The organism is Prevotella sp. S7 MS 2 (assembly GCF_000762865.1).
Taxonomy (GTDB): domain Bacteria; phylum Bacteroidota; class Bacteroidia; order Bacteroidales; family Bacteroidaceae; genus Prevotella.
Genome location: NZ_JRPT01000002.1, coordinates 1 through 57671 on the forward strand (window position 1 = coordinate 1; position 57671 = coordinate 57671).

48 protein-coding genes (1 of these 48 running past the window's edge) are annotated in these 57671 nt (G+C 45.8%); 33 read left to right on the forward strand and 15 right to left on the reverse strand.

The window, feature by feature from the left end:
• Positions 1 to 170: 170 nt before the first annotated feature.
• From HMPREF0671_RS00620 to HMPREF0671_RS00640, 5 genes are all read right to left on the reverse strand, one after another.
• Entirely contained in the window at positions 171 to 1721 is a 1551-nt protein-coding gene (locus HMPREF0671_RS00620; protein ID WP_036896007.1) for a sulfatase, read from the reverse strand.
• A gap of 63 nt (positions 1722 to 1784) precedes the next feature.
• A complete protein-coding gene (locus HMPREF0671_RS00625; protein WP_036896009.1) occupies positions 1785 to 2819 on the reverse strand; it encodes a Rid family hydrolase in 1035 nt (344 codons plus the stop codon).
• Positions 2820 to 2933: 114 nt separating this feature from the next.
• The gene (locus HMPREF0671_RS00630) at positions 2934 to 3314 is read right to left on the reverse strand and encodes a FecR domain-containing protein (protein WP_036896010.1); all 381 of its coding nucleotides are present in this window, start codon (positions 3312 to 3314) and stop codon (positions 2934 to 2936) included.
• Between the two features lie 75 nt (positions 3315 to 3389).
• On the reverse strand, positions 3390 to 3890 hold the full coding sequence (locus HMPREF0671_RS00635) for an RNA polymerase sigma-70 factor (protein WP_036896011.1): 501 nt from the start codon (positions 3888 to 3890) through the stop codon (positions 3390 to 3392).
• 63 nt (positions 3891 to 3953) lie between these two features.
• Complete coding sequence (locus HMPREF0671_RS00640; protein WP_036896013.1) at positions 3954 to 4946, reverse strand: malate dehydrogenase; 993 nt, start codon at positions 4944 to 4946, stop codon at positions 3954 to 3956.
• A gap of 239 nt (positions 4947 to 5185) precedes the next feature.
• On the opposite strand from HMPREF0671_RS00640, the gene HMPREF0671_RS00645 reads away from it, so the two are divergent.
• The 13 genes from HMPREF0671_RS00645 to HMPREF0671_RS00700 all read left to right on the forward strand — a co-directional run bounded on the left by HMPREF0671_RS00645 (position 5186) and on the right by HMPREF0671_RS00700 (position 19451).
• Positions 5186 to 6976 (forward strand): aminopeptidase P family protein, encoded by a 1791-nt coding sequence (locus HMPREF0671_RS00645; RefSeq protein WP_036896015.1) that lies wholly within the window; start codon positions 5186 to 5188, stop codon positions 6974 to 6976.
• A gap of 190 nt (positions 6977 to 7166) precedes the next feature.
• Complete coding sequence (locus HMPREF0671_RS00650; RefSeq protein WP_036896017.1) at positions 7167 to 7637, forward strand: arginine repressor; 471 nt, start codon at positions 7167 to 7169, stop codon at positions 7635 to 7637.
• A 41-nt stretch (positions 7638 to 7678) separates the two neighbouring features.
• Positions 7679 to 8338 carry a GNAT family N-acetyltransferase gene (locus HMPREF0671_RS00655; protein WP_052052713.1) on the forward strand — a complete coding sequence of 220 codons (660 nt, stop codon included), beginning with the start codon at positions 7679 to 7681 and terminating at the stop codon, positions 8336 to 8338.
• A 20-nt stretch (positions 8339 to 8358) separates the two neighbouring features.
• The gene (locus HMPREF0671_RS00660; RefSeq protein ID WP_036896019.1) at positions 8359 to 9558 is read left to right on the forward strand and encodes an argininosuccinate synthase; all 1200 of its coding nucleotides are present in this window, start codon (positions 8359 to 8361) and stop codon (positions 9556 to 9558) included.
• A 240-nt stretch (positions 9559 to 9798) separates the two neighbouring features.
• A complete protein-coding gene (locus tag HMPREF0671_RS11840; protein WP_082721757.1) occupies positions 9799 to 9987 on the forward strand; it encodes a PspC domain-containing protein in 189 nt (62 codons plus the stop codon).
• A 75-nt stretch (positions 9988 to 10062) separates the two neighbouring features.
• Complete coding sequence (gene argC / locus HMPREF0671_RS00665) at positions 10063 to 11031, forward strand: N-acetyl-gamma-glutamyl-phosphate reductase (RefSeq protein WP_036896021.1); 969 nt, start codon at positions 10063 to 10065, stop codon at positions 11029 to 11031.
• A 105-nt stretch (positions 11032 to 11136) separates the two neighbouring features.
• A complete protein-coding gene (locus tag HMPREF0671_RS00670; protein WP_036896023.1) occupies positions 11137 to 12279 on the forward strand; it encodes an aspartate aminotransferase family protein in 1143 nt (380 codons plus the stop codon).
• Positions 12280 to 12545: 266 nt separating this feature from the next.
• A complete protein-coding gene (locus HMPREF0671_RS00675; RefSeq protein WP_036896025.1) occupies positions 12546 to 13331 on the forward strand; it encodes a pyrroline-5-carboxylate reductase in 786 nt (261 codons plus the stop codon).
• 345 nt (positions 13332 to 13676) lie between these two features.
• Positions 13677 to 14231 (forward strand): helix-turn-helix domain-containing protein, encoded by a 555-nt coding sequence (locus HMPREF0671_RS00680; RefSeq protein WP_036896028.1) that lies wholly within the window; start codon positions 13677 to 13679, stop codon positions 14229 to 14231.
• 13 nt (positions 14232 to 14244) lie between these two features.
• Positions 14245 to 15909, forward strand: a complete 1665-nt coding sequence (locus HMPREF0671_RS00685) for an AMP-binding protein (protein ID WP_036896029.1) — start codon at positions 14245 to 14247, stop codon at positions 15907 to 15909.
• 115 nt (positions 15910 to 16024) lie between these two features.
• On the forward strand, positions 16025 to 17095 hold the full coding sequence (gene proB / locus HMPREF0671_RS00690; protein ID WP_036896031.1) for a glutamate 5-kinase: 1071 nt from the start codon (positions 16025 to 16027) through the stop codon (positions 17093 to 17095).
• Positions 17085 to 18362 carry a glutamate-5-semialdehyde dehydrogenase gene (locus HMPREF0671_RS00695; RefSeq protein WP_369793909.1) on the forward strand — a complete coding sequence of 426 codons (1278 nt, stop codon included), beginning with the start codon at positions 17085 to 17087 and terminating at the stop codon, positions 18360 to 18362. Before proB ends, HMPREF0671_RS00695 begins: the two co-directional genes overlap by 11 nt.
• Positions 18363 to 18488: 126 nt before the next feature.
• Entirely contained in the window at positions 18489 to 19451 is a 963-nt protein-coding gene (locus tag HMPREF0671_RS00700; RefSeq protein ID WP_036896035.1) for an acetylornithine carbamoyltransferase, read from the forward strand.
• 492 nt (positions 19452 to 19943) lie between these two features.
• On the opposite strand, the gene HMPREF0671_RS00705 is transcribed toward HMPREF0671_RS00700, so the two are convergent.
• Positions 19944 to 20432, reverse strand: a complete 489-nt coding sequence (locus tag HMPREF0671_RS00705) for a hypothetical protein (RefSeq protein WP_052052715.1) — start codon at positions 20430 to 20432, stop codon at positions 19944 to 19946.
• Positions 20401 to 20592 (reverse strand): hypothetical protein, encoded by a 192-nt coding sequence (locus HMPREF0671_RS12605; protein ID WP_369793907.1) that lies wholly within the window; start codon positions 20590 to 20592, stop codon positions 20401 to 20403. The genes HMPREF0671_RS00705 and HMPREF0671_RS12605 overlap by 32 nt, the downstream gene beginning before the upstream one ends.
• A gap of 476 nt (positions 20593 to 21068) precedes the next feature.
• Between HMPREF0671_RS12605 and HMPREF0671_RS00710 the strand changes: the two genes are divergently transcribed.
• From HMPREF0671_RS00710 to HMPREF0671_RS00725, 4 genes are all read left to right on the forward strand, one after another.
• A complete protein-coding gene (locus HMPREF0671_RS00710) occupies positions 21069 to 24332 on the forward strand; it encodes a TonB-dependent receptor (protein ID WP_036896037.1) in 3264 nt (1087 codons plus the stop codon).
• Between the two features lie 12 nt (positions 24333 to 24344).
• Positions 24345 to 26138: a RagB/SusD family nutrient uptake outer membrane protein gene (locus HMPREF0671_RS00715; RefSeq protein ID WP_036896039.1), complete on the forward strand. Its 1794-nt coding sequence runs from the start codon at positions 24345 to 24347 to the stop codon at positions 26136 to 26138.
• 26 nt (positions 26139 to 26164) lie between these two features.
• Positions 26165 to 27007 (forward strand): hypothetical protein, encoded by an 843-nt coding sequence (locus tag HMPREF0671_RS00720; protein ID WP_036896041.1) that lies wholly within the window; start codon positions 26165 to 26167, stop codon positions 27005 to 27007.
• 81 nt (positions 27008 to 27088) lie between these two features.
• A complete protein-coding gene (locus HMPREF0671_RS00725) occupies positions 27089 to 27640 on the forward strand; it encodes a DUF4369 domain-containing protein (RefSeq protein WP_052052716.1) in 552 nt (183 codons plus the stop codon).
• 434 nt (positions 27641 to 28074) lie between these two features.
• Here the strand turns inward: HMPREF0671_RS00725 and radC are convergent, their stop codons facing one another.
• The 3 genes from radC to efp form a co-directional block, all read right to left on the reverse strand.
• The gene (gene radC / locus HMPREF0671_RS00730) at positions 28075 to 28758 is read right to left on the reverse strand and encodes a DNA repair protein RadC (RefSeq protein WP_052052719.1); all 684 of its coding nucleotides are present in this window, start codon (positions 28756 to 28758) and stop codon (positions 28075 to 28077) included.
• 54 nt (positions 28759 to 28812) lie between these two features.
• Complete coding sequence (locus tag HMPREF0671_RS00735) at positions 28813 to 29862, reverse strand: glycosyltransferase family 2 protein (protein ID WP_036896044.1); 1050 nt, start codon at positions 29860 to 29862, stop codon at positions 28813 to 28815.
• A 92-nt stretch (positions 29863 to 29954) separates the two neighbouring features.
• Positions 29955 to 30521, reverse strand: a complete 567-nt coding sequence (gene efp, locus HMPREF0671_RS00740; protein WP_036896046.1) for an elongation factor P — start codon at positions 30519 to 30521, stop codon at positions 29955 to 29957.
• Positions 30522 to 30705: 184 nt separating this feature from the next.
• On the opposite strand from efp, the gene rpmH reads away from it, so the two are divergent.
• From rpmH to HMPREF0671_RS00775, 8 genes are all read left to right on the forward strand, one after another.
• Positions 30706 to 30861: a 50S ribosomal protein L34 gene (gene rpmH / locus HMPREF0671_RS11845; RefSeq protein ID WP_082721648.1), complete on the forward strand. Its 156-nt coding sequence runs from the start codon at positions 30706 to 30708 to the stop codon at positions 30859 to 30861.
• Between the two features lie 198 nt (positions 30862 to 31059).
• Positions 31060 to 31749, forward strand: coding sequence for a PASTA domain-containing protein (locus tag HMPREF0671_RS00745; RefSeq protein ID WP_036896048.1), 690 nt, complete (start codon positions 31060 to 31062; stop codon positions 31747 to 31749).
• 26 nt (positions 31750 to 31775) lie between these two features.
• Positions 31776 to 32843 carry an RluA family pseudouridine synthase gene (locus HMPREF0671_RS00750; protein ID WP_036896050.1) on the forward strand — a complete coding sequence of 356 codons (1068 nt, stop codon included), beginning with the start codon at positions 31776 to 31778 and terminating at the stop codon, positions 32841 to 32843.
• A 16-nt stretch (positions 32844 to 32859) separates the two neighbouring features.
• A complete protein-coding gene (locus HMPREF0671_RS00755) occupies positions 32860 to 33858 on the forward strand; it encodes a D-alanine--D-alanine ligase (protein ID WP_036896052.1) in 999 nt (332 codons plus the stop codon).
• A 40-nt stretch (positions 33859 to 33898) separates the two neighbouring features.
• Positions 33899 to 35056, forward strand: a complete 1158-nt coding sequence (locus HMPREF0671_RS00760) for a 1-acyl-sn-glycerol-3-phosphate acyltransferase (RefSeq protein WP_036896054.1) — start codon at positions 33899 to 33901, stop codon at positions 35054 to 35056.
• Position 35057: 1 nt separating this feature from the next.
• Complete coding sequence (locus HMPREF0671_RS00765) at positions 35058 to 35720, forward strand: NigD-like C-terminal domain-containing protein (RefSeq protein WP_036896056.1); 663 nt, start codon at positions 35058 to 35060, stop codon at positions 35718 to 35720.
• Between the two features lie 41 nt (positions 35721 to 35761).
• Positions 35762 to 37582: a DUF6057 family protein gene (locus HMPREF0671_RS00770; RefSeq protein ID WP_036896058.1), complete on the forward strand. Its 1821-nt coding sequence runs from the start codon at positions 35762 to 35764 to the stop codon at positions 37580 to 37582.
• 22 nt (positions 37583 to 37604) lie between these two features.
• Positions 37605 to 39077 (forward strand): PD40 domain-containing protein, encoded by a 1473-nt coding sequence (locus HMPREF0671_RS00775; RefSeq protein ID WP_036896060.1) that lies wholly within the window; start codon positions 37605 to 37607, stop codon positions 39075 to 39077.
• 4 nt (positions 39078 to 39081) lie between these two features.
• On the opposite strand, the gene HMPREF0671_RS00780 is transcribed toward HMPREF0671_RS00775, so the two are convergent.
• The gene (locus HMPREF0671_RS00780) at positions 39082 to 39327 is read right to left on the reverse strand and encodes a hypothetical protein (RefSeq protein ID WP_036896061.1); all 246 of its coding nucleotides are present in this window, start codon (positions 39325 to 39327) and stop codon (positions 39082 to 39084) included.
• 772 nt (positions 39328 to 40099) lie between these two features.
• On the opposite strand from HMPREF0671_RS00780, the gene HMPREF0671_RS00785 reads away from it, so the two are divergent.
• Positions 40100 to 40423: a lipocalin family protein gene (locus HMPREF0671_RS00785; protein ID WP_036896062.1), complete on the forward strand. Its 324-nt coding sequence runs from the start codon at positions 40100 to 40102 to the stop codon at positions 40421 to 40423.
• A gap of 103 nt (positions 40424 to 40526) precedes the next feature.
• Here HMPREF0671_RS00785 and HMPREF0671_RS00790 read toward each other — a convergent pair whose 3' ends face one another.
• Complete coding sequence (locus tag HMPREF0671_RS00790) at positions 40527 to 42713, reverse strand: alpha-galactosidase (RefSeq protein WP_036896179.1); 2187 nt, start codon at positions 42711 to 42713, stop codon at positions 40527 to 40529.
• Between the two features lie 345 nt (positions 42714 to 43058).
• Between HMPREF0671_RS00790 and HMPREF0671_RS00795 the strand changes: the two genes are divergently transcribed.
• From HMPREF0671_RS00795 to HMPREF0671_RS00825, 7 genes are all read left to right on the forward strand, one after another.
• Entirely contained in the window at positions 43059 to 44759 is a 1701-nt protein-coding gene (locus HMPREF0671_RS00795; protein WP_052052720.1) for a leucine-rich repeat domain-containing protein, read from the forward strand.
• A gap of 100 nt (positions 44760 to 44859) precedes the next feature.
• Positions 44860 to 45750, forward strand: coding sequence for a sirohydrochlorin chelatase (locus HMPREF0671_RS00800; RefSeq protein ID WP_036896064.1), 891 nt, complete (start codon positions 44860 to 44862; stop codon positions 45748 to 45750).
• A 71-nt stretch (positions 45751 to 45821) separates the two neighbouring features.
• Positions 45822 to 48839: a SusC/RagA family TonB-linked outer membrane protein gene (locus HMPREF0671_RS00805; protein ID WP_198025875.1), complete on the forward strand. Its 3018-nt coding sequence runs from the start codon at positions 45822 to 45824 to the stop codon at positions 48837 to 48839.
• 14 nt (positions 48840 to 48853) lie between these two features.
• On the forward strand, positions 48854 to 50248 hold the full coding sequence (locus HMPREF0671_RS00810) for a RagB/SusD family nutrient uptake outer membrane protein (RefSeq protein ID WP_036896068.1): 1395 nt from the start codon (positions 48854 to 48856) through the stop codon (positions 50246 to 50248).
• Between the two features lie 26 nt (positions 50249 to 50274).
• Positions 50275 to 51513 (forward strand): DUF4929 family protein, encoded by a 1239-nt coding sequence (locus HMPREF0671_RS00815; protein ID WP_036896183.1) that lies wholly within the window; start codon positions 50275 to 50277, stop codon positions 51511 to 51513.
• A 12-nt stretch (positions 51514 to 51525) separates the two neighbouring features.
• Positions 51526 to 54345 carry a pitrilysin family protein gene (locus HMPREF0671_RS00820; RefSeq protein ID WP_036896070.1) on the forward strand — a complete coding sequence of 940 codons (2820 nt, stop codon included), beginning with the start codon at positions 51526 to 51528 and terminating at the stop codon, positions 54343 to 54345.
• Positions 54342 to 55214 (forward strand): ChaN family lipoprotein, encoded by an 873-nt coding sequence (locus HMPREF0671_RS00825; RefSeq protein WP_036896072.1) that lies wholly within the window; start codon positions 54342 to 54344, stop codon positions 55212 to 55214. Before HMPREF0671_RS00820 ends, HMPREF0671_RS00825 begins: the two co-directional genes overlap by 4 nt.
• Positions 55215 to 55354: 140 nt before the next feature.
• Here the strand turns inward: HMPREF0671_RS00825 and HMPREF0671_RS00830 are convergent, their stop codons facing one another.
• The 3 genes from HMPREF0671_RS00830 to HMPREF0671_RS00840 all read right to left on the reverse strand — a co-directional run.
• Positions 55355 to 56119: a UDP-2,3-diacylglucosamine diphosphatase gene (locus tag HMPREF0671_RS00830; RefSeq protein WP_036896185.1), complete on the reverse strand. Its 765-nt coding sequence runs from the start codon at positions 56117 to 56119 to the stop codon at positions 55355 to 55357.
• Between the two features lie 13 nt (positions 56120 to 56132).
• Entirely contained in the window at positions 56133 to 56453 is a 321-nt protein-coding gene (locus HMPREF0671_RS00835) for a metal-sulfur cluster assembly factor (protein ID WP_036896074.1), read from the reverse strand.
• An 82-nt stretch (positions 56454 to 56535) separates the two neighbouring features.
• Positions 56536 to 57671, reverse strand: partial view of a S41 family peptidase gene (locus HMPREF0671_RS00840; protein WP_036896187.1) — the final stretch only. 2050 nt of this gene lie beyond the right edge of the window; only the last 1136 of its 3186 coding nucleotides appear in the window; the start codon falls outside the window, past its right edge; its stop codon occupies positions 56536 to 56538.

Genomic DNA, 57671 nt, shown 5'->3' on the forward strand with positions numbered 1-57671 from the left:
CTCATAATAGTTAGATAGAGACAAAACTTATTTGCCTTTATTGCTCATATTTAACTATACGAACCATTGTAATTAACTAATATTAACCATAAAAACCAAAAATACAGAATATTTATCAAGTTTTTATTAAAATGTTACCACAAAGGAATATAAGTCTAGAATAACCCTTCTTATTCCTCATCCGGCCATGGACATGGCTTACCAGTCTGCTTAAACACAGGGCGTTGAGCCCCCATACTACGCAGAGAAGTACCCAGTTCTGCCGACAAAGACTTGACGAGTTGGGGCTTTGAAGCAGCCATATCATGCTTTTCACTAATATCTTTCGGAATATTGTAGAGTTCTTTCTTACCCGTCTTATAATTATAAATTAATTTCCAATCTCCCTTTCTAATTGCACAATTCAGACTGATACCGGGGCCGGTATTGCCCCAAACATTCGGATAATTCCACACCAAAGCTCTATTTTTAGATGGGTCTCCCTGCTTAGTCAGCAAGGGTACAAAACTCCGTCCATCAATTACTTGAGGCACCTTGTAGTCTTTCACTCCCGCCATCTCAAGAATAGAAGGATAAAAATCTTCTATCATCAGATATTGGTTACACCGTGTGCCGGGCTGGACACGGCGAGGCCATTTCACTATCATAGGTTCACGGATTCCACCTTCATACATAGAACCCTTCCCACAAGTAAGCGGAGCGTTCTGGGTATAAAGCGGAGCATCGCGCCACTGTAGCCCCGTGGCATATCCACCGTTATCGCTCATAAATATAATAATGGTGTTGTCGGCCTCATCGTTCTTCTCCACCCAATCCATAATGTCGCCCAAACTTTTATCCATACCTTCTACCAAAGACGCATAAGCAGCTTCCTTATCAGAGAGTCCTTTTTTCTTATACTTATCGAAGTAGCGCACATCTTTTTCTATTGGGATATGGACGGCATAATGAGCCATATAGAGATAGAATGGCTGGTTGTATTCCTTGGCCTTCTGTAAAGCTCCTATAGCCTCACGTGTCAAAGCCTCGGTGAGGAACGTACCACTGCCCCAATACTTTTCTAAAGTTGGCACAGCATGCCAAGATGCTTTCTTGCCATCTTTCTCATTGCCATAATTCTCTTCACTCAAATAGGTTGCCGGCGAGCCAATTGAATTACCTGCAATATTCACTTCAAATCCCCAATGACTAGGATTCTCCCCCGGAGTATTCCTTGCTCCCCAATGTGCCTTACCGCAATGAATGGTATGATAACCGTTCTCGCGCAATAATTCCACAAACGACTTGCCAACATAAGTATAATCTGTACCCGAAACCTGACTGATTCCGTTTACGTTCCAATCGGGAGGTGCCACGGTCTCGTCCTTGCTATCGGTCGAAACTCCCTTTACTTTAGTCCAGTTAGTCACACGATGGCGAGCTGCATTTGAGCCGGTCATCAAACTACAACGGGTCGGCGAACTGATAGGTGTGGCATAGGCTTGCGTGAATAGCATACCTTGTGCAGCCAATCGCTCCATATTCGGCGTCTCATAAATGTCATTATAACGCGTGCGCTGCGTCCAAAAAGGTACGGAAGTATCTTGCCAACCCATATCATCTACCATAAAAAGGATGATATTCGGACGTTTGGTTTCATACTGTGCGGTATGTGCCATCGTTGTCAATGGACTCGTTGCCGCCAATGTCAAAATAGGTAATAACTGCTTTGATGCGTTCATTTCTTCGAATTAATGATAATGAATTATAGGTTAAGATGATATGATTAATAGATAAAAGGCAACTCATCTCTCTTTGAAAGAGCTAGAAGAGGATACCCCTTCCATTTCTATGAGCCACCCCGGCCGACATACCTTGGCATGTACGATAACATGGGGGATAGCAGGATAGAGTCGGCGGAGGAAAGCTTCCACCGGTACATAGTCTGATATGTCACGCAAATAGACTACTAGATAATCTAACTGCTGCATACGGGCTCCACCATCTTTCAGCAACATACTGATATTCTCCAACAACCGAGCCGTTTGACGCAACACATCTCCACGATAAAGTATCTGCCCTTTTTTATCGATAGAGGCTGTCCCCGATATAAAGCAACGCTGTGATAAGGCGGTCGTGATACGCGTTCCACGCTCGAAAGCCACCCCGTATTCATGCGTTGGATTTAGATATTCCAATGCTTGAAGATACTTTTTATCGCTTTCTACGATGTGGGGGAAGGTCAAGAAGTCCATTCCCACGGCAGCATGGCACACTGCTGTTGCCCCTCCAATACCTGTACTCGCAATAAAATGCGTGTCGGTGGTCAATCCATATTGTGCAAACACGTCGTTACGAGCCTTTACGATGTCGGCATAATCATTATCGATATCAGCTACATAAATCCATGTTCGCACCAAATGTTCGCTCATCGTGAGGTGTAAAGAATCGGCTATGGCTATGTATTTTTCAAACAAGAGCCGTGTCTGTTCGTAAGCATTATGACCCGACACTTCCTCATCTGTCAGTCGCAAAGCGTGGAAAAGTGTCTCCGGTGCTTGATCATCGGTCATCAACAACAGTGAGATTTTACTGCCATCGGCCGGTGCTTGCTCCACAATGGTACAATTGTTATCCGACAATAGATCTATATATAAAGGTGAATCCAGCAACTGTGCGTGCTGATTCAAGATGTCACTCAGAAATATTTTGCAATAGCATAGACTTCGACCATCTAGTTTTTCCATATCCAGATAGTCGCCCACAGCTAAATAGAGTTCACCCAGCCGCTCGACAAAACTACCGCGACTACGAGGTGAAAACACAATATATTTATGCATAGATAGGTTTATTTCCTACAAAAATAGAAAATATTATCGAAATACAAATAGGATATAGCGGCTTATTTCATTTCATCTATAATCACATATCCTATAATCCGCAATTCTCATCCGTCATCTATTCTGCTGCATCATAACAACCTTATCACCTTGTACCTGATATTGAAGATGATAAGTCTCACCTATGATACGCAATGCTAAGGACAAATCGTCCACCGGCAGGGTTCCTGTGAAGCGGTCAGTGAGCATCAACGACACGTCCAATCGAATATCCACACCGTAAGAAGCTTCTATAGCTTCAAGCACTGCACCCAAAGCTTGGAGCTTAAACACCAACGGACCACGCTTCCAAGCACCGATATACTGTACATTGACCGACTTGGCATATTCTATACAGAAGGCATAAAGGCGCTTGGCATATAGCTTCATAGACGAGGCGAAGTGCATGGGTGAGCCTTGCTTTAAGTCGATTATGATTTGTTTCTCATCGTACATGTGAGTACCACCAGTCTTAATGACGATGCAAATATAATCAAAAACAAAATAAAACTAGAATTTTAGTATGCCCAATTAGGCACACAAACCAAGCATATAGAAAAAGGACTCCACCTTGCCACGCAATATTTTCAAGGCTTTGCTCACTTGGTGTTCTACCGTTTTCTCCGAGATACCCAACTCAGAGGCTATCTCACGGTACTTCATATTATCGCGTTTACTCATCACGAACACCTCACGGCAACGCGTAGGAAGTTTATCTATGGCAGTCCACAACTCTGCCTCATGAAAAGATCGTTCCTCTGCTTCCCCGTCGGTCAGCGTTCCTTCCAAATCAGAAGGTAGCACATTCCCGTCTATCGGGTTCGCCTTACGAATATTATCGATACACATATTTCGCACCGATGTATAGAGAAAAGCCTTCACATTGTCCACCGGCCGGTCTTTCTTCCTTTCCCACAACTTGGCAAAACATTCCTGTACCACGTCTTCGGCAGCATCAATGTCATGCAAATAGTGTATGGCATAGAGGCACAACGGGCGGTAATAATATTGAAATGTGAGCGTGATGTCCATCGGTATTACTTAAAAGGCTTACCGGGCAACCACCCGATAAGCCTTACAAAGTTATCTATCTCCTTAGAGGTTAGGATTATCCTTACCCCAATCAGCTACTGCAGGAACGATTTCGAGACCTACAATTTCATCGCGCATCTTGCAAAGATGGTCGTAAGAAGCCTTCAATGAAGCCATCTCCTCTTCTGTACCCTGTGGCAATACATAGTGTACACCGGTAGCATCGATGGTAGTAGGCATAGCCATCATTACATTGTGGAAGCCGAGCTTATCGTCGTTTACATAGCAACCTGCTGGCAATGTGAACTTCTCACCGCCCATAGCTGCCTCTATCATCTTCACTGCGTTGTAAGCAGGGCTCTGGAATGAGCTGCGACCACGGAGCTTGATAATACGTGAACCACCCTGTACAGTGTTGTGCTTGATTTCTTCCCACTTCTCAGCAGAGAGACCACAATCAGCCAAAGGCTTGCCGTCTACCTTTACTTGAGATGCAAACACTGCCATCTGCTCGCCGTGACCACCGTATGTATGTGCACCGGTTACCTTGTCTTGCTGTACACCAAACTCCAGTGCCAAAGCTTGCTGAAGACGAGTAGAGTCAAGAGCTGCGAGAGAAGTCAATTGATTTGGCTTCAAACCAGAGTGGATAAGAGCTGTCAAAGCTGTAACATCAGCGGGGTTGAAGATAACAACAACGTGCTTTACATCGGGGCAATACTTCTTGATATAGTCACCGAACTCAGCTGCAATCTTACAGTTACCTTTGAGCAAGTCCTCACGTGTCATGCCCTCTTTACGGGGAGCACCACCTGAAGAAATGATATACTTAGCACCTGTGAAAGCCTCTTCGGGATTGGTAGTCCATGTTACGTTTGCCCCAGGGAAGCCACACTGAGCGATTTCGTCAGCCACACCGTGAAGTCCGGGCTCAAAAATATCATAGAGACAAAGGTTAGGAGTCAGGCCCAATGTAAGTACGGTCTGAGCCATGTTAGAACCAATCATACCGCCGGCACCGACGATAACGAGCTTTTCGTTTGTTAAAAATTCCATAATTATTAGTTATTTTAAAAAAGTTGTAAGTCTACCATTTGATTTCCGCAAAGTTACAAAAAAATGCTTTTACAACATAGTTTGCTATCATATTAATGTGTTATTAAACTTAAAAAACGAAAGCAGAATCACGTTAAATATTCTATATGTCATGTAGATATGACAATTTGCAACATTTGCTTTTGTCCGTATCGCTTTTATTTCTTAAATTTGTCTATCATTAAACAAAACAAGTAGACATGAAAACCGCAATATCCGAACGCCTCCAATTACTGCGCGAACAGTTGAAACGTGAACATCTCGCTGCATTCATCTTCCCTAGTACCGACCCGCATCAGAGCGAGATAGTACCTTACCATTGGGCAAGCAGAGAGTGGATAACGGGCTTTGACGGCTCGGCCGGGACAGCCGTCGTCACTATGAATAGTGCCGCCTTGTGGACCGACTCGCGCTATTTCCTCGCTGCCGCCGAGCAATTAAGCGGAACGGAATTCCAATTGATGAAAATGGGACTGCCCGAAACACCGTCTATCACAGAATGGTTGGCTCATGAACTACACGAACTTGACGGACCGGAAATAGGTATCGACGGCATGGTAGAGAGTAGCGTGGAGGCAGAAACACTCATCGCTGAGATGAGAGAGCACGGTGGTATCACCGTACGCACCAACTTCGACCCATTGCAACAGATATGGAATGACCGACCGGAGATACCACTTAACCCCATCATGCTGCACCCTTTGAAATATGCGGGAGAAGACACAATCTCCAAACTCCGGCGCATTCGTCAGGCACTACGCGAAAAACATGCCGACGGCATACTCGTCTGCGCACTCGACGACATAGCTTGGACACTCAACTTACGTGGCAGCGACATCCCTTGCAATCCACTTTTCGTGAGCTATTTACTCATATCGAGTACAACAGCCACTCTCTTCGTCGACTCACGAAAGCTATCACCCGAAGTAGAAGCCTATCTGCAAACAGCGCATATAGACGTCGCTCCCTATGAAAAAGTAAAAGAAGGATTGGCGCACTATTTTGAATACAACATACTCATAGACCCTTCAGAAGTAAACTACACGTTGAGCAAGGCTATCAAATGTCAAGCTGTCGTACGCGAAACATCACCCATCCCCGCCTTGAAAGCTATCAAGAATTCTACTGAGATAGCCGGCTTTCGCCAAGCCATGAAGCGCGACGGCATCGCCATGGTGAAATTCCTACGATGGTTACGACCGGCCGTGGAAGCCGGTGGACAAACAGAAATAACTGTAAGCGACCGACTGGAGCAGTTCAGGGCGGAGCAAGCACTCTACAAGGGGGTGTCATTCCCCACCATATCAGCTTACGAAGCCCATGGAGCCATCGTACACTACGAGCCTACAACAGCCACCGACATTCCACTCAAACCTTGCGGATTCATACTCATAGACAGCGGAGCACAGTATCTAGACGGCACGACCGACATCACACGCACCATCCCACTCGGCCCCATCACCGACGAACAGCGCCATATCTACACCCTTGTACTGAAGGCACACATACAACTAGAGCTTTGTAAATTCCCCGATGGAACGAGTGGCACACGCATCGACGCCGTAGCTCGTCAACCGCTTTGGCGCGAAGGACTAAACTTCATGCATGGCACAGGACACGGCGTGGGCAGCTATCTATGTGTTCACGAGGGGCCTCATCAGGTGCGACAGGAATACAAACCAGCTCCCCTGCATGCCGGAATGACCATCACCGATGAACCGGGTATCTACCTTGCCGGAAAGTTCGGTGTCCGTATTGAGAACACCCTCATCGTAGAAGACTATCAAACCACTGCCATGGGACATTTCCTACAGATGGATTCCTTGACCTTATGCCCCATTGATTTGAGTGCCGCCGACCTATCTCTGCTTACCCCCGAAGAACGATCATGGCTCAACAGCTACCATCAGTATGTCTACGACGAACTTGCACCGGAACTCAATACCGATGAGAGAGCGTGGTTAAGAGAAGCGACCAAAGCAGTGAAGTAATCCTTATTTTATCGAATAGCCGAAGTTTTGACTATTCAATTTACCAAGCCCCCATGTTGCATATTTATGCACTAAAAAGACCAACACCTCATAATTTATCACCTAAATATGCAATTTTATACAAAAATATTTGGTTATTCATGCAACAACACATACTTTTGCAACCGTATAATGAATAAAAATACAAAGCATGAAAGATAAAGGAAGCAGAATAGACGCCCTCAAGATGCTCATTTCCAGCAAGGAATTAGGAAGCCAAGAGGAAGTGTTGAAAGCATTGCAACAAGAAGGTTTCAAATTGACACAAGCCACATTGAGTCGCGACATGAAGCAACTGAAAGTGGCAAAGGCTGCCAGCATGAACGGTAAATACGTATATGTATTGCCCAACGAGACGATGTACAAGCGCGTACATAAACCTATGAGCGTGCTGGAAATGATGAATACACCGGGCTTTCTATCGGCCAACTTCTCTGGAAACATGGGAGTCATCAAGACAAGACCGGGCTATGCGAGCAGCATAGCGTACAACATTGACATGAACGACATACCGGAAATCTTGGGAACAATAGCCGGCGACGACACCATATTTATAGTATTAAAGGAAGGGGTAAGCGAACAAGCGGTGTTGAAGAAACTTTATTCAATTACTTCCATGTAAATCTTTCAACACCATACATTCATGGGGATAATAACAAAAAGATGAAAGAACAAGACCAAACTACAGAAACAGCCTCCCCCATTACAGTTTCGAGACCGAAAGACAAGATTCAAGTGGTAGTGGCCGATCCCTCCCACGAGATATACGTAGACACCATTTTAAAGACTATTGAAGAAGCGGCAAAAGTGCGTGGTACCGGTATTGCCAAGCGTACACACGAATATCTAGCTACTAAAATGAAAGAGGCGAAGGCCGTCATTGCCTTGGATGGCGATAAGTTTGCCGGATTCAGCTATATCGAGACATGGGGAAACAAGCACTATGTGACAACTTCAGGCCTCATCGTGCATCCCGATTACCGCGGACTAGGACTGGCCAAACGCATCAAAGACATGACTTTCACGTTGGCACGCAAGCGTTGGCCACACGCAAAAATATTCTCATTAACATCCGGATCGGCCGTGATGAAGATGAACACCCAATTAGGTTATCATCCCGTAACATTCAGTGATTTAACCGACGACGAATCTTTTTGGCGCGGATGTGAGGGATGTGTGAATAAAGATGTGCTCCATCGAACAGGCCGTAAATACTGTATTTGCACTGCCATGCTTTTCGATCCGGAGGAACAGCTGCCCGCAAAGATTCCCGCAGAAGTGATGGAGCGGGTCATGAAGATAGAAAATGGATACAAAGAATAATGATTGAAAGGAAATAGAATATGGGAAAGAAAAAAGTCGTAGTAGCCTTCTCAGGCGGACTTGACACCTCATACACCGTAATGAAACTCACCCAAGACGGGTGGGATGTATATGCCGCATGCGCTAACACCGGCGGTTTTAGTGCCGAACAGCTCAAGACCAACGAGGCAAACGCCTATAAATTAGGTGCCGTAGCCTACGCTACGCTCGACGTCACACAGGAGTATTACGAGAAAAGTTTGAAGTATATGATATTCGGAAACGTAATGAGAAACAATTGTTATCCCATATCCGTATCATCAGAACGTATCTTCCAAGCCATCGCCATTGCCCGCTATGCAAAAGAAATTGGAGCTGATGCCATCGCCCATGGTTCTACCGGAGCCGGCAACGACCAAATTCGATTCGACATGACTTTCCTTGTCATGGCTCCGGGAATTGAGATTATCACCCTCACACGCGACAAAGCGTTGAGTCGTCAAGAGGAAGTGGACTACTTAAACGAACATGGATTCTCGGCCGACTTCACCAAATTAAAATACAGCTACAACGTAGGTATCTGGGGAACTAGTATCTGTGGCGGTGAATTACTAGACCCCACACAGGGATTACCCGAAGAAGCTTACTTGAAACATGTCACTTGTAATGAAGAAACCGATCTCAAAATCACATTTAAGAAAGGTGAGATTGTGGCAGTCAACGGTGAACTGTTCGATGACAAGATAGCCGCTATTCAAAAGATAGAAGAGATAGGTGCAGCCTACGCCATTGGTCGTGACTGCAACGTTGGAGACACAATTATCGGTATCAAAGGCCGTGTAGGCTTCGAAGCCGCTGCTCCAAAATTGATTATCGAAGCACATAGATTGTTGGAAAAGAGCACGCTCAGCAAGTGGCAACAGTACTGGAAAGAACAGGTAGCCAATTGGTATGGCATGTTCTTGCACGAGAGTCAATATCTCGAACCGGTGATGCCAGATATCGAAGCGATGCTCACCAGCTCACAACGCAACGTAAACGGTACCGCCATCTTAAAACTTCGCCCCTATGGTTTCCAAACTGTTGGTGTAGATAGTGACGACGATTTGACGAAATCCAAGCTCGGAGAATATGGCGAGATGCAGCATGGATGGACTGCCGAAGAGGCCAAAGGGTTTATCAAGGTAAGCTCTACACCGCTGCGAGTATACTACGGGGCACATCCGGGAGAGGAGAGGTAAGAACCTCCCCCATCCCCTCCCAAGGAGGGGAGTCCACCTGTCAACTTGTTTACTAGCCAACTCAAGAACTCAGAAACTTAAGAACTTAGAGGCTCAAAAAGACTGGTCAACTTGTTTACTAGCCAACTCAAGAACTCAAAGACTTAGGAACTTAGAGACTCGAAAAGACTGGTCAACTCGTTTACTAGTCAACTTAAGAACTCAAAGACTCAAGAACTTAGAAACTTAAAAAATCACCAAATGTCAACAGGAAAAAGAATTTATCGACCTAAAGACCGCATGGTTGCTGGCGTATGTAGTGGTATTGCAGCGTATTTCGACTTCGACCCGACGCTCACACGCATTCTCTACACTCTGCTAACCATCTTCACCGCATTCAGCGGAGTCATTCTTTATTTGATATTATGGCTTATCGTGCCGAGTGAATAAGGGGATTATTGATAGCAAATAAATACCCAGCAACTCAGAAACTAAAAAACTCACCAACTTATAAACTTATAACAAATGATTAAAGTAGGAATCTTCGGTGCAGCCGGATATACAGGTGGCGAACTCATTCGTCTGCTATTGAATCACCCGGAAGCTGAAATCGTATTTGCAAACAGCGAGAGTAACGCCGGCAATCCTTTGACCGATGTTCACGAAGGCTTGTATGGTGAGACCGATATGAAGTTTACCGATGAAATGTCTTTCGACAAAGTAGACGTCGTTTTTTTCTGCTTTGGACACGGAAAGAGCGAGGCCTTCTTGAAAGAGCATACTATTCCTGACCACGTGAAGATTATAGATCTGGCACAAGACTTCCGTTTAGAAGCTCTCGGCAATGACTTTGTGTATGGCTTACCCGAACTCAATAAAGAGAAGATAGCCCACGCCCAGCACGTAGCCAATCCCGGATGCTTCGCCACTTGCATCCAACTGGGACTGCTCCCCGCTGCAAAACTCGGTATCATCAAGGAAGATGTGGCTGTGAATGCTATCACTGGAAGCACCGGAGCCGGACAAAAACCGGGTGCAACGACGCACTTCTCATGGCGTAACAACAACATGAGTATCTACAAAGCATTCAAACATCAGCATGTACCGGAGATTCGACAGAGTCTGAAACAAGTCCAAGGCCAGCTGGAGGCAAACATTGATTTCATTCCCTATCGCGGTGATTTTGCCCGCGGTATCTTTGCCACTGAGGTGATCAAAACCGACGTCGACATCGACACCATCATCAAAGCATACAAAGATTTCTACCAAGACGCAGCCTTCACCCACTATGTAGACAAGGCCATCGACCTGAAAGAGGTGGTCAACACCAACAAGGTACTCGTGCATTGCGATAAGATAGACAACAAACTTCTCATCACTTGTTGCATCGACAATCTCTTGAAGGGTGCAGTAGGACAGGCTGTCCAAAATATGAACATCATGTTTGGAATCGACGAAACCACTGGACTGAAATTAAAAGCTAGTGCATTTTAGCCCCACCCCCAGCCCTTCTAAAAAGAGGAAAAAATAAAACAACGCCTCCTTACAAAAGCCCCCTCCTTTAGGGAGGGGGTTGGGGGAGGCCCAACATACACACCCATGAAACTATTCGACGTATATCCACTATTCGATGTAAACATCGTGAAAGGCCGGGGATGCAAGGTCTGGGACGACCAAAACCAAGAATACCTAGACCTTTATGGTGGCCATGCCGTCATCAGCATCGGTCATTGTCATCCGCATTATATAAAGCGGATAACACAACAACTCAACGAATTAGGATTCTATTCCAATTCTGTCATCAACAAGCTACAAGTAGAATTAGCCGAGCGACTGGGCAAGATTTCCGGTTACGAAGACTATAGTCTCTTCCTCGTCAACTCCGGGGCAGAGGCCAACGAGAATTGTCTGAAGTTAGCATCGTTCCATCATGGACGCAAACGTATATTGTCTGTAACCAGAGCTTTCCACGGTCGTACGTCGTTGGCAGTAGAAGTTACCGACATTCCTAAGTACGTTGCGCCGGTCAACGAGACCAACAACGTAACCTTCTTACCAATGAATGACCTCGCTGCTTGGGAATCCGAACTGGCCAAAGGCGATGTATGCGCCTGCATCTTGGAATGTATTCAGGGTGTCGGAGGCGTCAATATGGTCACTCCAGAATTCGCGCAAGGTCTACAAACGGCTTGTCGCAAATACGGTACGGTACTCATCTGCGACGAGATACAATGCGGTTACGGTCGTTCAGGAAAATTCTTTGCCCACCAATGGTTGGGCATTCGTCCCGACCTTATCAGCATGGCCAAAGGCATTGGCAATGGTTTTCCGATGTCCGGTATCCTCATCTCGCCAGAGTTTGAAGCCGTTTATGGACAGTTAGGCACCACCTTTGGCGGAAACCATTTAGCTTGTACGGCAGCCTTGGCAGTACTCGATGTATTCGAACAAGAACACTTAGTGGAAAATGCCAACACGGTTGGTACCTATTTTATAGACCAACTGAACAAGCTAAAAGAGGAAAACAGCCACATCATAGAGGTTCGCGGACGCGGCCTGATGATTGGTGTCGTCATGGATATTCCTCATAAAGAGGTGCGTCATAAGCTCATCTACGAGCAACATTGCTTTACCGGATGTGCCGGAACCAACATTCTCCGCATTCTCCCTCCCCTCTGTTTAAGTAGAGAAGAGGTAGATGAGTTCATGAGAAGATTTAGAGTTGTACTGGAAGAGATATAGTTTAAGAGATAATGGGAAGTTTTATAGGAGTTATCAGGAGTTATCTGAAGTTAATGGGAGATGTTTAATAGAAGATAGTGGGAGTAAACGGGAGTAAATAGGAGTTAATAGACAAATGTTTAAAGTATAAGATATGGACAAATGTCCGCTATCTCCTATTAACTTCAGATAACTCCTGATAACTCCTATAAACCATCTCCCATTAACTCCCGCTTACTTCTGTTATCTCCCATAAAATATCCCATTCCTCCCATAAAAATAAACCTATGAAAATAAGTATTATCGGAGCAGGTGCCATGGGTGGCTCATTTGCCGAAGGACTGCTCAAAAGCGACATTGTAAAACCGGCGGATGTGACCGTAGCCAATCCCCATTCCGACAAGCTAGACCGCTTTGCCGAACTCGGCGCAAGCGTCACCACAGACAACAAGGCAGCCGTAGTAGATGCCGATGTAGTAGTCTTCGTGGTTAAACCATGGTTGGTTGAACATGTTATTAACGAGGTAAAACCTTTCATGGATTACACTCGACAGATGGTCATTAATATGGCTGCTGCCGTCGATGCCAACCAACTAAAAGCATGGTTGGATAAAAATGGTATCGTCCCCCCACTCTTTCAAGTGATTCCCAACATCGCCATCGCCGTGAGAGCATCCATGACTTTCATCGTCCCAGTGGGCACCGACGATGGTCAAACAGCCACCATCAAGCAGATTTTCGACGACTTGGGACAAACCTACATCACCGATGAACAACACTTGGGAGCCGGAACGACACTAGCCAGTTGCGGTATCGCTTATGCCATGCGCTACTTCCGGGCTGCTTCTGAGGGTGGCGTAGAACTAGGTTTCAAGGCCGATGTGGCCAAAGACATCGTGCTACAGACTGTAAAAGGAGCGGTAGAACTACTTCAAGCCAACGGAAATCACCCCGAAGTAGAGATAGATAAGGTGACGACACCGGGTGGTTTGACCATTCGCGGACTCAACGAAATGGAACACGCAGGCTTTACCAGTGCCGTGATTAGGGGTCTGAAAGCCGGACTTAAATAGTTCGTTGCACCCACTTATCAACTCGTTCATTTATCAACTCGCCCACTCTTATTTTTCTAAAGAGGCTCTTTTAGCTTGCTGCAAAGCCTCTTCAGTGATGCTGCACGGGCTTAACAGCAATGCTGAAATGCCCTTGCAGCAAACCCAAAGAAATATAGACGAGTTTTTCACATGCTTTTTTTACACCCCTATATAATATAAGGTGTAATCTTGCACACACTAAATAGTTGTGCGCAAGAATTTTAGATATGTTCAGAATCTGCCCAAAAAATCGCCTTCACACGTCAGTATAATAAGAAAAAGTTTCGTACTTTTGGACTTGAAATCAATCATAATAACCACAAAATGGAAGAATCAATCAAACAAATCGGCCAACGACTGAGAGGCCTTCGCGAAGTGCTGAACATCCCAGCAGAGGAAGTTGCAGACCTATGCGACATCAGTTTGGAACACTATCTGAAGATTGAAGCCGGCGAAGCCGACCCATCGGTATATCGCCTTTCAAAGATTTCAAAACGATATGGCATCGACCTAGACGTGTTGCTCTTCGGCGAAGAGCCGCGAATGAGTACCTACTTCTTGACTCGTTACGGCCAAGGACCGGAGATAGACCGTGGCGACAGCTACAAATATCAGAGTCTGGCCGGAGGTTTCAGAGGCCGTAAAGTAGACCCATTCTTGACACAGGTAGACCCGTTACCAGACGGAAAGAAATATAACAAGAACACCCACAACGGACAAGAGTTTGACGCGGTGATTGAAGGACAACTAGAAATAACAATAGACGACAAAGAATTGGTTCTGTCAAAAGGCGATACCATCTACTTCGATGGACGTCGTCCCCACTGCATGCGTGCATTGGGAGGAGAGCCAGCTAAATTCCTTTGTGTAGTCATCTAATCAAGCATGCGAAATGATAGAAAGATTCTTAAAACAGACCCACTTTACTTCGGAGGAAGATTATGCCAAACATCTGCAATTCATCGTACCCGAAAATTTCAACTTTGCTTACGATGTGATGGATGTATGGGCTGAAGAGCAGCCCGACAAACTGGCTTTATTGTGGACTAGCGAACGAGGAGAAGAGATTCGATTTACGTTCAAAGACTTGAAAGAACAGACCGACCAAACGGCTTCATATTATCAAAGTCTGGGCATCGGACATGGAGATAAGGTGATGCTTATCTTGAAACGCCACTACCAGTGGTGGTTGTCGGTGTTGGCATTACATAAGTTAGGAGCCATAGCCATTCCCGCTACGCACATGCTAACCACTCACGACATCGTGTATCGAAACAACGGTGCGAGCGTGAAAGCAATTATCTGTGCCGGCGACGAATACATCATTGAACAGATAACCAATTCGTTGCCCGACAGTCCAACGGTCAAAGTGTTAATCAGCGTAGGCCCTCACGTACCGTCACATTTCCACGATTGGAACAAGGAATGGAAGCAAGCACCGCCCTTTAAACGCCCCGAACACGTGAATACCAACGAAGACATCATGATGATGTACTTCACCAGTGGTACCAGCGGAGAACCCAAGATGGTGGCACACGACTTCCTCTATGCCCTTGGGCACCTGACAACAGGTATCTATTGGCACAATCTGAATGAGAATAGTATCCACTTGACGGTGGCCGACACAGGTTGGGGAAAAGCCGTATGGGGCAAACTCTACGGTCAATGGTTTGCCGGTGCAGCGGTATTTGTGTACGACCATGAGAAGTTCACAGCCGAGAAAATCATGCGACAGATAGAGAAATATCGCATTACATCGTTCTGTGCTCCCCCTACCATCTACCGTTTCATGATTCACGAAGACTTCTCTCAATACGATTTAAGTAGTCTACAATACTGCACAACAGCCGGAGAAGCATTGAATCCATCAGTGGCCGAGAAGTTCAAACAACTCACCGGTGTCAGCTTGATGGAAGGTTTCGGACAGACGGAAACAACGATGACGCTCGGTACATTCCCTTGGATAAAGCCGAAGCCGGGCTCTATGGGCAAGCCTAATCAGCAATACGATGTCCACTTATTGCGCCCCGACGGTACCGAATGTGAAGATGGTGAGAAGGGAGAAATCTGTATTAAGGTAGGCGACGAGAAACCTTTAGGGCTCTTCAAAGGCTATTATCGCGATGAAGAGCGCACCAAGGAGGTTTGGCATAACGGCATCTACCACACCGGCGATATGGCTTGGCGCGACGAAGACGGCTACTATTGGTTTGTCGGTCGTACCGACGACGTCATCAAGAGTAGCGGTTATCGCATCGGCCCGTTCGAGGTTGAAAACGCTCTGATGACCCATCCGGCCATCTTGGAATGCGCTATTACAGGCGTACCCGACCCCATTCGTGGCATGATAGTGAAAGCAACGGTCGTTCTAGCCGACGGTTGGAAAGACAAAGCGGGCGACGAACTGGTCAAAACATTGCAAGACCACGTGAAGCATGTCACCGCTCCTTACAAGTATCCACGCATCATTGAGTTCGTCAACGAACTTCCGAAGACCATCTCCGGTAAGATTAGACGCGTGGAAATCAGGCAAAAAGACGGAGCAGGAAATAGTTAACAAGGAGACAAGTTGACGAGTTGACAAGAATTTGCATACTCGATTTACCAAATAATCGAGTAACCGAAACCCTCGTTAACTTGTCAACTCGTAAACTGGTAAACTGCAAATAACAATGAAACGAATCGTAGTAAAGGTTGGTAGCAACGTGCTCACACGCGACGACGGGAAGCTGGATGTAACCCGAATGTCGGCCATTGTCGATCAAATCGTGTGGCTTCGACACAATGGATATGAGGTGGTTCTCGTATCATCGGGCGCCATGGCCAGTGGTAGAAACGAGCTACAAGTGTCTAAAAAGCTGGATAGCGTGGCACAACGCCAACTCTTTTCTGCCCTCGGACAGGTAAAGCTCATCGGTCTTTACTACGATTTGTTCCGCGAATATGGCGTGCATGTGGGACAGGTATTGACCATGAAAGAGAGCTTTTCCACTCGTGGAGAGTATCTGAATCAACGTGCTTGCATGTCGGTAATGCTCGAAAACGGTGTTATACCCATCGTCAATGAGAACGATACCGTGAGTGTTACAGAGCTGATGTTCACCGATAACGATGAACTTTCAGGTCTTATTGCCTCCATGATGGATGCCGATACACTGGTCATCTTGAGTAATGTAGACGGTATCTACAACGGTTCACCCTCCGAACCCGGTACCCGTGTCATCCCCGTAGTGAACTACGACCGCGACATCAGTGAATACATCCAGAGCACGAAAAGCGGATTTGGCCGTGGCGGTATGATTACCAAGACCAACATTGCACGCAAAGTGGCCGAGGAAGGTATCAAGGTTCTCATCGCCAATGGGAAGACTGAGAACATTCTTATCAATCTGGCTACACATCCACAAAGCACCATACACACCGAGTTTAGGCCGAATCCGACTCCTACTTCGGGTGTAAAGAAATGGATAGCCCATAGCGAAAGCTTCGCCAAGGGATTGGTTCATATCAACGACAAAGCCGCAGAGGCCTTGAAGGGAGAGCAGACCGTAAGCCTGTTATTGGTGGGAGTGACTGCTATAGAAGGCGATTTTGAAGAGGGAGATATTATCAATATCATCGATTCAAAAGGCCATACGGTGGCCGTAGGACGCAGTGCCTACAGTGCCGAAGAGGCGCAAACGCATATTGGTAAACACGGACTCAAGCCGCTTGTACACTACGATTACATGTATATGGAATAACCAAAACACATCGATTATGGCTTTAGAACAAACATTCCGAGACGTAAAAAAGGCGAGCCGACAACTTGCTTTGATGACCGATGAGCAACGAAACGCGCTGCTTGGATATGTGGCTGCGGCCATCAGTCGCCATTCCGACCTGTTATTAGAGGCCAACAAGCGCGATTTGGCACGCATGGACAAGAGCAATCCGATGTACGATCGACTCATGCTCACGCCCGAACGACTACAAGAAATAACCGCCAGCCTCCGTCAGGTAGCCACCCTCCCCTCACCATTAGGCCATACGCTAAAGGAGAAAACACTCGACAATGGACTCCATCTACGTCGTGTAAGCGTGCCGTTTGGTGTCATCGGCGTCGTCTACGAGGCTCGCCCCAACGTCACCTTCGATGTATTCGCCCTCTGCCTAAAGAGTGGTAACGCCTGTATCTTGAAATGTGGACGCGATGCCATCGACTCTTGTCGAGCCGCAGTAGACCTCATCCACGATGTACTTCATACTGCCGGAGTTGACAGTAATATCGTACAACTACTGCCGGCAAGCCACGAAGCCACAGCCGAAATGCTCAATGCCGTGGGCTATATCGACCTATGTATACCGCGAGGGGGCAAGCATCTCATTGATTTTGTACGCGATACGGCCAAGATTCCGGTCATTGAGACTGGGGCAGGTGTGGTACATTGCTACTTCGACAAGGCCGGAGAACTCTGCATCGGACGCGATATCGTGTGTAATTCTAAGACACGTCGATGCAGTGTTTGCAACTCTCTCGACTGCCTGTTAATACACGAGAGCCGACTCAACGACCTACCATCACTCTGCGAACCACTCGCGCTAAAGGGTGTAAAACTACATGTCGACACCCGCGCCATGATTGCTTTGCACGACAATTATCCTACCGATTTGCTCGTACCCATCAATGGAGACGATGAGTGGAACACCGAATGGCTGAGCATGCAAATGAGTATTCGCACCGTAGACAGTCTCGACGAAGCCCTCGAACACATCGACACATACGGCAGCGGGCACAGTGAGAGCATCGTAACCGAAGATAAAGCAGCTGCAGAGAGATTTCAAACCATGGTAGATGCAGCCTGTATCTATGTCAATACACCCACTAGTTTCACTGATGGAGCACAATTCGGGCTCGGAGCAGAGATTGGTATCAGCACCCAGAAACTCAGCGCGCGTGGCCCAATGGCACTAGAAGAGATGACCACCTACAAGTGGTTGATAGAAGGACATGGGCAGATAAGGGAATAGAAGTCCCTCCCCGGCCTTCCCCAAAAAGTGAAATAGAGATTATCAACCATTCATATTAACCGGCAACCATATCCCACCTATTATATAATATAGACTTCGTGGGAAAGCTATTAAGAGAGACTTTATATGAAAACATTCTTCAATATCGAGGATTTAGGAGACCTTCGGACAGCATTATCCGAAGCTCAAGAGGTGAAACAAAATCGTTTCGGGTATCAGCAATTGGGTAAAAACAAGACCTTGCTGATGATTTTCTTCAATAATAGTCTGCGTACTCGCCTCTCAACACAGAAGGCGGCAATGAACTTAGGCATGAATGTCATCGTGCTAGATGTGAATGCCGGTGCGTGGAAACTGGAAACCGAGCGAGGCGTTATCATGGATGGAGACAAGAGCGAGCACCTACTTGAGGCTATTCCAGTGATGTCTAGCTACTGCGATATCATTGGTATTCGCAGCTTCGCAGGGCTTACCGACCGCAATTTCGACTATGCAGAGACCATCGTCAATCAATTCGTTCAATATAGCGGAAAGCCTGTTTTTGCCATGGAGACAGCCACAGTACATCCGCTACAAGCCTTTGCCGACCTCATCACGATAAAGGAACATAAGCCCATTGCACGCCCGAAAGTGGTACTCACATGGACACCCCACTGTCGCGCATTGCCTCAAGCCGTACCCAACAGTTTCGCCCAATGGATGAATAGAGCTGATGTTGACTTCGTCGTTACGCATCCTGAAGGTTATGAACTCGACCCGCGATTTGTGGGAAACGCACGCGTAGAATACGACCAACACAAAGCTTTCGAGGGTGCTCACTTCATTTATGCAAAGAACTGGAGCAATCCGGGCGTCACCAATCCTGCCGAATACGGCAAGATAACTTGCCAAGATATGAATTGGACTGTAGATGCCGAGCACATGGCATGGACCGATAACGGATACTTTATGCACTGTCTGCCAGTGCGTCGCGGCCTCATCGTCACCGACGACGTGATTGAAGGTGCGCACAGCCTCGTTATTCCCGAAGCTGCCAACCGTGAGATTAGCGCCGAAGTAGTTATCAAACGCATGCTCGAAGCGTTGTAATCAAGCAGCCTATTTCAAAGTTCTTATTTCATCAACATATACCCTAAGAGTTAACAAGTTGACGAGTTGATAAGTAGACTAGTTGTATTTACTCCATTAATATATCCCTCTAAGTTTACAAACTTGGAGGGATATATTTTTTATCAAATCGTAAAAGATACCTATCAAAACCAAGATGAAAAGACCAACCGGCCTTATCTTCCTATTAAAAAAAGAATTGACAAGTCTTAAAAGCTAATACTTTTTTGACATAAAACCATCACTTCTCACTCCCAACTCGTCTACTTATCTACTCGTAAACTTGTTTACTAATTGATTGCAGGGGCTTGGCAACATCGCTGTCTCGGCTTCGCAGCAATGCTGAAAAGGCTTTGCAGTAATTCTGCCGAGCCACTGCAAGAACATCATACTACCCTTTTTCCAAAGAGAGGGAGATTTTTTTGAATTACAAAGTAGACCTAACAAGGATTTAGATAGATGCACACGAGTCGTTTACAACAACTCTTCAAGTACCTTCAAGTCGTCGTCCGTGGTAGCCCAACTTGTCACAAAGCGGCATACAAAGGCATCTGAGCCAAATGGCTCCCAATGAGTGAAGAGCACATGTTTCTCCAATTCGGCTACGCGTTTGTTGTCTATGATAAAGAATTGTTGATTGGTTGGCGAGTCGATAAAGAGTCGATAGCCCCGTTTAAGAAACAGTGTGCGCATCTTCATAGCCATATCTATGGTATGCTTAGAGATGCGGAAGTAAAGGTCGTCAGTGAAAAGAGCATCGAATTGCAGCCCCATCAATCGTCCTTTAGCAGACAAAGCCCCATGCTGTTTCACAATGGTGAAGAATTGGCGCGGTGCTCCATTGAGGAATACCACGGCTTCACCGCAGAGCGCCCCCACCTTGGTGCCACCGATATAAAAGGCATCACAGTGCTCAGCAATAAAGGGAAGATCAACATCGCACCCCCGATAAGAAATAGACATCGGCTTTTGGCGCATTGCAGGCTACCCGTATACGATGGCGAGCACGCTCGCTCCACTCATCAAAGCCATAAGTGAGGCTTTGCTTATCATTGGTATCAACTAGGTGTTGCAGCACCAACGGATGCGCACCGTTATTGTAATCACACTCAAAAGAAATCATACGATATTTTGCTTTACTCTATTATAATAGCACAAAATTAGTCATTTTCACTAATATATCTATATTATAATAGGTGGAGAATAATCATTCAGACACTTTACCCTTTTTGAGATAATTTATGTTTTGCTATAAAGTTATAAGATAGTATCAGCATTGAGCAAAATAGTATCAGCATAATAAGATTTTATTATATAACTTTGCGAGCAATAAATATTGCATCAATCTCCCCAACGGTACAAGAAAACGTATGATAACCTAACCTGCCGTCAGACAGAGGAGACACCAAACGACCTAAACATAAAAGGAAATATCTAGAACTTAAACAATACAAAACCAAGACTTCATGGAAAAGAATTCAACTTAAAAATGCTGTTCGCGGTATAAAATACTTGCAAACTAATCTACTTACTTTTTTTGGAGAAGACTCCAAATACCAAAATCTATTAAACGTTTAACCTATAGAAATACCTAAAAGTATGACTCTTCATTTTAGAAAGACAGCTTTGGTCATGGGTGCTTGTGCAACATTAGGACTCGCCTATTCACCACAAGCATTGGCTGCTTTGCCTAATTCCTCGGTCAAAGAGGTGCAACAAGCCAAGAAAATTACCGGTCACATTGTAGATTCTCAAGGCCCCGTCATCGGTGCAACCGTATTAGAGAAAGGTACTACCAATGGTGTTGTTACCGACTTAGATGGTAACTTCAGCATGAATGTGAAACCGGGTGCAACCCTCGTCGTTAGTTATATCGGCTATAAGACGCAGGAAATCCAAGTGGGAAATCAATCCAATTTTTCTCTTACACTTCAGTCTGAAGACACCAGTTTGGACGAAGTCGTTGTTGTAGGTTATGGTGTACAGAAGAAGAAACTGGTAACAGGCGCTACCGTCGAAGTAAAAGGTTCTGACCTACAAAAGATGAATACCACTCAAGCATTGGGCGCATTGCAGAGCATGAGTCCCGGTGTGAACATTCAAGCTATATCAGGACAGCCCGGTGATGGATTCAAAGTAACCATCCGTGGTGCCGGTACGAATAGTGATACTAAGCCATTATACGTTATCGACGGCGTATCGGGTGGCGATATTAACAATATCAACCCGGCCGACATCGAGCGTATTGACGTATTGAAGGACGGTGCTTCGGCTGCCATCTACGGTTCGGCAGCTGCCAATGGTGTCATCTTGATTACCACACGCCAAGGTAAAGAGGGTAAGATACAGGTGAGCTACGACGGCAATGTGGGTTGGCAGAACGTATATCGCATGCCCGACTTGCTGACAGCTAAGGAATATATGCAGGTACAAGACCTCGTAAGAAACAACAGCGGAGTAGCACCTTGGGACTGGAGCAAGTTCATTGACGCCGATTTATTGAAGGCTTACAACGACGGAACGAACAAGGGTACCAACTGGCTCGACCTCTTGCGTAACAAAAATGCAGTGACTACAAGTCACGCTCTCAACGTTACCGGCGGTACAGACCGTTCTAAGTTCAGCACCGGCGTGGGTTATCAGTATCAAGATGGTATCTTCGGTGGAGACTTCGCCAAGAGCGATTTCCGTCGTTTCACCATACGTTTGAACTCTGAACACGTCATTTATCGCAACGAAAAGGGACTCGATGTAGTGAAAATTGGGGAGAATGTATACTTCAATCATCGCGAAAATCAAGGTATCCAGATAGGAAACCAGTACGGCAACTCTATCTCCGACATGCTTCGTGCTAATCCTTTGGTGCCTCTATACAATGCTGATGGCAACTATTTCAACAACGACGACCTGAAGAAATCAGGCACTGAGGGATGGTATAAGTACAACTCTTATACTGTAAACCCACTTTACGTTTTGGAGAATTCTCAAGGTTCTAACAACAAAAGTCGCAGCTTTAATCTGTCAGCAGTAGGTTACTACGAGATTCAACCCATCAAGAACTTGGTGTATCGTGGACAGTTCAACTACAACCAAAGTTCATGGTCATGGCGTAGCTTCTTGCCTAACTTCAACGCAAATGAGAATACGGCAGGTATGAAACGTACCACCGACCAAGTCACACAACAAGCCGGACTCGGCTGGGGATGGAGCAATACCCACACTGTTAACTATAAATTCGATTTGGAGAGGGTTCACCATATTGACGTATTAGCCGGTATGGAATACGGCGAATCAAAGCCTAACTTCGGTGAATCCATCCAAGGTATCTCTACAACAAGTATCTTTGGAGATTTCAGCCACGCTTATCTGTCGGCTACTAGCGACAAGGGTGGTAAGGCAACTGTTATCGGTACTCCTTATGTAGACACTCGTAGCCTGTCTTACTTCGGCCGCATCAACTACGACTATAACGAGACTTACATGCTGACAGCTATCTTCCGTGCCGATGGCTCTTCTATCTTTGCCCCCGGACATCGCTGGGGTTACTTCCCATCGGTATCTGCAGGATGGGTTGTAAGCAACGAGAAGTTTATGGAATCTACACGCAGTTGGATGGACTACTTGAAACTTCGTGCCAGCTGGGGACAAAATGGTAACAAGAATATTGTATCGAGTTTCGCTTACCAAGCAACCTTTGCATTCGATGAACTGTCTAACTATTCATTCAATAATAATAAAGACAGCTATACACCGGGAGCCAGTCCATCACGTCTTTCTAACGAAGAATTGACATGGGAGACATCAGAACAGACCAACGTAGGTATTGATGCTCGCTTCTTAAATCAGCGTTTGAACGTGAACTTCGACTGGTATTATAAGAAGACAAAGGACTTGTTGCTGGAAGTTCCTGTTGCTGCAACAACCGGTTTTGACAAACAATGGCAGAACGCCGGTACTGTCCGGAACACTGGTATTGAGCTTGGTTTGAACTGGCAAGATAAGATTGGCACAGACTTTACTTATGGTGTAAACTATAATATTGCCTACAATAATAATAAGGTGATTACCGTTAATAGTCCTCGTAAGTACAATGAAGGCGGTAACGACTTGCTCGCACAGAACACAGGTATCATGGCTCGCTTTGAAGAAGGATTCCCTATCGGTTACTTCTATGGCTATAAGACCGATGGAGTCATTCAGAATCAGAACGATTTGGAGGCCTACCTAGCAAAGAACTGTGGTGGAGATGCTACTCATTCTCTACAAGGAACAGGTTTGAAACCCGGTGATTTAAAGTTCGTAGACGTTGATGGTGACGGTGTCATCACCCCTGCCGACAAGACTAATTTGGGCAATCCTAACCCCGATGTAACTATGGGTCTCAGCCTCAACTTCGGTTATAAAGGTTTTGATTTCTCTGTGACAGGCTATACAGCTCTTGGACAACAGGTTGCAAGATCATATCGTAAGTTCACCGACGGTGAGCAAGAGAATTACACTTCTGAAGTATATGGCTACTGGAATGGTGAAGGAACCTCTAACAGATACCCACTCTTGGCCCGTATGAATACCGGTCCTAACTGGCAGCAAGTATCAGATATCTATGTAGACAATGCTGGTTACTTCCGCTTACAGAACATGACTATCGGTTATGATTTCGCTAAGAACTGGAAAGCATGCCCATTCTCACAACTCCGTCTCTACTTCACCGCACAGAACCTATTTACCATTACCGGATACAAGGGAATGGATCCTGAGAACGGTATGGCTCTTAATAGTGGAGAGCCTTGGGTAACCGGTGTTGATGTAGGTAACTACCCACAACCTCGTACATTCTTGGTTGGTGTCAATGTTAAATTCTAAATCGAAACAACAATGAAAAGAATATCATATATCATAGGCTCGCTTCTGATGATAGCAGGGACATTTACATCGTGTGATATCAACAATATCCAGAACATGACGGACCTGTCTACTGAAAACTTCCCTGCAAAATCAAGCGATGCGACAGCCGTTTTGGCCGGCATCTATGAGAATTTGAATGCAGTGATGGCCAATCCTCAAGAGTCGTTCTTGTATTATTCTGACTTGGCTAGCGACGATCAGCTCGGTGGTGGTGGTGTCAACGACAAGATGATGCAGGCTTTAGACCTCATCTGTAACTACAATGCTGATATGACAAAAGATTTCTGGAGTCAGCGTTATCAAGGCATCAACCGCGCCAACACACTGATTGCGTCTATCCCAAATACAAAGTTAGACGGAGAGAACAAGGCGCAGGTCATGGGTGAAGCACTCTTCCTACGTGCCTTCTATCACTACGAATTGGCATCTATGTACGGTAACGTACCTTTGATGACAGCTCCTTCCGGCGAGACAGTTACTCCGGGTGACGTGAAAGTATTGTGGGGACAGATACTTCAAGACCTGTACACTGCAGCCACAACAATGCCAAAACAACGTCTGACCAACGGTCATATTGACCGCTATACAGCCAGTGCTATGTTGGGACGTGCTTGGTTGTTCTACACAGGTTTCTACGGAAACGGTACTACTATCGCCGACTTGACCAGCACCACTTACAAATCTTTGACCGAAGTTGCATTGCCTAACGGCAACACTTTGACCAAGGCACAAGTGATTGCATGTATCGATGAGTGTGTCAACAGTTCCGGCTACTCATTGGTTCCCGACTTCCGCAACCTGTGGGCATATAGTAACCGTAACACGAAAGAAGACTACGAATATACCAAGGGTAAAGGATTGAAATGGGTAGAAGACGATAATGCCGTTAACCCGGAGTCTATGTTCGCCATCAAGTTTAACAAGCGTGCCGACTGGGCTACAACCATTGGTTATGCCAACGGGCTAGCATTGCACTTCGGTGTACGCGGTGGACAAGACTTAGCTAATACATTCCCCTTCGGACAAGGATGGGGTGCAGGTTCTGTAGCTCCCAACTTGGTAGACGACTGGAATAGTGCCGAGCCCGGCGACAAGCGTCTTGAAGCATCTATTCAGGATGTGAACAAACTACCTAATTATGCAAAGGGTGGATGGGCCGACTTTGTTCAAGAAACCGACTATTATGAGAAGAAGCAGTCTCCGGTTTCTGCTAAGAACGATGGAACCTACGAAGAAGCTTTCCCAACAACAGGTTCTAACGCGGTACCTTACCTGAGTTGCTTTGAAAGCTTAATGTATGGGCCTTCCAACTGGATACAAGGCAACAACAACTTCCAATTAGGTAACATCCACGACATCGTATTGATTCGTTTCGCAGATGTACTTTTGATGCAGAGCGAATTGAAAGAAGACGTCGCAGGTATCAACAAAGTGCGTGCTCGTGCAGGCTTGAGCCCTATCGGAGCTTACTCTCTCAAGGCTCTTCAGAACGAACGTCGCTGGGAGTTGGCATTCGAAGGTACTCGCTGGAATGACATCCGTCGTTGGCACATTGCTGCCCAAATGTTATCAAGACAGCTCAATCAACCTATCTACTATTGTGGAGCTTCCGACAAAAACATAGCCCACAACGGTGGCTACGAAGCACGCTATAAGGCCACAGCCGGCTTCCAAAAGATGCCAGAAAGTCAAGTTTCATTGGGTAGTGTCACCCAAAATGAAGGTTGGACTGACAACACCTCTGAATATCAGGGTTGGAAATAATTCACTCATCAAAAAGAAACAGAAATATGAAAAAGATATTATTTGCAGCTGCTCTACTGACTTTCATGATGGCATCTTGCAATCCGCAGCAAGATGATGAGAGCCCGGTAGCCAACGTTACATCCGAAGAACTCAGCAAAGAACTTCAGATTACAGCTAAGAAAGAAGGCAACAACAACCTCGTTGTCACCACATCGCCTACACGTTATATCTATGTATACGATGCAGAAACAAACGAGATGGTCGGTAGTGGTACTTCGGTGAAAGTACAGGTATTGCCTCCTGCCCGCACCGTCAAGTACTATGTACAGGTTACAGGCTTTGATCGCTCAGTGGCAAAGTCGGAAGCTAAATCCATCGACGTAAAAGAATTCACTGACCTCGACCCCATGCTTACCACCTTGTTTGGTGATGGTAAGGGCGACTTCACATCTTATACATACACTTGGAACACTGAAGCAGCCGACGGTGTATGGGGTAATGGTGGATACATGGAGTCTACCGGACCGGCTTGGTGGGTTGTTAAGACTGCCGATATAGACCAGCAAGCAACCGACAAGGGACTTCCTAAAGACGGTGCCGACGGTTGGTTTTCTATGGGGCTAGGCGCCGGTGGTGTTAAGACCAGCCGTGGTGAGAGCGGTAGCGTTACAGCTACAAGCACCAAAGTGAAAGACGGTTGGGACATCGGAACCCTCACTTTCAATGGTACAATTCCATTGATGGGTCTCATGGTCAATAATGGCAATGCTCGCCAATACGTCTATCAGATTCTCAAAGCCGACAGCAAAGAACTCCGTCTTTGCGCTCCAGAACCCGGAGCAGGCGACTGGGGAACTGCATTCTTCTGGAATTTCAAGAGAAAGTAACGTCGTAGGGTATTAGTATTTAGGTGGAAGCCCCGAACGGTCAATACGGTCGGGGCTTTTTACAAAAACAATATGAGAATCATGAAAAGAGTGATTTTTCTCTCGGCAATCTTGCTATTGCTCTTCAGCTGTAACAACAAGCCACGCTATAGGATAGAAGGTACGGTTACAGCAGGCGTCGCTGATGGGCAGAAGATTTATCTTGTACCCATGACGGGAGCCAATTGGGGAAACGTGGATTCCACGTATGCGTACAATGGTAAGTTTGTATTTGAGGGCGACACAGAGCGCGTGAGCATCATCCGATTGCCTTTCAGACAGCGCATGCAAGCCCAAGAGCTGCTCGTAGTGACCGAACCCGGCGTTATCAAGGTGCACCTCGATACCAACAGCATCACCTCCGGGACACCACAAAATAATCTGATACAGCAGTGGAAAGACCTCACCATACAACGCAACACGGCCTCCAATCTATACCTTTCGGCTAACATGCGGCATGCGTCAAAGGATAGTATCGCAATGCTTAAAGGGCATGCCGACAAGGCCGACTCGACTTTCTACCAATTCATGAAAGCCACCATAAAGAAACAGCCCGGCAATACGATAGCTAAATTCTTTCAACAATATCTCTAAACCACCTTTCTCTTACACTACAATACCAACCGCAGACGATGTCCGCGGTTTTTTGTTTAAAGCCCGCCTACAACATGATTGAACAGGCAATGACTTATTTTCTTACACCCGCTAGGTTTAGATAAACATTTAAGGAAATTACAAATACAATGTTGCAGTGGCCGGGCAACACTGCTGTCTCGGCTAGGCAGCAATGCTGAAATGGCTATACAGCAATACTGGGGAGGCTTTGCAATAGCCCCAACCCAACTCAATCGTTTTAGTAAACAAGTTAACGAATAAACTAGTTAACAAGGGTTTAAGTTGACAAGTAGACGAGTTTAGGTTTTAGTATTTAAGTTTTTGAGTTTATAAGTTCTTAAGTTGTAGCACGGAAAAGGTCTATTCCTTTCGCCCTCCCCTCTATGGGGAGGGGTGGGGAGGAGCTTTTCTCATCACAGCCTACCTTCTTCTCGGTAGCTATAATAAGCCCCGTCGGTGACAACTACATGGTCTAAGAAGTAGATACGCATCAACTCACAAGCCTTCTTAACACACTGTGTCAACTCATCATCCATACGACTTGGCATCGTGTTATTGCTCGGATGATTATGCGTTAAGGCCAAAATGGTGGCATTACAGAGAATTGCTTCTTTCATGATGACACGTACATCGACCGCCGTTTCGTTAATGCCACCATGACTAATACGTTGCGCCTTGATGAGTTTATAATTCTGATTCATGAGCAACACCCACGCCTCTTCCACGTCAAGGTCTTGCATCAGGGTGTGCATATAATTATAGATAGCCGTAGCACTGCCCAAGTCGGCACGCTCCACAGCTTTTTCTCGTGCCCGTCGCTTGCCCAATTCGCAAGCCGCCAATATCGTAATAGCCTTGGCTTCTCCTATCCCGTTGTAATCCATCAACTCTTTCACTGTTTTCTTACCAAGTGCGTTGAGGTTGTTATTGCAGTCTTTCAAGACTCGCTTCATCAAATCTACGGCACTCTCATGCACCGATCCCGACCCTATCAAGATAGCCAACAGTTCGGCATCGGTAAGGTTCTCGGCTCCTCGCGCAAGAAGTTTCTCGCGTGGTCGGTCTTCTTCGGCCCACTGATTGATGTTGAGTTTCATCGATTTAATTGAAAATTCAAAATTGAGAATTGATAATTATGAGTCACTTACTTATCAATTATAGAAGTTCTTCTCGTATGCCGAGAATTCATCTTTCTGTAAAACCATACGTTTCCAAACAGCTTCCAAGAATCCAAAACCATAGCCCATAAGTTGAATAAAAGCTGCGATAATGGATAAAGCACCTACTTGCAGACTCTTATTCTTTAAGGTAGATCCGATAAAGATAAGCAACGAATAGAGCAACAGAGGGGTGGCAGCAAATGTACAAGCCCAAAAACCAACAGCATGTTGCATACTATTCTGCCCAAATGCAAGGTTTACGATACCTATTATTCCCAATATCACCAACAGAAACACTCCCACCGTAAACACCATAGGGAGCATATGGACGAGTTTCAACGATTCAGGATACTTCATATAAAGATTGATACGCGCGATACCACTATTATATACTTGTCGCCAAAACTTCATAAAATCAGTACGACGCTTATGCCATACCCACGCTTCGGGGAACAACCGGCAGCGATAACCGGCCTTAAATATACGGATGCTAAAGTCTATATCTTCGCCGAAACGCATCTTAGAAAAACCGCCCAAAGCATGGTAGACATCGCTACGAATGCCCATATTGAACGAACGAGGATAGAATTTATCGAGTTTCTTCTTGCCTCCGCGAATGCCACCTGTGGTAAAAAACGAAGTCATACTATAAGAAATGGCTTTTTGGACTGGTGTAAATGACTCGTGAGCACAGTCTGGTCCCCCAAAAGCATCGGCCGGCTCGCGATTCAACTCGTCGTCTATAGCCTTCAAATAACCTTCGGGTAAGACAACATCACTATCTAGAATCAGCAGGTATTCACCCTGTGCTACACTTGCACCGTAGTTTCGGCTCTGCCCCGGACCGCTGTTTGTCTTGGCATAATAATGCAGATTGAGTCGGTCGGCATACGCTTCGCATACCTCTTTACAAGGCACTTGCGACCCATCTTCCACGATGACAACTTCAAAATCGGTCACTGTCTGATGTGTAAGGCTATCTAATAGTTCGCTCACTTCATCGGGACGATTGAATACAGGTACAATAACAGAGTATTTCATGTAGCAGATAGGCATTAAAAGAAACAGAAAAGGGCAAAGAGACTCCGCCTCCCTCAAGGAGACAACAAGAATCTCTTTGCCCTGAAAAAATATTATTCGTTTACACGGTTCAGGTAGCTTCCATCGCGTGTATCAACCTGAATCAGGTCACCTTCGTTGATGAACAAAGGTACACGAACCTCAGCTCCGGTCTCCAATGTAGCCGGTTTGGTTGCATTAGTAGCTGTGTTGCCCTTTACGCCCGGCTCTGAATGAGTAATACGGAGCACAGTCTTAACAGGCATTTCAGCAGACAGGATAGTACCATCCGATGTATCTGTAACGACTTCTACGACGTCGCCTTCCTTCATAAAGTCTACACCCTCAATACCTTCTCTAGCGATTGGAATCTGCTCGAAAGTTTCTTGGTTCATGAAGATGTAACCTGTTGGGTCTTGATACAGATACTGATAAGGGCGACGCTCAACACGAACATCCTCCAACTTGAATCCTACTTGGAACGTACGCTCCAATACGCGACCGTCGGAAACGTTCTTCAACTTTGTACGCATCACCGTATTACCCTTTCCGGGCTTTACATGCTGGAAGTCGATACATGTCCAAATCTTACCATCCATACGGATGCAAGTTCCGATTTTAATTTCCTGTGAATTGATCATATTTGTGTTATTATATATATTTACACGTTAAATATACGTCTAAAATCGATTGCAAAGTTACGAATAAAATACAAAATACGCTCGAAAGTGGCTGAAAATTAGTCTATTTCTTTGCCATTTCGAAAATTATGAGTACTTTTGCAGCCCAAAGCGAAGAAACAAATAATAATAAAATAGAACTAAAATGAAAAGAACATTTCAGCCTCACAACAGAAGAAGAGTGAACAAGCACGGCTTCCGCGAGAGAATGTCAACCAAGAATGGTCGCCGCGTTTTGGCTGCTCGCCGCGCACGTGGACGTAAGAAACTAACTGTTTCTAGCGAGAATCACGGCAAATAAACAGTGAACAGAGTCAAGTTCTTTTTCAACAAAGAACTTCAACATACCCCCTTGAGGAATCTTTCTCATGGGGGTATGTTGTGTTTAAGAGCCGCCTACACGGCGCACCCGAAACGTGTATGCACACTTTTTCGTGGAATCACAATGGTTTATCGAAAAATTACTTATCTTTGCATAACATTCCAATTATAAAGCAAGATGAAATCATCTGAATTCGTCAATAAATTCAAAAGCCGTTATTTCTGGGGCAACATATTGGCAATGGGCATCGTTATCGTGGCACTTTGCTTCGGCGTGAAGTACGGTCTTGATGTCTATACGCATCATGGCGAATCCATCGCGATACCGAATATTAAACACATGAACGCCACGGATGCCGAGCAAATGCTCAGCAATCTAGGGCTTACCATGGTCGTAACAGATACAGGATATGTGAAATCGCAGCCTGCCGACTGCATATTGGAGCAGTCACCTGAAAGCGGTGAGCGCGTAAAATCGGGACATATCGTTTATGTGACCATCAATTCGCTCCAGTCACCTACCATCGCTTTGCCCGATGTCATAGACAATAGTTCATTGCGCGAAGCCATCGCCAAACTCTCAGCCATGGGCTTTAAGCTCACGGAACCGGAATATGTGGCCGGCGAAAGAGATTGGGTATACGGCATCGTGGTACGTGGTCAGCACGTAACGGCAGGACAACGCATATCCGTAGAAGACTCTTTGACGATACAGGTGGGCAACGGTCAGCGCTCTGCCGACGACTCCGTGGACTACATTGAACCCACAACTGCCCCCATATTTGAGGAAGAAAAGGGCGATGTAGACGAGTTCCAAGAGGTGACTGTACCCGAAGAGCAGCCCGCTACAACACCAAGGAAAGAGTAGTTAACAACACTAGAGCCTCGCAATACATGATAGAAGAGATAATTGACGAGATAGAAGACAGCGACGAAAGCCAACAACTCTATGAGCATTGGAGGGTAGAAGTCGACAAAGGACAGGAGCCTGTGCGTATCGACAAATACCTTACAGAGCGCAATCCCTATATCAGTCGCAACCGTATACAGGCAGCAGCGGAGGCCGGTGCCATCCGTGTGAACAACAAACCGGTAAAGAGTAACTACAAGGTTCGGCCTCTCGACGTCATCACATTGATGCTCGACAAGCCGAAACACGACACGAGTATCGTGGCCGAAGACATTCCCCTGAACATCGTTTACGAAGACGATGCACTCATGGTAGTCAACAAAGAGGCTGGTATGGTGGTACATCCGGGAGCTGGAAACTTCACCGGTACACTCATCAATGCCGTGGCTTGGCATCTGAAGGACTTGAAATCATTCGACCCTAATGACCCCGAAGTGGGGTTGGTACATCGTATTGATAAGGACACAAGCGGACTGTTGGTTGTGGCAAAGACCGCCGATGCAAAGTCAATTTTGGGTAAGCAGTTCTTCAACAAGACCACTCATCGCAGCTACAATGCACTGGTGTGGGGTAATTTAGCCGAAGACGAGGGGCGCATAGAAGGCAACATAGCACGCGATCCCAAGGATAGACTGCGCATGACGGTGTTTCCTACCGATAGCGAGATAGGCAAACCGGCCGTTACTCATTACCGCGTCATCGAACGATTCGGCTACGTGACGCTGATAGAATGTATCCTTGAGACCGGTAGAACTCACCAGATACGTGCTCACATGAAGCACATCGGGCATCCGCTCTTTGGCGATGAACGGTACGGCGGATGCGAAATCCTGCGCGGACAACGTAGCAGTACGTATAAAGCTTTTATCATGAACTGCTTCAAAATCTGTAATCGACAGGCTCTACATGCCCGCACTTTAGGATTCGTACATCCCATCACAGGCAAGCAGATGGACTTTACAAGCGAATGGCCAAGCGATTTAAGCCAGCTCGTAGAGAAGTGGAGAAGCTTCATACATGGCACTACAGCCAATACTTTTGAAGAAAAATAGAAAACAATTTGATAATATGGAAAATTTAAAGAGAACGATTGCTATCGTTTGTGGTGGCGATTCATCGGAACACGATGTATCTCTGCGCTCTGCACAGGGACTTTATTCCTTTTTCGATAAAGAGCGTTATAACATCTACATTGTTGATGTGAAGGGAGACGATTGGCACGTAAACCTCGACAACGGAGACATTGCGCACATCAATAAGAACGACTTCTCATTCTTGCTCGACGACAAAACGACGTGCTTCGATTATGCTTATATCACCATTCATGGCCAGCCCGGTGAGAATGGATACATGCAAGGATACTTTGAACTCATTGGTATGCCCTACTCCACTAGCAGTGTTTTGGTTGAAGCATTGACTTTCGATAAATTCGTACTCAATAAATATCTCAGTACATACGGTATCAATGTGGCCGACAGCATGCTACTTCGGCGCGAAGACACATGCGATGAAGCAGAGGTGGAACGCCGCCTTGGCATGCCTTGTTTCGTGAAACCGGCTGCCGACGGTTCCAGTTTCGGCGTCTCAAAGGTAAAGAACGTAGACCAGTTGGCGCCTGCCCTGCGTGTCGCTTTCATGGAGAGCGATGAGGTAATGATAGAAAGCTATCTCGAAGGAACGGAGATTTCGCAGGGTGTTTATAAGACGAAAGACAAATCGGTAGTATTCCCTGCCACTGAAGTTGTGACTAAAAACGAGTTCTTCGACTACAATGCCAAGTACAACGGACAGGTACAAGAGATTACACCGGCACGTATTAGCGATGACACCGCAGCCCAAGTTGCGAAGTTGACAAGTCGTATTTACGACATCCTGCACGCCAACGGAATCATACGTATCGACTATATCATCTCAAAAGCCCAAGACGGTAACGATCAAATCAACATGCTTGAAATCAACACAACACCCGGAATGACTCCCACAAGTTTCATTCCTCAGCAGGTGCGTGCAGCCGGATTGGATATCAAAGAGGTGTTGAGCGAAATCGTAGAGAACCAGTTCGACTAACGCCAACAGCCTTCATCTTTCACCATTAATCTTACGAACCATGGACAAAGAACTACTGAAGAAATTCGATGCTATCCGACCTTATGAGCCGGAAGAGCTTCCTGAGGTGTACGACAGATTGTTGGCACATCCGCAATTTCAAGCCGTGATGAACTTTCTGATGCCCGGTGTGTCTATCGAAGCCATCGGTAAGAAAATGCGAGCATGCAAAACCAGCATGGAGTTTCAGTACGCTTTCAGCTACGACTTCGTCAAAAATGTGTTGACAAAGACCACTACCGGTTTTGAAATGGACGCATCAGCGGTCGACAATACCGGACGATATACGTTCATCAGCAATCACCGCGACATCGTAATGGACCCGTCTTCTCTGTCCATGTTCCTCATAGATGCCAAGTTCACAACTACTTGTGAGATTGCCATTGGCGATAATTTACTGTCCCTACCATGGGTGAAAGACCTCGTAAGAGTTAACAAATCATTCATCGTAGAGCGTGGATTGCCCATGCGCCAAATGCTCCTTTCGAGCAAACGATTGGCCGATTACATGCATTTCGCCATTAGTGAGAAGCATGAAAACATTTGGATAGCACAGCGAGAGGGTCGTGCCAAGGACAGCAACGACCACACCCAAGAGGCTATTCTTAAGATGATTACGATGGGAGGTGAAGGCTCTATCATCGATAGATTGAAGCAAATGCATATCGTTCCACTGTCGCTTTCCTACGAATACGACCCCTGTGACTATCTCAAAGCGGCCGAATTCCAACTTAAGCGCGACGTTCCGGGGTGGAGAAAGAGCGCTCAAGACGATGTACACAGCATGCAAACGGGCATCATGGGCTACAAAGGGCACCTACATTATCATTGTACTCCATGCATTGACGACTATCTCTCGACTCTCGATGAAAACATGCCGAAAGCCGAACTATACGAGAAAATCGCTGCTCACATAGACCACGAGATTCATCGTAACTATCGTCTCTACCCGTCAAACTACGTAGCTCTCGACCTACTTCATGGCACACAGGAGCACACCGGTGCCTATACGACCGAGCAACAACAACAGTTTGAGCAATACATAGCAGGACAATTAACCAAGATAGACATCCCTAATAAAGATGAAGCCTATCTCCGCGAACGTCTGTTAACCATGTATGCCAACCCTGCCATCAACTATTTAGCAGCTACTAAGTAATATGTCGAAATATTGGTTGGCACTGTTTATCCCCCTCATCATAGCTTGCGAGCACAACAGCTATGACACCGGTGACGGCCGATATTCATATCTTCAGGCCGACATCGTGGATGCGCATGCTGCTACCAAAGGACAAATAGACTACTGCCATACCGATAAGGGAGACCTACTTAAGCTAAGTCCGCATGCCAAAGCCGACTGGGCTACGACGCCGGATTCCACTTATCGCGCCCTACTCTACTACGGAAAGGTGACCGACCACACCACCGAAGCCATTCAAATAGCACGTGTCCCTGTTCTCAAAAGCGTACCTACAGCACGTATTGACACCATCTTTACCGACCCATTAAAGCTGGAGAGCGCATGGATGAGTACCAACCGTCGCTATCTAAACTTGCAATTGGGACTAAAAACCGGTCGACAAGACGGTGTAGACAATAAGCAAGTAGTCTCGGTGATGCACGATTCCACATCGGCAACAGGTACCAGTATGCCTACCATTTACCTACAACTCTATCACCGACAAAACGGTGTTCCCGAATACTATACTGTTCGTCAGTATGTCAATATACCACTTGACGACATCAAAGAAACTACTCAAATCTGTCTAACCGTAAACACCTACAACGGCATCGTAACCCGTTCATTCGTCATCGACCGCTAAGAAACAACTCTACAGAGCCGGATTTTCGTTCTACTAATGATATGAAACAACTACTAATCTGCCATTGGAAAGCCCTGCTTTCTATTTTATTTGCCATTACAGTCTTTGTGTTTTGGTTCATTCCCGGCGTCAGTATCCTCAGTTACCAAGAACAATATCAACTCTTCCTATTCTCTTCCGAATACTTTTGGGAGCGTATCTGCGTTCCCGGAGGATTGGCCGACTACATCAGCGAGTTCTTGGTACAGTTCTATTACATCTCCATTCTCGGTGCCATCATCCTAGCCTTGTGTTACACAAGCATCCAAAGACTTACGTGGATGCTGTGCCGTCGCCTTAGTAGTACAGACACTTGGTATATCCTCAGCTTCATTCCTGCTTTCACACTATGGTTCTTTATGAGCGATGAAAGCGTACTTTTGAGCTTCACGATAGCTCTCATTGCTGCCTTATGTACCCTAATTGGCTACCATGCAATAAGCCGAAACGAAGCTTTTCCCACAAGAAGATGGCATAAAATCATCTTCCTGCTTATTCTTATTCCACTATTCTATTGGCTATTCGGAGCCTGCGTATGGGTCATAGCAGCCTATGTAGCCGGCTATGAACTTATTAAACGCAGCTCGCCTACAAACTTTTTGGTAGGCATCTTAACCTTAATCTATACCGGAATCATCATTTACCTCCTCTCTTATAGTCTGCAATATCCCTTGTATCGACTCATGGGAGGTATCAACTATTACCGTTACCCGGCCTTTATCCCACGACTTCAGTGGGTAGTTATGGCTCTCATAGTGTGCATTCCACTGCTCATCTCACGTTTACACGAGCCGAAGAAAAGCCGCCTATGGCTATTTTCTTCTACGAGTATCATTGTCGCTGTTGGCTATTCATCACTTGCTTACGGCTATACTCGTCCACAATACGAACTCATAGACTATGATTATCTGGTACGTAATGAGCAATGGGACGCCATCATCGACAAAGCTACAAAGAAGCAACCATCATCTCCTATGTCGGTAGCTTGCGTCAACTTGGCTCTCAGCCAACGCAATGAACTATCCGATAGAATCTTTGATTTCTATCAAAACGGTGCCGAAGGACTCTTCCCCTCATTCAGTCGAGACATGACTTCGCCAGTCTCTACGGCCGAAATCTACTTTCGTCTCTGTATGGTTAACGAGGCTTTGCGCTACATGTTCGAGGCCCAAGAGGCCATACCCAACTTCCGTAAGAGTGGCAGACTGACCCAACGCATCATCCAATGCGAAATAGCCAATGGTCAATATGCCGTTGCCACGAAGTATCTGAGACGTCTACAACAGTCGCTCTTCTACCGCAAATGGGCTACATGGACGCTAGAAGTCATCGGCAACAAAGACAGATTGAAAATTGACCCGCTCTATTTGCGCTTGAGTTCCGATCGCCAACAGAAGACCGACTTCCTCTTTAGCGACCGCGAAATGGATCAGATGCTCGGCCTGCTTTTCGTGGGTAACTACCAAAACAAAATGGCTTACGAGTATCTGATGGCCTACGAACTGCTGCAAGGCGACGTACAACGATTCATGAAATACTATCCGTTGGGTAAATACGTGAACTACACCCATATCCCGAAAGCTTTCCAAGAAGTACTCGTGGGCGTGTGGCTGCAACAACATGGTAGCCTTCGAGACATTCCCTATAGTCTTGATAAGATGACGGTAGAGAACACGCTCAACTTCATCGGTACCTATATGCGCAACCAAGAGGCATCGGAACTCTCGCAGCCACCACTCTCTACCAATGCTTGGCACTACCTTCTTATTGGAAGCCGAAAGCAAGAGAAGCAAGGCAAACAGAAGATGCAACTCATCTATTGATTTCCATTAAAACATTAACGACATGAAACGTACCATCTCATACCTATTATATATACTCACCATCATGCTGATGACGAGTTGCACCGACACCCCGAAAAATGCCCAAAAGGTAGATAAACTACCGACCATCTTCCCCGATTACGTAGGCGTAACCATCCCTGTAGACATTGCACCCATGAACTTCGACTACACCGGAGGGACTTACGATGCTCTCAACATCGTTGTCAAAGGTTCGAAAAGCGGTGAAATAAACGAGAGCGGAAATGCCATAGACTTCGACATAGACGAATGGCACAACCTGCTCAAAGCAAATCGTGGGGGCAGCCTCAACTTCACGTTGAGCGTGAAAACCGATGGACAATGGACACAATACAAGAGTTTCAAGATGTACGTAAGCAAACATGCGCTCGACGAGTGGGGACTCACCTATCGTCGCATTGCACCGGGATTTGAGATCTATAGCAAGATGGGACTGTATCAACGCAACCTCTCCAACTTCGACGAAGAGCCTATCATCGAGAACACGACCGTTCCCGGAGCATGCCTCAACTGCCACACTTCCAATGGCACCAACCCTTCCCACTTCACCTTCCACGTTCGTGGAAGCCACGGAGCAACACTCATTTCCATCAATGGCAAGCGCGAATGGCTCAAAGCCAAAAGCGATACGCTGCATGGTTCGATGGTATATCCTTATTGGCATCCGTCGGGTCAATACTGTGCCTACAGCACCAACCAAACCCACCAAAGCTTCCATACCGTACGAAGCGAGCGTATAGAAGTGTTTGATCAAGCCTCCGATATCTTTGTCTACAAGCCTTCCACCCACGAATTATTACTCGACACGCTCGTCATGACCGACTCTCATTACGAGACATATCCCGTATTTTCGCCCAACGGACGCACGCTCTACTTCTGTTCTTCGGTAGCTCATCCCATTCCCGGAGGCTACAAACAGATACGTTATAATATATGTAAGGTAGCTTTCGACCCTGCTACAGGTAAGTTAGGGCAACGTGTCGACACGATCTTCAATGCTCGACAAATGGGCAAAAGCGCCACTCATCCGCGTCCATCTTACGATGGTCGATACATCATGTTTACCATGACCGACTACGGGTGCTTCCCCATTTGGCACCATGAGGCCGATAATTGGCTGCTCGATTTACACACAGGCAAGGCTCAACCATTGACTGTTGCCAACAGCCGCAACACCGATTCATACCACAACTGGACGCGTAATTCGCATTGGTTTGTATTTACAAGCCGGCGCGGTGACGGTCTTTACACACGTCTATACATCAGTAGTATCGACGACAAAGGCCGTGCCACCAAACCATTCTTACTTCCCCAGCGCCATCCGGCTCAATATTATGACCGCTTATTCGACTCTTACAACACGCCCGACTTCACCCTTCGTCCTGTAGAGCTCAATGCTCGCGAGGCTGCCAAAGAGATTTCCAGCGATGAAAGAGTCGTAACGAAAGCGAGATAAAGGCCTATTTTATCCGTTTCAGTTCCAACATCCAAAAGTTCATAGCTTCCTCGTTCTTAATCTTTTTGGTATGTAAGGATAAAGTTGTAGCACCTTTAGATAGGTTTATCTTGCCTACGAAACAAGGAGCAAAGCCTTTCGTATAAGACTCTTCTCTAGGAACTCGGTCTAAATCTGCACCGAGCATAGGCTGGTCATTTACTTGATTCAATGTACCTAGAGTACACAACAACACGGTATTATTTCTCATACAACTTAAAGTCTACTTCATCAATATTATAAATCTTTCCCACCCTAACTTTTAGCGGAAAGAATTAAAGTCTCTCGTGCCTTATTTGTAAATTAGTAATTGTAGTAATCTGATCATCATCAGAACCCATGAATGACATTCATGTGAACAAAAGTAGAAGAAGTATCCGACCTATCCAAGTGCTTAAGCGTTAAAAGTCGCTAAAGCTACTGTACAGACAGCTAGTCAGAAAGTATCATTTTCCACTTTGAGACCTCATCTCTCACGCTCGCAAGAAAAACCTAATGGCAAGTAGTATATAGCAATTAGTAAGCATGAAGCACAATGCTACGAACTCACTTAACAACTTATAAACTAAAAGACTTACAAACTAAAACCGAAACTCGTCTACTTGTAAACTTAAAACCTCGTTTACTTGTCTACTTGTTTACCTGTCTACTAAAACGATTGGGTCGGGGTGGGGCCATTGCAAAGCTTCTCCAGCATCGCTGCCTAGCCACTTCAGCAATGCTGCAAAGACTAGGCAGCAACGCTGAGTCGACCTTGCAGTAAGCTGATAGACAAGTAAACGAATTTACAAGTTGGCGAGTTGACAAGTTAATAAACACCATACTCCATATTGAAATGCTAGACAAAAGACACGAGGATTCTTGATTTATTTATATTTTTTGGTGTTTTTTATGTAAAATATCAACCATTCCACTCCCATCTCTTGCATAAAAAACAATTTATTATTTATACATCTGCACCCGAAAACACCAAAGAACTATTAATGGGTACATGGCAAACCGTATGGGAAGAATCTGAACTTATATCGGAAGGAGAGAAAGAACCTACCAAAGAAAGTCACGAATATACGAAGTATGTGTATACTTTTAACACAGATGGCTTCGGAAGTTCTCTCAACAAACTCAATGGTACCCCGGCAAAAATGAAGTGGAGTTTAGCCAAAGACCAACTCACTTGCGAAGCTGAGAATATTAAAGAAAAGTTTACTATAGTTGAGATTACTGAAACGAAACTTATACTACAATTGAATTTTACAGGTAAATTGAAAGGTTGGGTACGCTATACATTAAAGAAAGCAGGTAAATAATACGAACTCAACAAACTCTCATACACAAACCGGGGACAGGCTTAGCATTCGCCAGACTGCCCCCGGTTTGTGATAGATATAGCCCATCAGGCTATTAAAGAATTTATTCTGCGCTGAGTTCTATGACTCTACTACGCATGTCGCCGGCCGTAAAAGCATGGAGACCTACGTTCATTAAGAAGTCGCCCGAATAGACGTTGCCGTTCTCCGGCAACGAACTTTTGGCTCCGGGCATTAGGTTGATTTCCTCTATCCGGTACCTCTTAACCGGGTCTAAGCCTTGAAGTTTCACCGTCACCAACTTCTCTTCATAGCGTGGATGGATGTCGTAGCTGAACAACACAGCCTTGTTCTTCGCCTCATTCACATAGTTTACAGCCATATGGTTGCCCTCGTAGGGCGATACCAAACGATATTGTGCCCCATCCATAATTGCTGGTTGCAAGCGGTTCCAATTCTTCACAGCTCCTTGACAGAATGCCAACTCATCAGCACTCAGGTGTTGTAAACCTATATCAAAACCGAGTTTACACATCGAAGCCACATCGGTGCGAAACTTGACACTGGCACGTTTATTCCAGTCGGTGACGTGTGCACACATCGCTTTGACCGGATAGAACTGCGAAAATCCCCACTGTATATATAGACGTTCAACCGGATCGGTATCGTCTGAACACCAAAATTCTGAGAAATACTTCAATGCTTCGTAGTCATTACGGCCACCACCACCCGAACAAAGCATCAACGTGACGTTGGGATACTTGGCTCTTACTCGGTCACAAACCTTATATAGGCCACGCACATAGTCCACGTAAAGGTTGTTTTGATTCTTGGTGTAGTGCGAGAATATATTGGTAATAGGCGAGTTGCAGTCCCACTTAAAGAAAGCAACATCGGGATTTTCTGTCATGATACGGTCTATAACACCGAACACATGGTCTTGAACCTTCGGATTACTGAGGTCAAGTACCAATTGATGACGGTAATAATAAGGTTCACGGTTGGGCTGTGTAAAAGCCCAATCGGGGTGTTTCTCAAAGAGTTCGCTTTTGGGATTGACCATCTCCGGTTCTATCCAGATACCGAACTTAACCCCTGTTTCCTTGGCCGCTTTGACCAAAGCAGGGACACCACCGGGCAACTTGCTACGGTTAACTTCCCAATCACCCAAGCCAGCACGGTCGTCATTACGCGGATATTTATTGGCAAACCAGCCGTCATCGAGTAAGAACAAGTCTACACCCAAAGTCTTAGCCTCTTTCATCAGAGCTGCCAATTTCTCTTGGTCAAAACTGAAATAGGTATTCTCCCAGTTGTTGAGCAGACTCATACGTGGCTCCTGGCCTTTATGAAGTTGATATTGACGTGCCCAATTATGCAAGTTCCGACTGCCTTGCCCCACACCGTTGGTACTCAAAGTGAAGATGAATTCGGGAGTCTTAAACGTCGTCTTGGGTTGCAACTCATATTCCGAAGCATACGGATTGATACCTGATATAACACGCAAGACACCGGAGTTGTCTATCTCAAAAGTAAAGCGGAAGTTACCTGTCCAGCCCAATGTACCGAGCAAAACCGTCCCATGGCGCTCGTTGGCAGGTTCGTCTAGCCCTACTTCGAAGAGTGGTTGCATGAACATATTAGCACGTGTGCCGAGTTTAGTATCTATTACTTTCTTACCGGGCAAAAGCTGTTGTGTAGCCTGTTGCGCCTCTTTAGCCCAGTCGCTGCTAAACTGTGTCAAATAGTATTTGTTATTGTTGAGATACAACATGGCCGAAGCATACTGTTGCATCTTGATGCTTCGTTTCTCTTCATGGCGTATCTCGGCCCACTGTTTGATGACATTCTCCTTGGGATAAGCCACATAGTGCAACGTCACATAGACCGGATACTTGTTATCTTTCAGATTGAAGATATACTCCGTTCCACCTTTTACACTCTTCTCTGTGGCCGACTGGAAATACAAATACGTTGTGGCGTTGCCATCGGCATGCATAATACCCAAAGCCGGCTCATAATAATCCTCTGCTCCAGAACACTGATAAGCTTCCCAACCATCCACATTTGTCGCACCAACACGCCCTGCTCCCACTCGATAAGAGATTTTGGAAGCCTCGTCGGCAAACTTCAATTTCTTACCAAGATAGGTCTGATAGAGTCGTCCATTGTCTCCTACCTGCAACACAAGGTCGGTTTCGTCTGTACTGACTCGATAAGTCTTGTTGTCGGCAGCCATAGCTGTCGACATACTCATCAAGGCTATAAAGCCCAACAAGAGTTTCTTCATATATTTATATTTGTTTTTCATTTTGCTGATAAATGGTATGCGCCGTTTAAACGATAGTTAGAAAAACCATCACAAAGATAAGAAGTTTGTTGAAATAAAGTAAACTCAAATAGAGTTTAAAATCATTTTAATACTGTCTATCAACACATAATAACCAAGAGCCACTACAATACCTAAAACAGATAATAGAAGACACATAAGGCATCACTTAAATCATCGTTTTTAGGTATTGTAACCCTTGTAAAACACTGTTAATTTTGCATTGATATTTTGGAAGCATCCAAATGCATACAGATAAATAGTAATATTTAAAATCAAATTTACACACAATTAATTCAAAAGATTATGAACAAGTCCTCTATTGTAGCTGGTTTCATGGCTATTTTATCTTCGGTTGTTTTGCTCTCTTGCAGCAAAGACGATATCAAACCGGGAAATGTGGAAGCAGGACAACCACAGAATCTAACGTCGTGCATCAAAGAAGAGGTGGCCTTAATTCGCCAAATTGCAGCAGCCAATAATATTGAAGCCGATTTCAAATCAGATAATCCTACAGAATGGGAGCGCAAAAATCTGACCATCGTATGGGAAGAAACTAAAGGCACCACAGGCTCTTCTATCTATCGTGTCAAGGAGTTGCGTAGCGGAAAAAGCAAAGATGGTGGTATCAAGTCGCTGGTACTCAACGATGAAAAGAATAATTTCCAACACCTACAGCGTATCGTCCTCAACTCGGCAGCATTGAAAGAGGTGAACTTGGCACATGCTCCGGCATTGCGAACATTGCTTATTGACGGTACGAGCACAGGCGCTACAGCTTTACAAAAAATCTCTTTACACGACCTAGCTGTACTCGATTCTCTGGAGTTGCAGAACCTTTTGGCGCTCGAAACGACCAGCGAAGACAACGGATTCAACATCTACGTGAACTATAACTATCCGAAATTATCTTACCTACACATCAAGAACACGGGTATTAAAAACCTGACTGTTGACCCCGAAAATCCTCTGAAAGAACTAAAGTTGGAAGATAATAAGATGTTGACGACACTTACACTTGCCACCACAAAGCTGGAAAACCTCTCGTTTGAAGCTAAGGATTATCCTGTATTGGAAAGTTTAAACCTTAGAAAATTAGACAAAAACTCAAGCAACACTGTCAATATTGCCGGTCTAACCAAGCTTACCTATACTAACATCAACAATTGTGAGTCAGTAAAAGGTATCAACGTTGACAATTGTAATAATCTGAAAGAGTTGACCGTATGCAACTGTAACCTGAAAGGAGAGACCTGTAAACTTGGCAATTTACCTAATCTCAAAGTACTCGACTTGAATGGTAACCAAATAGAAAGCATTGACCTTTCGGCCTTGAAGAGTGTAACCAACCTAAAATTAGCACACAACAACCTAGCTTCTAGCGACCAATTCAAGTTGCCGAAAATGGTAATCGACCTTGAATTACAAGGCAACGAGAAACTGGTAAAAGCAGATTTCACACCTTATAAGCAGATAGAATTGATTAATCTGAAAGGTACTAAGAAAGGAGCGGAAAGCTACAATAAAGATACTCCTAATCCACTATCAGAGATTAATCTGAAAGGTCTTACCAATCTGAAACGTCTCATTGCTACCAACAACTCTTTGAAATCAATCTTTGATGGTACCGAGGTATTCGAGAAACTAGAGGCATTGGAAGTAGAATTCAACGGCATAGACCCTATTGGAATGATGAATATAGCCAAAGCCATTGAGGATATTGGAGTAAGAGTTTCAGCCAATTTCCAGACCTATGAAGCGACACTCAACGGCAGAACTATTGACTATACGACCGTAGCTAGTTATCTAGACGATAAAAGAGATGAATTAGAAGTAACCGTCAAAGATCAAGATAGTAAAGAGGTATCGACCGATTGCTACGATTTGAAAGACGGTCTGCTGACTTTCAAAAAGCCCGGTACATATAAATTATACGTTGGCGGATTCAGGAGAGTGGTTGATGGTATGTATACAACATTAGATTCCAAGGTCTTTACAGTCAAATAATTGAGAACTGAAATATATAATCAGCGGAAATCAACATCAATAAAAAGAAACGGGAGAAAGTCCCCGACTTTCTCCCATCAAATTACATTTTTTATATATAATGAACACAAAAACAAGATTACTGACTACACTCTTCCTCTGTGTATCCATATTCTGCCAAGCCAAAAAGGCGTTGCTAGTCATCGCACATGGCTCACCTAATCCTACATGGAACAAACCGGCGCTTGACTTAGAAAGCAGAGTAAGCGACACACTCAAGGCTCGTGGCATCAAAGACTTCGCTATTGTGCGCACGGCTTTGATGGAGTATACACACCCAAACATAAGTGAAGTGGTGAAAGACTTGGAACGTGAGCAAGTGGATACCATCTTCGCCATGCCCATATTCATCTGTCCTTCATCGCATACAGAAGAGGATATACCCAATCTTCTCGGCCATAAATACAACTCATATATAAGAGAAGGATTGGTAGAAGAGCATGCAGAGTTTGTCAAGACCCGCATCCCTATCACCATGGGGCCGACCTTTATGTTCAGCGATGTGTGCGAAAAGATTACACTTCACAACGTACAACAACTCTCAAAGAATCCTAAAGACGAGGCACTCATCATCCTTGCACACGGCGACGAAGCCTATATGCCCTTTTGGAAAGAACTGATAGAAAGTATAGATAGTAAGGTACGACGCGGTATGGGCTTCGATTACAGCAACCATGCATTCGTAGAAATGGGACAAGAGTTTGTAAAAGACGCACTGCCTATCATCAAAGAAGCTGCCAAACACAAGAAACGCATCATCTTACAAGGCGTGTATCTCACTTCAGGCATCAAAGGAATGGCACAACGTTTCGGCTTAATTAAGGCTGTAGATGAAGCATTAGCCGGTCAAAATGTAGAAGTGGTATATGGCGATAAAGGCTTATTACCCGATGGAGCTGGCGAAGTGAGCGGGTGGATAGTAGACTGTGCTCAGCAATGGTTGGATAGATAAACATATCAAAGATGACATTCTATCATATTCTACAATCCTTCGTGTGGGGCGGTTGTGTACTGTTTGGCAGTATGCAACCATTACCGTTGCAGGCCATTCATACCGTACAACAGAGTTCTACCGATGTATTACGCGGTAAAGTGACCGACTCACAAGGTGGCGAACTACCCGGAGTGACGGTCAAAGTAGAAGGTACTCGCCGAGTGACAGTGACCGATGCGCAAGGCAACTATACGCTCAATGTACGTCCGGGTGAAACCGTACGCTTCTCATACTTAGGCATGAAGGGTCAAAGCTTCAAGTATCGACGGCAGGCAAGAGCCAATATCTCGATGCAAGAAGACGACAACATGCTGAACGAAGTGTCGGTTAAGGCTCGCACCAACATCAATGCCATCGATGTAAGAGCACGTGCCGGCGTGGTAGACCAAGTGAATATGAAGCTTGTCACAGAGAAACCCAGCATCGATATGGGGCTGGCTTTACAAGGAGCAGTGCCGGGATTGCTCGTCATGAATACCGGAGAGCTGGGCAAAACACCCGAATTACGCATTCGTGGAAACTCTTCCTTGCGACGCGGAAACGTCTCCAACGAACCGCTCTATGTGCTTGATGGTAAGATTATCACAGCCGAAACGTTCTACAATCTGAATCCGATGGACATCAGCGAGATGAAGGTTTTGAAAGACGCGGTGGCCTGTGCTCTCTACGGAGTCAAGGCAGCCAACGGTGTCATAGAGATTACATCGAAGCGTGGAAACTCCGAAGGAACCACCATCAACTATAACTTCAATATGGGTATTACGACTCGTGGACGGCGCGGTCTAAAACTCATGGAGACATCAGAAAAACTGGAACTGGAGCGCTTGATGCGTAATCCGGCTGCTCCGGGCTATCGTTACAGTGCCGATTATTATAACAGATATGAGTCTGACAACCCCAACAAGGCACAACTAATAGCCGAAGGTGAGAAGCTATTAAACAACCTCCGACAGACCAATACCGACTGGTTCAAAGAATTACTACGCAATAGTATCTACACCAGACATACGATAAGCATGCGCGGAGGAAATGAGGAAAGTTCATACTTCGCTTCGTTCAACTACACCAAACAGGGCGGAAGAATCAAAGGAAATGACAAAGAGCACATCGGAGTGAGCCTAAACTTGGATAAAACCTTGGGCAAGATAGGTTACGCCATGATTAGTATGAACGGCTCATATGCCAAAGTAAATACTCCGGTGGGAACTTCCAACGACCCCACACAGTTGGTTTACGACCTCAACCCATACGAGTCACCTGCCAGTGGGAAACTATATTCCTATCCCGGACGTACATTCTCCGACCTATTCAATCAATATCAAGAGAAGTCATCCGACAAATCTGTGGGCGTAAGTCTGAACCTCTCGCTCACACCAATCAAGGGATTGGACATCGAATACGTCGGTGGTATCGACTATTTGTTGGATGAAAGCAATAAGTTTACGCCGGGTTCGTCGTATTCGGAACGCAATAGTGGCGTGGCGGAATATCAACGTGGTATTCTGCAACGTGCCAAAAACACCACCACCAACATTTCTTCCAATCTACGTGTAACATACGAAAAGACTTTCAACGAGAAGCATAGCGTGACCGTCGGAGCCAACTTTGACTACTATCGGTCTATTTATGACAATATCGGAACGATAGGCTACGGTGTCGGTGACATCAATTCCACATCGGCCATCAACCATTCCATCACAGGAGTACGTCGCGAACGCACATCGGGAAAGAAAGACCGCAATGCCCAAATAGGCGCCGGCTTGTTGGCAAGTTACACCTATAGCGACCTCTACGACGCATACGCATCATACAAAAGAGACGGTTCGTCCATCCTTCCAGCCGATAAACGCTGGAATAATGCATGGGCTGTAGGCTTGGGGTGGACTCCTTCAAACTACAATTTCCTCAAAGGCAACAAGCTATTGACACGCCTGAACCTTCGCACATCGTATGGTGTGATAGCCAATCTGAACGGAGTTTCAGCCTCATCTACAGTCGCCACATTCTCATATTTGGAATCCAGCTACGAGAATCAGCGCCAACTATCGCTCATCAGCCTGTTTAATGAGAACCTGAAACCCGAAGTTACCAAGTCGTTCGACGTGATGTTGACGACTGAACTCATGAAACGCTTGACGCTGAATATCAACTTATACAAGCGCAGAACGGAACAAGCGCTGCTCGATGTGCCCATCCCAACCTCCACAGGATTCAATACTTTGAAGCGCAACATCGGCATTTTAGACAACAACGGTATTGAGGCTTCGGCCAATTGGAGAGTATTGCAGCTCCCCGACTGGTCGCTATCGCTCTTCGGAAGCTTGGCTTACAATAATAATAAGGTGATAGATCTCTACTATGCACACGAGATTTACACCTCAGACGACGCCATTGTGCCCGACTACGAAGTAGGAAAATCCTACGATATGATATATGGTCCGCGCTCATTAGGCATCAATCCACTGACCGGTTATCCTGTTTTCTCAACCCCAAATGGCGAGAAACAGGCCAGCGAACCATTGACCCGCGAAGATGTAGTGGCCTTGGGACACTCCACACCGCCCTACTCTGGCAGCTTCGGAATGAACCTTGGATACAAGTCTTTTGAATTAGATATGAACTTCTACTATAATTTTGGTGGTAAGAAACAGTTCAACTACACCTATGTACGCAACTACGACCACGTGAAAAAGAATGCTGCTTCGGGCCAGATAGACAACATGTGGTTCAAGAGTGGCGATGAGAATAAGATTTATCCGACACCATTCTGGACCTCGGCTGTGGCCGAAGACAACCTCAGCCGTTTTGCCAATTCACGTACACTCGGCAACAGTAACTTCATCAGACTGTCGATGTTATCGCTCCGTTATCGCATTCCGGGCAACCTACTCAAGCGCAATCTGCCTTTCATAAGGTTTGCCTCAGTGGCACTGCAGGCTTCCAACCTGTTTAATTGGACCTCTTATAGCGAGTCAGACCCCGAAAGTGGAACCCTAGCCGGTACACTTCAACCGGTCTATACACTAAATGTAAATCTTACATTTTGATACTTTTCAATTTCATGAAAATGACTTTCAAATACCTATCACATCTCCTAATGGCAGTCCTATGTGGCACTTTGCTCACTGCTTGCACCATCAATATACCGCCGGCCGATGAATATAGCGACCCGGATGCTATCTCTGGACTGAAGCAAGCACGCTCTTTGCTTGCTTCAACTTACGCCCTCTACCCCCATTGCGAGTTCGAATTGTCGGTTATGGGAGAAGACTTTATGCCCACAAACTATACCAATAAGGATATTAGCAAGCAGAACCTATACTCGTGGAAGGACAGTGAGATAACCACAATGGCCGAAAATCTGTGGTTACAATTCTACAACACCATCGCTTCGTGCAACACCTTGCTCGAACGAGTAGAGAAGATTGAGGTGACAAACGATAATGACAAGTTCTCGAAAACAGCTATTATAAGCGAGGCAAAGACGCTAAAAGCACTCTGTTACTTCAAGCTTCTACAGCTATACGCCCCCGCTTACGACCGCAACCCACAAGCCGACGGTATCATTTTAACCGATAAAGTGGGACTCAAATTCCCCAAACGTTCGTCAATTGCCACTTGTACCGACAGCATCCGCGCCTTGTTAACTCAAGCAACCGGCGTTAACAACGTCCCCACGGCAAACGGTTGGTTGTCAAGGAAAGCCGCCATCTATCTGCAAGCAGAGGTGGAACTCTATGCCGAAAACTATAGTAAGGCTGTCCAACTGGCCGAAGACATCATCAAAGACTGCTCTACCGACATGTTCACACAGGGCGGAATAGAAAGCCTTTGGACTACAACTAGCAACAAGAACCGCATCTTTGCATTTTACAACGACGGTAGTTACTACACCAGCATACAATTTGGAGCTGCCAATGGAGATTATTTCGCAGTGAATCCAAACATATCTTTCACTCCCGAAGACCATCGAACAAGCAGCTATGTGCTTACTTTCAACATGGATGGAACCCCGCGAACGCTGCTGGGCAAGTACAATAAGAATCTGAAAGCAGGCACCGATAATCGCTACATAGACATGATGCGTCCGGCAGGAGCCTATTTTATTGCTGCCGAGAGCTATGCTCAATTGGGGCAAAATGCCAAAGCTATCTCCACCATCAATGCTTATCTCAATGCCGTCAAAGCTACTCCACTCACAGAAACGCTCACCGGTGAAACACTCATTGACGCAATCCTGCAAGAGAAACAGAAAGAGTTTGTAGGCGAAGGACAAGGATTTCTCGACTTGAAACGCCTCCACAAACGCTCCATTCACCGGGGTAGCGCCTTCAACAAGGGCATTATCTCTACCATCAAAGCCGACGATTACCGTTGGACATTCCCCATTCCGCGTTCTGAATATCGCTATAACGAGAATGTGACACAGAACGAGGGATGGCCACTGAATCGATAATTAAAAACGAATTTAAAATCAATAATATGAAACAGATTATTTCTTTGACGTTATCACTTCTTGCTTTCGTGCTCGCAACCGTATCATGTAGCAGCAACGAGGACAATGGATATCAAGGCAAAAACTACGTACAACTATCGACAACTGTAGACCCTTCGATGACAGAAAACAGCACCGAAGGCATCACGGTAAATTTGATGGCTACCTCGACCGTCGAGAAAGACGTCACCATCAAACTACAATTGGTTAACAACGACGACGGTGTACTAAAACTCAATAGTAATGTCGTAACGATGAAAGCAGGTACTAAGACGGCTCAGGTCACCATCTCGTCGAACCAGAAGAATCTCCTCAACGAGCAGCGTACAGTCGTACTGAAGGCCGCGGAGTTCTCCGATGCCAACATGGTGGCGCAGGGCGACCTCTCCATAACGGTACGCCCGAATCCCGCACTCCCCGTATTGACCGCCGAACAGATAAAACTTATCGACGGCTATCGTGCCAAGTACGGTATTAATCTGAACAATATCCTTGGCACGGTCAACTGCAAAGTAGAGGCAAAATCGCCCACCGACGAGGTTGGCGTGTACACCGATGCCGAGACAAAGACCTTCGAGGGCGTCACCGTCATCACCTTGAGCGAGGCCTCTACAGCCGATACACCGGTGCTTAAGATGACCGACAACCCCCTCGGACTCACCGCCTTCCTCGGCAACTGGCTCCATAAGGAGACCGATGAGAACGAGTTTTGGCAAGATGTATCGACCGCTTATCCCCACATGTTCAAGGCTATCGGCTTTGATAAAGCCAAAGAAACCTTCACCGCCACACTCGATGGCATCGCCATTAACCTAAAGGATAAGACCATCAGCTTTACAAGTAAGATCAAGGATAAGTACGACGAAGACATCACCACCGTTCCTTTCAGTTTCACATACACGGCTTGGGACCGCTGGAAAAAGATGAGCGACGAGGGCAAGAGCATTCAGACACCCAATGGAACCGACGAATCCGGCAACGTAAACGCATGGACTACACAGACCGTTAAAGAACTCATTGGCAACGGAATCACGCTCATGCCCGGTTATTTCTTGTTCAAGAGTACCATTGATAAAGACGACTGGGGAGAAACGCCCAGCAACTGGGTGGCTCCGAAAGGTACCATCGACTTCGGCAACGGAAACATGATCTACCGGTTTGCATTAGACCATGAGACAGCCTCCGGATACACACAATTCACCGTAACATATACTTTTAATCACTAATCCAAGTGTTGAATGAGATTAAAACTTCGATACTTGGCAGTTTGGGCATTGGTGGGAACTAGTATTCCTATCAATGCCTTTGCTGTTGATAAGCCCATCAATTTCCCTAAAACATGTATAGAGGGTAGACTAGACAATGGTCTACGCTATATCGTCATGCCCAATCAAGCTCCTCAAAACTGCGTAGAACTGCGCTTGGTATTGCGAGTTGGCTCCATGCAGCAGTCGGCTATGCAGGGCGGAACGGCTCATTTTTTGGAACACATGGCCTTTGCCGGAAGCAAGCAATACCCCAGATTAAGCATGATAGACAGCCTTGAGACGTTGGGAATGCAATACGGTCGCGACATCAACGCCATGACCGGGTTCGATAAAACCTACTACATGCTCACCGTTCCTGTAAAGGATAGGCAATCTTCTACGCTTTCTCGTACCTTGGGGATGCTTAAAGAGTGGCTCTGCAACCTCACTTTTACCGATGAATACATACAAAAAGAACGTGGCATCATACTCGAAGAGCTACGCCAATACGACATTTACGACCCCTTCTACGACCTGAAAATGGGCAACAACGTGTATCGCCGGAAGCTCCCACTAGGCAGTATAGACGACATACAAAAAGTTACCAAGGCCGATTTGCTTGACTTTTACCATCGTTGGTATACTCCCCAACTAGCTGCCATCGTCGCTGTAGGCAATCTAGATGCCCTCAAAACCGTGCAAACCATCCAACAATTATTTGGCGGAATACAACCCAGAAAGTTGCGAGGGTATCAAGTCTATCCTTTCAAACACGATAAAGGCATCTCCATATCCACGATGCTTGACACGCTCAAGAAAGGCGAGCAACTGGAAGTAATGGTGCCTCACGCCACCGTCATCAGCAAAACCATCACCTCTACTACACAGAAGCTACGAGGTCGCATGCTCATATCAGCTCTGAACAAACGCGCTTCATGGATGCAAGGCAGCGTAGATTTTTCCGACGCATGGTATCTGGCCGATAAAAACTTCTTCACCTTGTCGCTACAAGGTAGCAACAAACGCGAGTTATTACAGCGTTTAGAGCGAGTCGTAGCCTGCCTCCGACACACCTGTCAACAGGGTTTTTCGGAAGAAGAGATGGCACTGCTCATCTCCGAATCTACCAAGCATTTGGCATCAATCGATAGCGAACAGAGTTCGGAAGCATGGTGCGAGGACTTCACCGACTACTTGATAGCCGGCGACCGCAAACTCTCTACACCGGAGGATGTGGAACTTGTGCGCGAGCAACTGGCCAAGACCACCGCGCAACAATTACAGACCATCTTAACAGAATGGTTAAAGGCAGCCGACCAAACCAAACTCGTAAGCTATGTACAACGTAGCGGCCATTCGCTCACCAAGCAAGAGATAGCTGGCATTTGGCATTGTGCGAAAAACCAAAAGGTCGAACCCTACGTCTACACACCGCACGTCGAATCGGTCGAAGAAGTCAAGCCTACCCCGGAATGTCTTGCCAAGAAGTACGTATTTGCCCCATTGGCTATCGCCAAAGAAACTCACTATCCACAAACCAACACTTATGATATCGTGTTGAAAAACGGATTACGACTCGTACTAAGGCCTACTCGCGATGAGAGTGGCATTTTCACGATAGAAGGATTCGGGCGTGGAGGCACGGCCGACTTGCCCGATAGCACTTATCACCAATATGCCGGAACGGCTGGATACATCGATATGGGCGGTTTAGCCAAGGTACCTTATGAGCAGTTATCTGACTATATGGCACAGAGCGGACTATCATTGGGCGTGAATATCGCTTCTTATTGGCACGGTTTTATAGGCAATGCCCCGACAACAAAAGCCCAAGAGATGTTGAATCTTATCAAAGAGAAGACTCATCACCCGGAAGTTAATGAAACTGAATTCAACGAGACCAAGGCCGAGGAAGTGGCTTCGTTCGGAACCACTACACCCTTACAGATGCTACTGAAACAGGATGCCAACCGCATGCTTACCAATCTTAGAGACTCAATAATGGGCGATGCTCCGTCCATGATACGCCCACGCCAGACTTGCCAAGACTTGGAACGCCAAGACATTCACCACATGACGGCTTACTTCAAATCGCTTTATGCCGATCCGGCACAGCTCACAATAGTCATCGCAGGCGATTTCGATGCCGACAGTATGAAGCAAGTGACCGCAGCCACATTGGGCAGTCTGCAATCTCATAATATCCCCACAGTTTATCGCGAAGTGAGAAACGTCTTACCAAACCAACGGGCTACTCACGTCATAGATAGCCATGGTGACGAGCAAACCACGCTCCATATTCTGCTAAGTGGCAACTATGAACCATCATTACGCACCACACTTACGCTCAAACTGATGCGCGAACTCCTGCAAAAGCAGCTTATTGACATCGTACGTCGCCGAGAAAACCTCACCTACTCGCCTTTCACCGACTTAGCTTATCACGGTATAGACGGCCATTCTTACTACTTCGACCTCATCTTGACACTCGATGAAGCCAACGTAGGTAAGGCAGAGAAACTCATACAGGGCATCTTGACCGACCTACAGACACACAAAGTAAAGGCTGAGACACTGGAGAATATCAAGCGTTCGTTCCGCATGACCAAGGCTAAAACGCTGACCGATGATGCCACCGGAGCATGGCGTGGAGAGATTGTTGGCCGACTCAAGAACGGCGAATCGCTAGCCGATTTCGAAAACTACGACGAATTACTGTCGTCTATCACACCCGACGACGTGCTCCAAGCATTCAAACGATACATCCATCAAAAGACAATAACAATTCTAAAACTCAAAGGAAAATCATGAAAAAGAAATATTTACTGCTCTTACTATTGGTAATGCCCCTGTTGACAATGGCCAAATCCGACTTGAAAGCATTCACACTGGTCGACAACGCAGGCCACGAAGTCCCATTCCAAGAGATGATAAAGCAAGCTTCCAAGAGCGATGTCGTCTTCGTAGGCGAAATGCACAACTGCCCTATCACCCACTGGCTGGAACTCAAAATAGCCGAAGCACTCTATGCCAAGCACAAAGACAACTTGATGTTGGGGGCAGAGATGTACGAGGCAGACAACCAACTCATCATGGACGAATACCTGAATGGCAACATCAAATACGAGCAGTTCACCGATGAAATGCGTCTATGGCCAAACTATGAGACCGACTACGAGCCGGTATTCTCGTTCGCCGAAGAAAACCATCTACGATTTATTGCCACCAACGTACCGCGCCGTTATGCCAACGTGGTGAAGTATCATGGCCTTGATTACCTCGATAGCCTGAGTGCAGATGCCAAGAAATATCTCCCTCCGTTGCCTATCCCCTTTACGATGGAAGGCAAAAGTACGGCCGCATTCTCGCTCATGGCATCTATCCATGGTAAGAAAGACGACCCCATACGCATGCACATGGCACAAGCATTAAAGGATGCCACGATGGCTTGGAACATCTCAAAGAACATCGGACGTCACCATTTCCTACATTTCAATGGTAGCTATCACACAGCTGGAAAGACGGGTATTATAGACTATCTCAACCGTTATCGTCCCGAAACAACTATCACCACCATCATGGCAGTGAAACAAGAGGAGATTGATAAACTCGATAGTGCGTATCAAAATCAGGCCGATTACTACATCATCGTGCCACAAGACATGAGCACTTCGTACTAAATCATATTGCTGCAGGGCTTTGGCAGCAATGCTGCAAAAGCCCTGCAGCAATACTGCCGAACCTAGACAGCAAAGTTGCCTCGCCCCTGCACCAACCTATTGAAAGCTTTTTAAAGAGGTAAAACAAAAAAAAGAGAGACTCAAGGTTGAGTCTCTCCTTCTATATATTGTTCCATAAACATGTGCTCACCATCAAACACTGCGTAGGTAAACTGCCATATCCAATCACCCAAAATCATCATCCGAGCCTTCTTGCTAAGCATCAAGTCGAGTTCTATATGGCGATGGCCGTAAAGGAAATAGTCTATGTCGGCGTGCGTCTTCATGTACTCTTTGGTGAAAAGAACGAGATATTCCTTGTGCTCACCCATATAAGGAGCCTCCTTACCATCGGCTCTTTTCAACCTACTATGCTTGGCCCAATTAAGCCCAAGAGCCATTCCCCAACGCGGATGGATGGCACATAGCAGGCGTTGACAGGTGTGGTTGTGGAATACTTTACGCAAGAATTTGAACTTATTATCGGGATCTCCGAGTCCATCTCCATGTGCCAAGAAGAACACTTTGCCGTATATCTCGGTGGTTAAAGGCTTGGTATGCACAATGAGACCACACTCTTCTGCCAAATAACCATACGTCCAAATGTCGTGATTACCGGTAAAGAAGTGTACTTCCACGCCATTATCAGTCAGCTCGCTCAGCTTCCCAAGGAAACGTGTATAGCCTTTTGGAACCACATAACGGTATTCGTTCCAGAAGTCAAACATGTCTCCGAGCAGGTAGATAGCCGATGCCTTGTCCTTAATACTGTCAAGGAAACGCACCAGCCGACGCTCTTGCGTACGACCATGCTCTATGGCTAGCGATCCCAAATGGGCGTCTGAAAGGAAGTATACATTCTTCATGGGCATGCAAATTTTAGTCGAAACCGAGTTCCACGCGAGCTTCTTCGCTCATCATACTTTGGTCCCAAGCAGGTTCAAACACCAGATTCACACTGCTGGATACCACTCCTTCGACGCTATCTATCTTTGTTCTAACGTCCTCAAGAATGAAATCGGCAGCCGGACATGAGGGTGATGTGAAGGTCATATCAACCTCCACATTACCATCTTCTTGCACATCTACTTTGTAAATCATGCCTAAATCCCAGATATTCACAGGTATTTCAGGATCGTAGACGGTCTTCAACACGTCCACGATACGCTCTTCTATTGCTATTTTTTGTTCTTGTGTCATTGCTAAGTCTATTAATACACCTTCTTAACCACGTTCTTTTTACAAAGATAACGTTTTCGATGAATCCCACAAAGGATTCGTCTTATTTCTTCAACATCAACTCTACGGCACGTTTCAGTTGTTCATCGTTTCCCTGTAGATAGTCTTCAGGAGTGTTATATACCTTTATATCGGGCTGCAAAGTGTTGTTTTCGCCATACACACCATGCATATCCCGACAGCCAACTTGCGGGATTCCGAACACCATTTGGTTGTCCATGAGTCGCTCCCACCACACAGCTGTCATCGTACCTGCTACAGGTGTGCCGATAATCTTGCCTATTCCGAGAGTCTTATAGACGAATGGGAAACCATGACCATTGCTGTAATCGTCTTCACAAACCATAACACAAGATGGTTTTACCCACTTGTTCCAAGGGTCGTATCCAATGAATTGGCCACGCGGAACGAAGCTTTGATACTGCTTACCCGACAGTAATGTGCACAAATCGTCGTGTAACCAACCACCTCCATTGTGTCTTTCGTCGACGATGACGGCCTCTTTCTGTCGATTCTTATCGCTCAACAACTCACTGAATACAGTGCGATAACTCTCGCTATTCATCGCTTTCACATGCACATAAGCCAATCGTCCGCCCGAAAGACTGTCTACAATAGCACGGTTACGATCCACCCAACGCTTGTAAAGGAGCTCATCTTGCTGCGATTTAGAGATGGGACGAACGGTCACATCAAACGATTTGCCACCATTGTTGACCGTTACTCGTACCGGTTTTCCGGCCTTTCCATCGAGCAACATATCGTAGGCTTTACCTGCTTCTATCCTCTGTCCATCGATAGCTTCGATGATACTACCACGCTGAACCTTTGTATTCTTCACGGCAAATGGGCCACGTTTGATGACTTCATCGACTTTCAGACCATCTCCAGTGTACGTTTGGTCGAAGAAAAGCCCCAATACAGCCGTCTTCAACTTGGCTCCATCGGGATAGAAACGAGCGCCGGTATGCGAAGCATTCAGCTCGCCCAGCATCTCGCTAAGCATGTCTCGGAAGTCGTAACGGTTGTTGATATAAGGTAAGAAACGCTCGTAGGTGGCGCGATAACCAACCCAATCTACTCCATGCAGATTAGTATCGTAGAATTTATCCTTCACTTGTTGCCATACATGGTCAAACAAATACTGTCTCTCTTTATAGGGTTGATAGTTGAATCGAG

Coding starts and splice junctions, on each gene's coding strand:
- HMPREF0671_RS00620 (WP_036896007.1), bottom strand. CDS start 1,721: ATGAACGCATCAAAGCAGTTATTACCTATTTTGACATTGGCGGCAACG.
- HMPREF0671_RS00625 (WP_036896009.1), bottom strand. CDS start 2,819: ATGCATAAATATATTGTGTTTTCACCTCGTAGTCGCGGTAGTTTTGTC.
- HMPREF0671_RS00630 (WP_036896010.1), bottom strand. CDS start 3,314: ATGTACGATGAGAAACAAATCATAATCGACTTAAAGCAAGGCTCACCC.
- HMPREF0671_RS00635 (WP_036896011.1), bottom strand. CDS start 3,890: ATGGACATCACGCTCACATTTCAATATTATTACCGCCCGTTGTGCCTC.
- HMPREF0671_RS00640 (WP_036896013.1), bottom strand. CDS start 4,946: ATGGAATTTTTAACAAACGAAAAGCTCGTTATCGTCGGTGCCGGCGGT.
- HMPREF0671_RS00645 (WP_036896015.1), top strand. CDS start 5,186: ATGAAAACCGCAATATCCGAACGCCTCCAATTACTGCGCGAACAGTTG.
- HMPREF0671_RS00650 (WP_036896017.1), top strand. CDS start 7,167: ATGAAAGATAAAGGAAGCAGAATAGACGCCCTCAAGATGCTCATTTCC.
- HMPREF0671_RS00655 (WP_052052713.1), top strand. CDS start 7,679: ATGAAAGAACAAGACCAAACTACAGAAACAGCCTCCCCCATTACAGTT.
- HMPREF0671_RS00660 (WP_036896019.1), top strand. CDS start 8,359: ATGGGAAAGAAAAAAGTCGTAGTAGCCTTCTCAGGCGGACTTGACACC.
- HMPREF0671_RS11840 (WP_082721757.1), top strand. CDS start 9,799: ATGTCAACAGGAAAAAGAATTTATCGACCTAAAGACCGCATGGTTGCT.
- argC (WP_036896021.1), top strand. CDS start 10,063: ATGATTAAAGTAGGAATCTTCGGTGCAGCCGGATATACAGGTGGCGAA.
- HMPREF0671_RS00670 (WP_036896023.1), top strand. CDS start 11,137: ATGAAACTATTCGACGTATATCCACTATTCGATGTAAACATCGTGAAA.
- HMPREF0671_RS00675 (WP_036896025.1), top strand. CDS start 12,546: ATGAAAATAAGTATTATCGGAGCAGGTGCCATGGGTGGCTCATTTGCC.
- HMPREF0671_RS00680 (WP_036896028.1), top strand. CDS start 13,677: ATGGAAGAATCAATCAAACAAATCGGCCAACGACTGAGAGGCCTTCGC.
- HMPREF0671_RS00685 (WP_036896029.1), top strand. CDS start 14,245: ATGATAGAAAGATTCTTAAAACAGACCCACTTTACTTCGGAGGAAGAT.
- proB (WP_036896031.1), top strand. CDS start 16,025: ATGAAACGAATCGTAGTAAAGGTTGGTAGCAACGTGCTCACACGCGAC.
- HMPREF0671_RS00700 (WP_036896035.1), top strand. CDS start 18,489: ATGAAAACATTCTTCAATATCGAGGATTTAGGAGACCTTCGGACAGCA.
- HMPREF0671_RS00705 (WP_052052715.1), bottom strand. CDS start 20,432: ATGTCTATTTCTTATCGGGGGTGCGATGTTGATCTTCCCTTTATTGCT.
- HMPREF0671_RS12605 (WP_369793907.1), bottom strand. CDS start 20,592: ATGATTTCTTTTGAGTGTGATTACAATAACGGTGCGCATCCGTTGGTG.
- HMPREF0671_RS00710 (WP_036896037.1), top strand. CDS start 21,069: ATGACTCTTCATTTTAGAAAGACAGCTTTGGTCATGGGTGCTTGTGCA.
- HMPREF0671_RS00715 (WP_036896039.1), top strand. CDS start 24,345: ATGAAAAGAATATCATATATCATAGGCTCGCTTCTGATGATAGCAGGG.
- HMPREF0671_RS00720 (WP_036896041.1), top strand. CDS start 26,165: ATGAAAAAGATATTATTTGCAGCTGCTCTACTGACTTTCATGATGGCA.
- HMPREF0671_RS00725 (WP_052052716.1), top strand. CDS start 27,089: ATGAAAAGAGTGATTTTTCTCTCGGCAATCTTGCTATTGCTCTTCAGC.
- radC (WP_052052719.1), bottom strand. CDS start 28,758: ATGAAACTCAACATCAATCAGTGGGCCGAAGAAGACCGACCACGCGAG.
- HMPREF0671_RS00735 (WP_036896044.1), bottom strand. CDS start 29,862: ATGAAATACTCTGTTATTGTACCTGTATTCAATCGTCCCGATGAAGTG.
- efp (WP_036896046.1), bottom strand. CDS start 30,521: ATGATCAATTCACAGGAAATTAAAATCGGAACTTGCATCCGTATGGAT.
- rpmH (WP_082721648.1), top strand. CDS start 30,706: ATGAAAAGAACATTTCAGCCTCACAACAGAAGAAGAGTGAACAAGCAC.
- HMPREF0671_RS00745 (WP_036896048.1), top strand. CDS start 31,060: ATGAAATCATCTGAATTCGTCAATAAATTCAAAAGCCGTTATTTCTGG.
- HMPREF0671_RS00750 (WP_036896050.1), top strand. CDS start 31,776: ATGATAGAAGAGATAATTGACGAGATAGAAGACAGCGACGAAAGCCAA.
- HMPREF0671_RS00755 (WP_036896052.1), top strand. CDS start 32,860: ATGGAAAATTTAAAGAGAACGATTGCTATCGTTTGTGGTGGCGATTCA.
- HMPREF0671_RS00760 (WP_036896054.1), top strand. CDS start 33,899: ATGGACAAAGAACTACTGAAGAAATTCGATGCTATCCGACCTTATGAG.
- HMPREF0671_RS00765 (WP_036896056.1), top strand. CDS start 35,058: ATGTCGAAATATTGGTTGGCACTGTTTATCCCCCTCATCATAGCTTGC.
- HMPREF0671_RS00770 (WP_036896058.1), top strand. CDS start 35,762: ATGAAACAACTACTAATCTGCCATTGGAAAGCCCTGCTTTCTATTTTA.
- HMPREF0671_RS00775 (WP_036896060.1), top strand. CDS start 37,605: ATGAAACGTACCATCTCATACCTATTATATATACTCACCATCATGCTG.
- HMPREF0671_RS00780 (WP_036896061.1), bottom strand. CDS start 39,327: ATGAGAAATAATACCGTGTTGTTGTGTACTCTAGGTACATTGAATCAA.
- HMPREF0671_RS00785 (WP_036896062.1), top strand. CDS start 40,100: ATGGGTACATGGCAAACCGTATGGGAAGAATCTGAACTTATATCGGAA.
- HMPREF0671_RS00790 (WP_036896179.1), bottom strand. CDS start 42,713: ATGAAGAAACTCTTGTTGGGCTTTATAGCCTTGATGAGTATGTCGACA.
- HMPREF0671_RS00795 (WP_052052720.1), top strand. CDS start 43,059: ATGAACAAGTCCTCTATTGTAGCTGGTTTCATGGCTATTTTATCTTCG.
- HMPREF0671_RS00800 (WP_036896064.1), top strand. CDS start 44,860: ATGAACACAAAAACAAGATTACTGACTACACTCTTCCTCTGTGTATCC.
- HMPREF0671_RS00805 (WP_198025875.1), top strand. CDS start 45,822: ATGCAACCATTACCGTTGCAGGCCATTCATACCGTACAACAGAGTTCT.
- HMPREF0671_RS00810 (WP_036896068.1), top strand. CDS start 48,854: ATGAAAATGACTTTCAAATACCTATCACATCTCCTAATGGCAGTCCTA.
- HMPREF0671_RS00815 (WP_036896183.1), top strand. CDS start 50,275: ATGAAACAGATTATTTCTTTGACGTTATCACTTCTTGCTTTCGTGCTC.
- HMPREF0671_RS00820 (WP_036896070.1), top strand. CDS start 51,526: ATGAGATTAAAACTTCGATACTTGGCAGTTTGGGCATTGGTGGGAACT.
- HMPREF0671_RS00825 (WP_036896072.1), top strand. CDS start 54,342: ATGAAAAAGAAATATTTACTGCTCTTACTATTGGTAATGCCCCTGTTG.
- HMPREF0671_RS00830 (WP_036896185.1), bottom strand. CDS start 56,119: ATGAAGAATGTATACTTCCTTTCAGACGCCCATTTGGGATCGCTAGCC.
- HMPREF0671_RS00835 (WP_036896074.1), bottom strand. CDS start 56,453: ATGACACAAGAACAAAAAATAGCAATAGAAGAGCGTATCGTGGACGTG.